51 protein-coding genes and 1 other RNA gene (1 of these 52 running past the window's edge) are annotated in these 57,671 nt (G+C 49.4%); 24 read left to right on the top strand and 28 right to left on the bottom strand.

Annotated features, from left to right (window positions below; translation table 11 throughout):
* The 3 genes from NZM05_08225 to NZM05_08215 form a co-directional block, all read right to left on the bottom strand.
* Positions 1 to 640, bottom strand: the start of a protein-coding gene (locus NZM05_08225) for a BamA/TamA family outer membrane protein (protein MCS7013597.1). Its footprint begins 1,568 nt before the window's first position; only the first 640 of its 2,208 coding nucleotides appear in the window; it begins with the start codon at positions 638 to 640; its stop codon lies beyond the left edge, outside the window.
* Positions 641 to 707: 67 nt separating this feature from the next.
* Positions 708 to 935 carry a DUF2795 domain-containing protein gene (locus NZM05_08220; GenBank protein MCS7013596.1) on the bottom strand — a complete coding sequence of 76 codons (228 nt, stop codon included), beginning with the start codon at positions 933 to 935 and terminating at the stop codon, positions 708 to 710.
* An 89-nt stretch (positions 936 to 1,024) separates the two neighbouring features.
* Entirely contained in the window at positions 1,025 to 1,951 is a 927-nt protein-coding gene (locus NZM05_08215) for a M23 family metallopeptidase (GenBank protein ID MCS7013595.1), read from the bottom strand.
* Between the two features lie 179 nt (positions 1,952 to 2,130).
* On the opposite strand from NZM05_08215, the gene NZM05_08210 reads away from it, so the two are divergent.
* A complete protein-coding gene (locus NZM05_08210; GenBank protein ID MCS7013594.1) occupies positions 2,131 to 3,366 on the top strand; it encodes a hypothetical protein in 1,236 nt (411 codons plus the stop codon).
* A 2-nt stretch (positions 3,367 to 3,368) separates the two neighbouring features.
* On the opposite strand, the gene NZM05_08205 is transcribed toward NZM05_08210, so the two are convergent.
* Positions 3,369 to 4,712: an aminotransferase class V-fold PLP-dependent enzyme gene (locus tag NZM05_08205; GenBank protein MCS7013593.1), complete on the bottom strand. Its 1,344-nt coding sequence runs from the start codon at positions 4,710 to 4,712 to the stop codon at positions 3,369 to 3,371.
* Between the two features lie 116 nt (positions 4,713 to 4,828).
* On the opposite strand from NZM05_08205, the gene NZM05_08200 reads away from it, so the two are divergent.
* The 5 genes from NZM05_08200 (at position 4,829) to NZM05_08180 (ending at position 10,064) form a co-directional block, all read left to right on the top strand.
* Complete coding sequence (locus NZM05_08200) at positions 4,829 to 5,629, top strand: tetratricopeptide repeat protein (protein ID MCS7013592.1); 801 nt, start codon at positions 4,829 to 4,831, stop codon at positions 5,627 to 5,629.
* Positions 5,630 to 5,751: 122 nt separating this feature from the next.
* On the top strand, positions 5,752 to 6,036 hold the full coding sequence (locus tag NZM05_08195; protein MCS7013591.1) for a hypothetical protein: 285 nt from the start codon (positions 5,752 to 5,754) through the stop codon (positions 6,034 to 6,036).
* A 151-nt stretch (positions 6,037 to 6,187) separates the two neighbouring features.
* On the top strand, positions 6,188 to 7,723 hold the full coding sequence (locus NZM05_08190; GenBank protein MCS7013590.1) for an amidohydrolase: 1,536 nt from the start codon (positions 6,188 to 6,190) through the stop codon (positions 7,721 to 7,723).
* Between the two features lie 34 nt (positions 7,724 to 7,757).
* Positions 7,758 to 9,128, top strand: coding sequence for a DUF1446 domain-containing protein (locus NZM05_08185; protein MCS7013589.1), 1,371 nt, complete (start codon positions 7,758 to 7,760; stop codon positions 9,126 to 9,128).
* Positions 9,129 to 9,200: 72 nt separating this feature from the next.
* Entirely contained in the window at positions 9,201 to 10,064 is an 864-nt protein-coding gene (locus NZM05_08180; GenBank protein ID MCS7013588.1) for a TonB family protein, read from the top strand.
* A 7-nt stretch (positions 10,065 to 10,071) separates the two neighbouring features.
* Here NZM05_08180 and NZM05_08175 read toward each other — a convergent pair whose 3' ends face one another.
* Complete coding sequence (locus tag NZM05_08175; GenBank protein ID MCS7013587.1) at positions 10,072 to 10,644, bottom strand: hypothetical protein; 573 nt, start codon at positions 10,642 to 10,644, stop codon at positions 10,072 to 10,074.
* A gap of 44 nt (positions 10,645 to 10,688) precedes the next feature.
* Positions 10,689 to 12,119, bottom strand: a complete 1,431-nt coding sequence (gene lpdA / locus NZM05_08170; GenBank protein MCS7013586.1) for a dihydrolipoyl dehydrogenase — start codon at positions 12,117 to 12,119, stop codon at positions 10,689 to 10,691.
* Between the two features lie 206 nt (positions 12,120 to 12,325).
* On the opposite strand from lpdA, the gene NZM05_08165 reads away from it, so the two are divergent.
* The 3 genes from NZM05_08165 to NZM05_08155 all read left to right on the top strand — a co-directional run bounded on the left by NZM05_08165 (position 12,326) and on the right by NZM05_08155 (position 15,758).
* A complete protein-coding gene (locus tag NZM05_08165; protein ID MCS7013585.1) occupies positions 12,326 to 13,609 on the top strand; it encodes an S-adenosylmethionine:tRNA ribosyltransferase-isomerase in 1,284 nt (427 codons plus the stop codon).
* 103 nt (positions 13,610 to 13,712) lie between these two features.
* Complete coding sequence (locus NZM05_08160) at positions 13,713 to 14,441, top strand: hypothetical protein (protein MCS7013584.1); 729 nt, start codon at positions 13,713 to 13,715, stop codon at positions 14,439 to 14,441.
* A 24-nt stretch (positions 14,442 to 14,465) separates the two neighbouring features.
* Complete coding sequence (locus NZM05_08155; GenBank protein MCS7013583.1) at positions 14,466 to 15,758, top strand: response regulator; 1,293 nt, start codon at positions 14,466 to 14,468, stop codon at positions 15,756 to 15,758.
* Here NZM05_08155 and rnpB read toward each other — a convergent pair.
* The 3 genes from rnpB to NZM05_08140 all read right to left on the bottom strand — a co-directional run bounded on the left by rnpB (position 15,754) and on the right by NZM05_08140 (position 19,658).
* Positions 15,754 to 16,174: RNase P RNA component class A (gene rnpB, locus NZM05_08150), an RNA gene on the bottom strand. The two genes, NZM05_08155 and rnpB, sit on opposite strands and share 5 nt — an antisense overlap.
* Before the next feature lie 67 nt (positions 16,175 to 16,241).
* A complete protein-coding gene (locus NZM05_08145; protein MCS7013582.1) occupies positions 16,242 to 17,822 on the bottom strand; it encodes an NAD(P)/FAD-dependent oxidoreductase in 1,581 nt (526 codons plus the stop codon).
* A gap of 3 nt (positions 17,823 to 17,825) precedes the next feature.
* Positions 17,826 to 19,658, bottom strand: a complete 1,833-nt coding sequence (locus tag NZM05_08140) for a tetratricopeptide repeat protein (protein MCS7013581.1) — start codon at positions 19,656 to 19,658, stop codon at positions 17,826 to 17,828.
* A 160-nt stretch (positions 19,659 to 19,818) separates the two neighbouring features.
* Between NZM05_08140 and NZM05_08135 the strand changes: the two genes are divergently transcribed.
* The 3 genes from NZM05_08135 to NZM05_08125 are packed head-to-tail and all read left to right on the top strand — an operon-like array spanning position 19,819 to position 21,936.
* Complete coding sequence (locus tag NZM05_08135) at positions 19,819 to 20,934, top strand: glycerate kinase (protein ID MCS7013580.1); 1,116 nt, start codon at positions 19,819 to 19,821, stop codon at positions 20,932 to 20,934.
* Positions 20,931 to 21,353: a DUF309 domain-containing protein gene (locus NZM05_08130; GenBank protein ID MCS7013579.1), complete on the top strand. Its 423-nt coding sequence runs from the start codon at positions 20,931 to 20,933 to the stop codon at positions 21,351 to 21,353. The genes NZM05_08135 and NZM05_08130 overlap by 4 nt, the downstream gene beginning before the upstream one ends.
* Positions 21,354 to 21,357: 4 nt before the next feature.
* Complete coding sequence (locus NZM05_08125; GenBank protein MCS7013578.1) at positions 21,358 to 21,936, top strand: rhomboid family intramembrane serine protease; 579 nt, start codon at positions 21,358 to 21,360, stop codon at positions 21,934 to 21,936.
* Here NZM05_08125 and NZM05_08120 read toward each other — a convergent pair.
* Complete coding sequence (locus NZM05_08120; protein MCS7013577.1) at positions 21,913 to 23,403, bottom strand: CHASE3 domain-containing protein; 1,491 nt, start codon at positions 23,401 to 23,403, stop codon at positions 21,913 to 21,915. The two genes, NZM05_08125 and NZM05_08120, sit on opposite strands and share 24 nt — an antisense overlap.
* Positions 23,404 to 23,582: 179 nt before the next feature.
* Positions 23,583 to 25,862, bottom strand: a complete 2,280-nt coding sequence (locus tag NZM05_08115; GenBank protein ID MCS7013576.1) for an aconitate hydratase — start codon at positions 25,860 to 25,862, stop codon at positions 23,583 to 23,585.
* A 229-nt stretch (positions 25,863 to 26,091) separates the two neighbouring features.
* Here NZM05_08115 and ruvB point away from each other — a divergent pair, with 229 nt between their 5' ends.
* Both ruvB and NZM05_08105 read left to right on the top strand, forming a co-directional pair.
* On the top strand, positions 26,092 to 27,117 hold the full coding sequence (gene ruvB, locus NZM05_08110) for a Holliday junction branch migration DNA helicase RuvB (GenBank protein MCS7013575.1): 1,026 nt from the start codon (positions 26,092 to 26,094) through the stop codon (positions 27,115 to 27,117).
* Positions 27,118 to 27,187: 70 nt separating this feature from the next.
* Complete coding sequence (locus NZM05_08105) at positions 27,188 to 28,003, top strand: M48 family metallopeptidase (protein MCS7013574.1); 816 nt, start codon at positions 27,188 to 27,190, stop codon at positions 28,001 to 28,003.
* Between the two features lie 19 nt (positions 28,004 to 28,022).
* Here NZM05_08105 and NZM05_08100 read toward each other — a convergent pair whose 3' ends face one another.
* The 3 genes from NZM05_08100 to rfaD are packed head-to-tail and all read right to left on the bottom strand — an operon-like array spanning position 28,023 to position 30,710.
* Positions 28,023 to 29,009 (bottom strand): PhoH family protein, encoded by a 987-nt coding sequence (locus tag NZM05_08100; protein MCS7013573.1) that lies wholly within the window; start codon positions 29,007 to 29,009, stop codon positions 28,023 to 28,025.
* Positions 29,010 to 29,060: 51 nt separating this feature from the next.
* Positions 29,061 to 29,729, bottom strand: coding sequence for a hypothetical protein (locus tag NZM05_08095; protein ID MCS7013572.1), 669 nt, complete (start codon positions 29,727 to 29,729; stop codon positions 29,061 to 29,063).
* Entirely contained in the window at positions 29,730 to 30,710 is a 981-nt protein-coding gene (rfaD, locus tag NZM05_08090; protein MCS7013571.1) for an ADP-glyceromanno-heptose 6-epimerase, read from the bottom strand.
* 239 nt (positions 30,711 to 30,949) lie between these two features.
* Between rfaD and xerC the strand changes: the two genes are divergently transcribed.
* The 5 genes from xerC (at position 30,950) to NZM05_08065 (ending at position 35,094) form a co-directional block, all read left to right on the top strand.
* Positions 30,950 to 31,876 (top strand): tyrosine recombinase XerC, encoded by a 927-nt coding sequence (xerC, locus tag NZM05_08085; GenBank protein ID MCS7013570.1) that lies wholly within the window; start codon positions 30,950 to 30,952, stop codon positions 31,874 to 31,876.
* 95 nt (positions 31,877 to 31,971) lie between these two features.
* A complete protein-coding gene (gene raiA, locus NZM05_08080; protein MCS7013569.1) occupies positions 31,972 to 32,319 on the top strand; it encodes a ribosome-associated translation inhibitor RaiA in 348 nt (115 codons plus the stop codon).
* A gap of 58 nt (positions 32,320 to 32,377) precedes the next feature.
* The gene (hprK, locus tag NZM05_08075) at positions 32,378 to 33,406 is read left to right on the top strand and encodes an HPr(Ser) kinase/phosphatase (GenBank protein ID MCS7013568.1); all 1,029 of its coding nucleotides are present in this window, start codon (positions 32,378 to 32,380) and stop codon (positions 33,404 to 33,406) included.
* Positions 33,407 to 33,596: 190 nt separating this feature from the next.
* A complete protein-coding gene (locus NZM05_08070) occupies positions 33,597 to 34,253 on the top strand; it encodes an ABC transporter ATP-binding protein (protein MCS7013567.1) in 657 nt (218 codons plus the stop codon).
* 1 nt (position 34,254) lies between these two features.
* Positions 34,255 to 35,094 carry a TIGR00730 family Rossman fold protein gene (locus NZM05_08065; GenBank protein MCS7013566.1) on the top strand — a complete coding sequence of 280 codons (840 nt, stop codon included), beginning with the start codon at positions 34,255 to 34,257 and terminating at the stop codon, positions 35,092 to 35,094.
* Positions 35,095 to 35,200: 106 nt separating this feature from the next.
* On the opposite strand, the gene NZM05_08060 is transcribed toward NZM05_08065, so the two are convergent.
* Positions 35,201 to 35,956: a DUF169 domain-containing protein gene (locus tag NZM05_08060; protein ID MCS7013565.1), complete on the bottom strand. Its 756-nt coding sequence runs from the start codon at positions 35,954 to 35,956 to the stop codon at positions 35,201 to 35,203.
* A gap of 171 nt (positions 35,957 to 36,127) precedes the next feature.
* Between NZM05_08060 and NZM05_08055 the strand changes: the two genes are divergently transcribed.
* Both NZM05_08055 and NZM05_08050 read left to right on the top strand, forming a co-directional pair.
* Positions 36,128 to 36,487, top strand: coding sequence for a hypothetical protein (locus NZM05_08055; GenBank protein ID MCS7013564.1), 360 nt, complete (start codon positions 36,128 to 36,130; stop codon positions 36,485 to 36,487).
* Positions 36,480 to 37,577, top strand: a complete 1,098-nt coding sequence (locus NZM05_08050; GenBank protein MCS7013563.1) for a Xaa-Pro peptidase family protein — start codon at positions 36,480 to 36,482, stop codon at positions 37,575 to 37,577. Before NZM05_08055 ends, NZM05_08050 begins: the two co-directional genes overlap by 8 nt.
* Positions 37,578 to 37,647: 70 nt before the next feature.
* Here NZM05_08050 and NZM05_08045 read toward each other — a convergent pair whose 3' ends face one another.
* A complete protein-coding gene (locus tag NZM05_08045; GenBank protein ID MCS7013562.1) occupies positions 37,648 to 39,348 on the bottom strand; it encodes a diguanylate cyclase in 1,701 nt (566 codons plus the stop codon).
* Between the two features lie 270 nt (positions 39,349 to 39,618).
* Between NZM05_08045 and NZM05_08040 the strand changes: the two genes are divergently transcribed.
* Positions 39,619 to 40,572, top strand: a complete 954-nt coding sequence (locus NZM05_08040) for a lysophospholipid acyltransferase family protein (protein ID MCS7013561.1) — start codon at positions 39,619 to 39,621, stop codon at positions 40,570 to 40,572.
* Complete coding sequence (locus NZM05_08035) at positions 40,569 to 41,720, top strand: glycosyltransferase family 9 protein (GenBank protein ID MCS7013560.1); 1,152 nt, start codon at positions 40,569 to 40,571, stop codon at positions 41,718 to 41,720. The genes NZM05_08040 and NZM05_08035 overlap by 4 nt, the downstream gene beginning before the upstream one ends.
* Here NZM05_08035 and NZM05_08030 read toward each other — a convergent pair.
* Positions 41,698 to 42,840 (bottom strand): carboxylate-amine ligase, encoded by a 1,143-nt coding sequence (locus NZM05_08030; protein MCS7013559.1) that lies wholly within the window; start codon positions 42,838 to 42,840, stop codon positions 41,698 to 41,700. The genes NZM05_08035 and NZM05_08030 overlap by 23 nt on opposite strands.
* Before the next feature lie 333 nt (positions 42,841 to 43,173).
* Here NZM05_08030 and NZM05_08025 point away from each other — a divergent pair, with 333 nt between their 5' ends.
* Entirely contained in the window at positions 43,174 to 44,886 is a 1,713-nt protein-coding gene (locus tag NZM05_08025; GenBank protein ID MCS7013558.1) for a transglycosylase SLT domain-containing protein, read from the top strand.
* On the opposite strand, the gene NZM05_08020 is transcribed toward NZM05_08025, so the two are convergent.
* The 11 genes from NZM05_08020 to NZM05_07970 form a co-directional block, all read right to left on the bottom strand.
* Complete coding sequence (locus tag NZM05_08020) at positions 44,863 to 45,459, bottom strand: Uma2 family endonuclease (protein ID MCS7013557.1); 597 nt, start codon at positions 45,457 to 45,459, stop codon at positions 44,863 to 44,865. The genes NZM05_08025 and NZM05_08020 overlap by 24 nt on opposite strands.
* Before the next feature lie 15 nt (positions 45,460 to 45,474).
* The gene (locus tag NZM05_08015; GenBank protein MCS7013556.1) at positions 45,475 to 46,098 is read right to left on the bottom strand and encodes a Uma2 family endonuclease; all 624 of its coding nucleotides are present in this window, start codon (positions 46,096 to 46,098) and stop codon (positions 45,475 to 45,477) included.
* Positions 46,099 to 46,119: 21 nt separating this feature from the next.
* Positions 46,120 to 46,746 carry a Uma2 family endonuclease gene (locus tag NZM05_08010; GenBank protein ID MCS7013555.1) on the bottom strand — a complete coding sequence of 209 codons (627 nt, stop codon included), beginning with the start codon at positions 46,744 to 46,746 and terminating at the stop codon, positions 46,120 to 46,122.
* A 2-nt stretch (positions 46,747 to 46,748) separates the two neighbouring features.
* A complete protein-coding gene (gene gatB, locus NZM05_08005) occupies positions 46,749 to 48,182 on the bottom strand; it encodes an Asp-tRNA(Asn)/Glu-tRNA(Gln) amidotransferase subunit GatB (protein ID MCS7013554.1) in 1,434 nt (477 codons plus the stop codon).
* A 118-nt stretch (positions 48,183 to 48,300) separates the two neighbouring features.
* Positions 48,301 to 49,305: a ribosome small subunit-dependent GTPase A gene (rsgA, locus tag NZM05_08000; GenBank protein MCS7013553.1), complete on the bottom strand. Its 1,005-nt coding sequence runs from the start codon at positions 49,303 to 49,305 to the stop codon at positions 48,301 to 48,303.
* Position 49,306: 1 nt separating this feature from the next.
* Positions 49,307 to 52,105 (bottom strand): DNA polymerase I, encoded by a 2,799-nt coding sequence (gene polA / locus NZM05_07995; GenBank protein MCS7013552.1) that lies wholly within the window; start codon positions 52,103 to 52,105, stop codon positions 49,307 to 49,309.
* A 196-nt stretch (positions 52,106 to 52,301) separates the two neighbouring features.
* Positions 52,302 to 53,420, bottom strand: a complete 1,119-nt coding sequence (ugpC, locus tag NZM05_07990; GenBank protein MCS7013551.1) for a sn-glycerol-3-phosphate ABC transporter ATP-binding protein UgpC — start codon at positions 53,418 to 53,420, stop codon at positions 52,302 to 52,304.
* A 552-nt stretch (positions 53,421 to 53,972) separates the two neighbouring features.
* Complete coding sequence (locus tag NZM05_07985) at positions 53,973 to 55,298, bottom strand: hypothetical protein (GenBank protein ID MCS7013550.1); 1,326 nt, start codon at positions 55,296 to 55,298, stop codon at positions 53,973 to 53,975.
* Positions 55,299 to 55,338: 40 nt separating this feature from the next.
* Positions 55,339 to 56,499 carry an N-acetyl-alpha-D-glucosaminyl L-malate synthase BshA gene (gene bshA / locus NZM05_07980; GenBank protein ID MCS7013549.1) on the bottom strand — a complete coding sequence of 387 codons (1,161 nt, stop codon included), beginning with the start codon at positions 56,497 to 56,499 and terminating at the stop codon, positions 55,339 to 55,341.
* Positions 56,500 to 56,721: 222 nt separating this feature from the next.
* A complete protein-coding gene (locus NZM05_07975; protein ID MCS7013548.1) occupies positions 56,722 to 56,991 on the bottom strand; it encodes a TRL-like family protein in 270 nt (89 codons plus the stop codon).
* Between the two features lie 219 nt (positions 56,992 to 57,210).
* Positions 57,211 to 57,555: a hypothetical protein gene (locus NZM05_07970; protein ID MCS7013547.1), complete on the bottom strand. Its 345-nt coding sequence runs from the start codon at positions 57,553 to 57,555 to the stop codon at positions 57,211 to 57,213.
* Positions 57,556 to 57,671: the final 116 nt, after the last annotated feature.

Raw genomic sequence — 57,671 nt, 5'->3', positions numbered from 1 at the left:
CGGCGCGAATGCTGTCGGTAGAAATGAAGGCGTAGCCACGGTCTTGCAGAAATGCCACAATGCGCAACCGCTCACGCAACATATCGCGAATGTTATAGACCGCTCCCAGTTGCAGCACGGATTCCTGCTTAAGTTCTTGCTGTGTTGCGACGTCCAACTCATCCAACCCCACATACTTGAGAGATTGAATCCGCGTTGGCTCTCCTTCGGTAATCTGAAGCTCAATGCGAACAGAGGCGCCATTGTCCAGATAAGTAAGCTTGGGTTCAACCAACGCAGAGAGGTAGCCGTTTGCTGCATAGAGTTCTTTTAGGCGTGCCAAATCATCTTGAAAAACCAGTGAATCGAATTCAGCTGGCGCTTCGCCTAGCGTGAGTTGAAAAAAATTGCGCAGGCTCGAGGAATCCGGGAAAATTTTCCCGAACTGATACAGCCCTACCCAAGGGCGAAAAAAGGAGAAATAGATGGTATTCTCCCGCGTCCGCATTTCGGCAATCAATTCCTTTTCCTTCAGGGCTGTGTTGCCTGTAATAATCACGCGGTCAATGTAGGGACGCAGTGGCGGTGACGCTGCTGCTTGTGCCCAGAGCACCTGCGGACGATGCCACCACACGAACAAAAAAAGGAGCACAAGCTCCATCGCCAGTGCTCCTTTTCCACGCTTTCGTAGAAAAGCTACAAACGCCAGCAACGTTCTTAGTTATGGATTAGTAGTTGTCTGAGTCGTCATCGTTGTAGTAGAAGTCTTCATTGGTCGGGAAATCGGGCCAGATTTCCTCAATGCTTTCATAGGGTTCTTCGCCATCGAGCTCATTGAGGTTATCAATCACCTCTTGCGGAGCACCGATGCGATTAGCGTAGTCAATCAGCTCCTCTTTGGTTGCTGGCCACGGTGCATCAACTAAGTATCGTGCAAGTTCAAGATTCCAATACATAATTCACTACAAAGATTTTAAGGGTTTAGCTGAGAACTATACTTTGGGCTGAAACTCGGAGAATAAAATACAACTCAGGGCTAAATCGTTCAATGGTTTGCTGCAGCGCTCGAATCTGCAGCAGCCAGAAATTCACTCGGTGAAATCTCATCAAGCATATACGCAAGTGGATTGACTTTGACCCCGTCTTTAATGACTTCGTAGTGCAGATGTGGGCTGTCTGAAACCCCTGTGTTGCCTGAAAGCCCAATGTTCTCCCCACGTCGAACCGCTTGACCGGGCTTTACTAAGCATTTTGAAAGATGCGCATAAAGCGTCTTCAAGCCAAAACCGTGGTCAATAATAATGCAGTTGCCATAGCCATCGTTATACTGCGCACTTTCTACCACGCCATCGCCTGTGGCATAGACAGGCGTGCCAATTGGTGCATGGAAGTCTTGACCAGAATGGAACTTCATAATGCGGTAAATGGGGTGAAAACGCATCCCAAAAGGACTAGTGCGGGTGCCATCAATTGGCTTGATGGCAGGTAAGCAGGCAAAGAATCGCTTGTTTTCCTCATACTTCTGCAAAATTTCTGCATAGCTTTCACTTTGCAACTCCACTTGGCGCGCCAAACGGTCAATCATCTGACTTGACACAGCAATCAAGGTTGCCGCTGTGTTATTCTCATCAATTTTAGCACGCGTGCCTCCCACGCCCAGCGCCTTTTCTTCTACGCTGATGAGCGGTAGGTTTACTACTCGGCGCAGAGAGTTGTCGCTTTCTGCCAGTTTTTCAAGCGTTGCCATTGCACGATTCAGTTTTGCCGTGAGCTGCACCACTTCTGCTTCCAACTGCCGATACTGCGTGTCTCGCACAATTTGATGCCCGTAAAAGTGCATAAAACCGACGGTCAGCAACACGGCAAGGCTCAGCACCACCAGCGCCTGCCCTAGCAGCGCCGCATAACTTCGTTTGACCTCTACAAAGCGGCACTCTTCTTCCGAGTAGTAGAAGTACTTGTTCTTTGGCATCGCTTCTCTGCAGGTTGGTTTTTTAGACAAGCGCGAAAATGTTATGATTGTGTCATCGCAACGCGTGCACCCGATGTGTCAACTGTCTTTCGCAGCACGAAGTAGAAAGTAGCCCCCAACCGATTTTCAAAAAACTGTGCGAATATAGCAAACGGTTTTTACTTTCAAAAGGTCAGTTAATGAGCACTCCAAGTCAGCTGGCACAGCAGCCTACGGCAAAGAACTCTACGGCAGCAATGCTTAGCCGCTTGTCAGAGTCTCTGCGGCGGCTGGAGCAGCACATTCATCAGGCAGCGTATCGTGGCTACGACCCCTACGATGCCTTGACCTCCCCCTTTTTCAAGCTGCCTTTCCTAAGGCGACAAAAATGGATTCGCTGGGCTGCTCAGCAAACCTTGAAGCGTTTGCCCATCAATCTGCGCCCGCTTCTTTTCATTCCGAAGGGTTATAATCCTGTTACGCTGGGTCTTTGCTTGCAAGCCTATACCACCTTGCTTACCGCACTCCCTGAGCAACGGGGATTTTATGCATCTCGAGCTGAATTTTGCCTCCAAGAGTTGGTGCGTCTGCAGTCAAAAGGCTACAGCGGCGCCTGCTGGGGTTACGACTTTGACTGGGAAGCACGTTACGGTCGCATTCCTGCCTATACGCCGACTGTTGTAGCCACAGGCTTCATTACTAATGCACTCTTTGAATACTACCAAGCCACGGGCAACCGAGCTGCATTTGAGCTTTGCCGCAGTGCCACCTTGTTTGTGCTAAACGACCTGCAGCGTACGGAGTTCGGCGATACCTTTTGCTTTTCATACTCGCCCTTTGACCGACAAGTTGTTCTAAACGCTACGATGAAAGGGGCGCGCCTGCTGGCGCAAGTCTATTCTGTTACCAAAGAGCTTACCCTTCTTCAAGCTGCAAAGAAAACCACTGCATTTGTGCTCTTATGCCAAGCTCCCAGCGGTCGCTGGGCTTATTCGCAAGGTGATGCGCGCATCTGGGCAGATAACTTTCACACAGGCTACGTGCTCGACTGCCTCGATGAGGTGATTCGCCACACAGGTGAGCAAGCTTTCTTGCCTGCTTTGCAAAAAGGGCTCCAGTTCTACGAGTCACATTTTTTTGTAGAAGCACCTGATGGCATCATACCAAAGTATTACGACCAGCAGCTCTACCCGATTGATGCAACTGCCGCTGCACAGTCTATTTTGACGCTTATCCGCTTCGGCAAGTGGGAAAAAGCACTTGGCGTCGCCAACTGGACTTGCAGGCACTTGCAGCGCTCCGATGGCACATTTGCCTATCAAAAACACCGATACTTCACCAACCGTATCCCTTATATGCGCTGGTCAAATGCGTGGATGTATCTTGGACTGGCAAAATTGCTCGCAGCAAAGGAATCCAGTGAGCTGCGCGCCTGACCTTATGCCTTGACCTCCTTGACAACACCTTTGGCGATTTTCTCCATCGCATCAGCAAACCGCTCTATCTCCGATGGGCGTGTATAGACATTTGGCGTGATGCGAATGCCTGTAAAGTCGTCGGAGAAAGGTGTTTTAATCGGCGGGCTATCGGGCAGAGGCAAAATCGCAACAGTGTAGATGCGATGCTTTTCAAAAAGATAGCTTTGCACCTTGCTCGGGTCTGTGCCTTCAATGTGGACATTAACCAGACCGCACCACTGACTTTCGTCATCGATATTGATACGAAACCTAACATTCTCAAATTTTCGCAAGCGTTCAATCCAAAGTCGCTGCAAGTATCTCAGACGCGCTGCCTTGCGGGCAATCCCCAAGTTTTCGTTGAAGCCAAGTGCTTCCGCAATCGCATTGTGATTGGCTGCTGGGTGAGTGCCAATTTCTTCGAATTTGCGAATATCGTTTTGCATGGATTCTGGTGCTGCAAACAGCGACCAGACATTCTTGATTTTTTCCTTGCGCACGTAGAGCAATCCTGTGCCAATCGGCGCATATAGCCACTTATGCAGGCTTGCACCGAAATAGTCACACCCTAAATCTGCGTGCTTGAAGGGCAAGTGCGCAAAGGAATGTGCTCCGTCGACGATGACTTCAATGCCACGTGCTTTGCCAATTTGACAGATTTCCGCCACTGGTAAAATCTGCCCTGTATAGACCACGATGTGCGAGACATGAATCACGCGCGTCTTGGGCGTAATCGCCTCCTCAATCGCTCGCACAAAATCCTTTGGATTTATTAGTGGCACAGGGTAGCGCACTTTCTTTAATACAATGCCATCGCGGCGCACACGCTGCTGCCATGTAGTAATCATTCGTGGGTAGTCTTGCACAGTCGTAATCACCTCATCGCCGCGGCGAAGCTCCAACCCGAATTGCAAGGTCTGCAGCGATTCACTGGCGTTACGCGTAATTGCAACCTCTTCGGGTGAGCAGCCAAACATTTCCGCTAAACCCTCACGCACAGTCTCAATGCGAGGCTCTAAGTGTCGCCACATTGTGTAGGCTGGCGCCAGATTTGAGTAATCCAAATACTGTTTGAGTGCGTCCATTACAACTCGTGGTGCTGGCGAGACTCCCCCATTGTTCAGGTTAATCAGGCTTCTATCCACCGCAAAGGCTTGCTGAACGGTCGTCCAAAAATCTTCATCGGTGGCGACTTGCTCTGGTGAGCGGTTCGTAGGAAGTGCTGCAACTGCTTTGGCAAGTTTTGCAAGCGCCTCCTGCTGAAGCAGTGCCAGTCCTGTGCCAGCTAACAAGGTATCGTGAAGAAACTTTCGGCGTGAAGGCATAACTTTGTTCGGCGTCAGTTGAAAACCAGATTTTCTACCTGTGCAGCATTGAAACCATGCTGCCTTAAACTTCGTCAAGATGTTAGCCTTTGTTTAACACATTTCAAAGTCGGCACATGAGCACTTTTTATCGGTGTATTGTATCTCTGTGCGTCGCTGTTGCACTGGCTTCATCAGCGTGGGCACAGTCCGACCTTGATGCAGCTCGCAAAGCTGTTCGCAAAAACCCAAAGAACCCTATTGCTCATTACAACTTGGGCGTAGCCTTAGCCAATGCTGAAGCGTATGGTGAAGCGGTTGATGCCTTTCAACATGCTATTCGCCTCAATCCCAACTTTGCAGAGGCTCATTACAGCTTAGGGCTGACCTATAGCGAAATGGAAAGGTATTCGGAAGCCGTGCAAGCGCTGCGAACCGCAATGCGCCTTCAGCCTTCATTGCCGGAGCTGGGCTTCAATCTTGCAGTTTTGCTAAGCCAAACTGGTGCACATACTGAAGCAGTTGGCGTGCTGAAAGGGCTGCACCCTGTCAAAGACTCTGTCCGTTACTACCAAACACTTGGCAACATTGCGATGAAATCCGATAGCACGACTGCAGATGCTATCTTTGCGTTTGAGCGCCTTACCTTGCTGCTTCCTGAGCAGCTGGAGAATTACCAATTTCTGGGCGACGCCTATCGCAAAGCCAAGCGCTACGATGAAGCAGTGCGCACATATGAACGCATCTTGGAGAAAGACCCCAACAATGAATCGGCTATCTATGCTATTGGGGTTACATTTGTGCTATCTCGCCAGCGTGCCGCTGCATTTAAGCAGCACGAAAAACTCGAGCGCTTAAAAAGCCCTCTTGCCCAATCGCTCATTGAGTATATCTTCATTGAGATGCCCAAGCGTCAAGATAGCACCGAAAAAAAGTAACGTATTTTCAACCGCTTTGAACTTTTTGCAATTCGCATCGGTTTTCTTTGTTAGCAGTTCTGGCAGTAGTCGAAGTTCCCAGCTCACATTTTCAGAGACCGATAAACTTTTGCTCAGAACGAATGTTGAAGCGCCTGTTCATTCTTATTGCTGCGATTTTGCTAATTTTGTTATTTGCTATCCCTGCTGGCATCTTGCTGGCGCTGACGATTCCGCTTTTTCTGGTTAGCATTTTTCCACTTGTTACCGTCGGATTTTTCTATCTTAGCACGCGACTCAGTAGCTCTTCTTGCTTCGCAAGTGAGAGCAACGCAAACGCCTGCTTTGACACTTCACACGAATCTTTGAGTAACCAAATTATTTTTCAGCGCCACAATTTCGTGATTCGGCGCTATGAGCTTAACTAGCCTCTGGTGGCGTATTGCTCTCTGCTCCGAGTAGCACTTTTGCTTCAACTTCTCGCCTAAATTGCATGTTGCTCTGACTGCCTCAAGGGTGTCCGGGCAGGTCCAGTAGCTCACTTTGAAGCAACCTATCCGTTGTAAACTCTTTCGAAAGATGCCAAGTCCGTCCTTACTTATCACAAATGCAGTGATAGCTAACTGCTCTGGCTACGCTTTGCCCTACCGCGCCTTGCTTATTCGTGATGGGCTGATTGCGCAGCTATTTACTGATGGCGAGCCAAAGGTGAGAAAGGTAGAGCAGCGCCTTGATGCCAGAGGACACCTTTTGCTCCCATCGTTTTGCGATAGCCATACGCACTTTTCTGAATACGGCTTGCGACTTTTGCAGCTTGACCTCTCAGGGCTTTCGCATTCTGATGCTCTTTGCTGCATTCGCCAACACGTGGCCGAGATGCCCAAAGGCAGCTGGATTGTTGGGGGCGGTTGGACAAAACAAGCCTTCGGCACATTTCCAACTCCCAAAGAATTAGACGACATTTCTACTGAGCACTTCATTGCGCTACGCAGTGCTGACTGGCATTCGGCTTGGTGCAATACCCCTGTTCTGGCTCAACTAAATGCCACAGATTTTTCTGCTGAAGAATTGCCACGTGCAGAAGATGGCACTTTCACTAGTGTCGCTTTTGAGCGCGCTGCGAAAGCTGCAATGGCACTGGTAAAAACCTTGCCAGCCGAAAGACAAGCTGCCATCTTGCGCGCACAAGCAGCTTTTTTCAAGCTCGGCATTACAGAAACTCTTTCAATGGAAAATGCAGACGCTCTATCTGACTACCAAGCACTGGGCAGCCAGCTCAAACTGCGCGTGCGCATTGGTATTTATCTCGAGTCGCTGGATGCCGCAAAGAAATTTTACGCCACTACACCACACCATAACACGGAGCTGGAAGCCGTTAAGCTCTTCCTTGATGGCTCATTAGGCTCGGAGACTTGCTCTATGCTTGAGCCATTTGAGAACAGTCGCTCAACAGGAATGGATTTTTATGCTGATGCTGACCTTGTTGCCCTTTTCAGGCTCATTGAGCGTGAACATCTTGCTATCTCGGTGCATGCAATTGGCGACAAAGCCGTGCGCCGTGCGCTGAATGCCTTTGAGCGTTTAGCCAACTCAAGCAGTCTATCTTTCCAACTTGCACACCGAATTGAGCATGCGCAAACGGTGCATACTAGCGACCTTCCACGCTTTGCCAGATTAGGCGTTATAGCTTCAATGCAGCCAATCCACATTCGCAGCGACATTGAGCCTGCAATGCGCTTGTTAGGCGCACGTGCTGAGCGGCTCTATCGTTTTCGCTCTCTCCTTTCAGCAGGCACCACTTTGCTTTTTGGCAGCGATGCCCCTGTTGAATCGCCAAACGTGCTTGAAGGCTTGTTCTATGCTGTAGCACGGCAAGATGCCACTGGACGCACTTGGTATGCCGAAGAGCGTCTTTCGTTGCCTCAGGCTCTTGAAGCCTATACGCTCTCGTCACGTCGCATTATTGATGCTCGGCGCGGTCTCATTGAGCAAGGCTATCAAGCCGACCTTATTGTGCTTTCCGAAAACATCTTTCGCATTCCCGCTGAGCGTTTGCCCAGTGTTCAAGTCTTAGCCACCATCTTAGGCGGTGAGATTGTGCACTCAATTTTGTAACTTTTCAACTACACTTTACAAAACGCAATACGCCGTGAAAACCTACATTCGCATCGCATCAGGGCAAGGCTTCTGGGGCGACTGGCAACAAGCGCCAATTAATCAAGTCAAACTCTCCAAAGGCGACACTGCTATTGACTACCTCATGCTCGACTACCTTGCAGAGGTTACAATGAGCATTTTGCAGAAGCAGCGTCAGAAAGACCCTTCATTGGGTTATGCACGCGATTTTCCAGAAGTCTTAGCGCACATTTTGCCTGACTTGTTAGAAAAAAACATCAAGGTCATTTCCAATGCTGGCGGCGTGAATCCCTTAGCGTGCCGCGATAGAATTTTCGAAGTAGCCAAGAAATTAGGCATCAAGGGCTTGAAGGTAGGTGTGGTGGTTGGTGATGATATCTTGGAGCGACTGGATGCACTGATTGCCTCTGGCGAAGAGCTGAGAAATATGGAGACAGGTGAACCCCTTTCAGCGGTGCGAGACCGTGTGCTTAGTGCTAATGTGTATTTTGGTGCCCGCCCGATTGCTCAAGCCCTGTGCGACGGTGCGCAGATTGTCGTAACAGGTCGCTGCACGGATACAGGGCTTACGCTTGCGCCAATGATTTATGAATTTGGCTGGAAACCTGATGACTGGGATTTGCTCGCCGCAGGCACCGTTGCGGGGCATATTTTGGAATGCGGCGGACAAGCCAGCGGCGGCAATTTTTTAGGCGACTGGGAAAGCGTGCCTAACCTTGAAAACATCGGCTTCCCTATTGCCGAAATGCATGCCGATGGCACTTGCATCATTATGAAGCACGAGGGCACAGGTGGGCTTATCAATCAAGCTGTTATCAAGGAACAGCTCTGCTACGAAATTGGTAACCCTGCCGAATACATCACCCCTGACTGCATTGCCGACTTTACCACCATTCAGCTTGAAGATGCGGGCAAAGACCGCGTGAAAGTCTTTGGTGTTAAAGGCAAGCCTGCGACACCATTTTATAAAGTTTCGATTTCATATTCAGATGGCTGGGTTGCATTTGGCAGTCTCACTTACTCTTTCCCAGATGCGCTCAAGAAGGCTCAGCGCGCTGATGAGATTTTGCGGGCACGGCTTCGGAATTTAGGTCTTTCGTTTGATGACATTCATACGGAATTCATCGGCGCCAATGCGTGTCATCAACACTTGGAGTCGCTCGAGCACGTCAATGAAGTGCAAATGCGCATCGGCGTGCGTAGCCACGATAAAAAAGCAGTGGAGCGCTTCGGCTACGAAATTGCTCCCCTTATTCTGACTGGGCCGCCCAGCGTAACGGGCTTTGCGGGCGGTCGCCCTAAGCCATCAGAAGTTGTAGCGTATTTTCCATCTCTCATTCGCAAAGAGCAGGTCTCCCCGAAAGTGATTGTGGAGGAGCTTTAACGAAAATTTAACAGCAGTTTGTTAGCTTCGGGCCTCAGGTTTGTAGCCCAACTTAAAATCTTGATTGGCACAATGAAGCGGACTCAGCTGACTCTGTGGTCTATACTTCTTTTTGCTTCCATGTCGTTTTCGCAAAGTAAGCTTATCGGCCGCGTAACCACTGAAGATGGTACACCCTTACCAGCCGTGCTGGTTGCTGTCTCAGGTGCTGCTGCCACAGAAGCTGCATTCTCAAATGCGCAGGGCTACTATGTTTTTCTTAACATTCCACCTGGCGAATACAGCGTTAAGACCAGTAAAAAAGGCTTACCGAATTGGAAGGGGCAAGTTAGCATTGTCGCCGGCACGACCAATCGCTTAGACATTCGCATCGGTGCTGACGAAAAAGCCGTTGCTGCCGCCGTTCCGAAGAAAGAAACCACTAAGCCAGCTGAAAGCAGAGTTGCAGAAGCTAAGCCAGTTGAACCAAAGTTTGCTGAAGCTCGAGCCAGCGAGCCGAAGCGTGCTGAGCTAAAGCCAATAGCAAAGCCTGAGGCAGCCAAACCCGCTGAACCTGCTGCTAAGTCGGAAGATGAAAAAGCTATCGAGCAAGCAGTTGCTTCTGCTTCACAGTTGCTCTCTGATGCAGACATCGCTGCACTGGAGGCTTCTATGTCGCCTGCAGAAGTGGTTGGCGGCATTGCCGCAGTCTACAAAAACTTGAAATACCCTGAAATTGCGCGTCGCCAGCGCATTCAGGGACAAGTCGTCGCAAAGGTTTACCTTGACAAAGAAGGAAATGTTGTCAAGATTCAGTTACTCAAAACGGCATTTGAAGCCTTCAATGAAGAGGTTTTTCGCACACTCACAGAGGAGGTCTCCTACAAGCCCGCAATGATGCATGGCAAACCTGTGCCCAGCGCGCTGGTCATTCCCGTTAAGTTTGAGCTGAAATAGACCAAACCTACTCTAGCCCAATCTGGCTTTTTTCTTTTACCTTACCGTTTTCGAAGGTCACGGTTGCAAACCGAAAACCATCAAGTTTCCACGTCAAGATCACCGGTATTTTGTCTTGAGCGCCAGATTTAGCCAAATCTTCGGAGAGGGTGGTTTTGCCCAGAATTGTCTCTACTTCGGACACAGTCATACCTGGCTGAATACGGTCGTAGTTCGCCTTCGTTACTTTTTCAGGCTCGAGGGCTGTCCGAACTGTGTCAATACCTTTTTTGATTTCTTCGAACATTTCCTTTGCTCCGCTATATCCTGCTTCTTTTGCAGCCTGCTCTAAGCCTCTACCTAAGAGCACCGTGATGACAATGATGAGTATAATAGACACTGCATTAAGACCTGTGCCGATATAGCCTAATGTTGGTGAGGCATTTGCGTCGCCTTTTGCTTTCGCATTATTTTGCTGCACCGCTTCCACAATGCCCAAGATGAGACCTACCGCAGCAGGGAGAAGCGCAAACCAATTGACGCACGGTATCCAAGAGATGAGAAACGCAATGATGCCAAGTACTAGTGAGGCAATGCCCATAAGCACCTCCTTTGTTTGCAGCGAAAATAAGAAACTTGTTTGAACTAAATGTTAATTGCTTCGCCCTCTGCATCTGCTGCTGCTTCTTTAATCGCTTCCGAGAAAGTCGGGTGTGCATGAACTGTATGATGAATCCAGTCTGCTGTAGCTTCCAGCTTGCGCGCTATGCCCAGCGTTGCAATCATTTCTGTTGCTTCGTAGCCAATGATATGTGCTCCCAGTAGGTCGCCATACTTGGCGTCGAAGATGAGCTTGACCATTCCTTCAGTGTGTCCTGCTGCGGTGGCTTTGCCAGAGGCCTTGAATGGAAAGCGCCCGATTTTGACCTCGTAGCCTTTTTCTTTGGCCTGCTTTTCGGTTAAGCCGATGTGCGCAACGGACGGCTGGCAGTATGTGCAAGCTGGGATTTCCATTGGGTCAAGTGGTTGGACATCCAGTCCTGCAATTTTCTCAATGCAGCGAATCCCTTCAGCGGAGGCTTTGTGTGCCAGCAGCATACCGCCTGCTACGTCACCGATTGCATAGATGCTTTCAACGTTAGTGCGCCCAAACTCATCGACCTTGATAAAGCCGCGCTCGGTCTGCACGCCCACTGTCTCCAGACCAATATTCTCAATGTTGCCAGTCAGTCCAATTGCCACGAGGCAGTAATCTGAGATGAGTTCTTTGCGATTGCTGTTTGCGTCTACCACAATTGTCTTAACCTTATCACCTTCCACGGACGCTGATTCTACTTTCGCATTTGTCATTATCGTGATGCCTTGTTTTTTGAACTCACGTGCCAGCAGCGTTGAGATTTCTTCATCTTCGTTGGGCAGAATTTGCGGCATTGCCTCAATGAGCGTCACTTCTGTGCCAACTGCGTTATAGAAATAGGCAAATTCAACGCCAATTGCCCCTGCTCCGATGATGGTGAGCTTATTAGGGCGTTCAGGTAAGACCATTGCTTCGTAGCTGGTAATAATGCGCTGACGGTCAATAGGCACGCTGGGCAGTGAACGCGGCTTAGCTCCGGTCGCAATGATGATATACAGGGAGCTTACCTTTTCCACCGCTCCATCATCAGCCTTGATTTCAATCTCGTGTGCCGAAAGCAGCTTGCCGAAGCCCTTTTTGACCGTGATTTTATTTTTTTTCATTAGGTAATCGACACCTTTTGCCATCTGAGCCGCCACATCACGGCTGCGCTTGATGATTTGTGCAAAGTCAATCGTCATCCCCTCGAGCCGAATGCCGAAAGTGTTAGCGTGCTTCAATGTTTGAATCAGCTCCGCATTTTTTAGGAGCGACTTAGTGGGAATGCAGCCCCAATTGAGACAAACGCCCCCCAGCGTTGGCTCTTTTTCAATAATGCAAGTCTTATAGCCCAGTTGCGAGGCACGAATTGCCGTTTCATAGCCTCCTGGACCTGAGCCAATGATGGTTACATCAAAATCGTAGTTATGCGGGGGCTTGTTGATGGCTTGCTTCGACATTTTGAATCTATTAGTTTTTGTTTAAGAGAAGTTGAACAACCGTGGAGCGGAACTTATTTTGCTTCAAGTTACTTTGCGTTGATTTGTGCAAATATACGGCTTTTGAGAGAGTTCATCGGGGTAAGTAAAGGCAGGCTTCTTGCTGCGCAAAACATTCGTTTCAGATAAGCCAGCAGAGTAACTTTTCCCAAAACCAGCACTCTAAAATGCCTTCGGCGGACATGAAGAAACATTTAGCTCGTCCAGCAGTTCCAGAAATTTCCATTGAAGACTACACCTATACTCTACCCGAATCGCGCATTGCTCAGGCGCCCTTGCCAGAACGTGACCAGAGCAAGCTACTTGTTGCGCATGCCCCGACAGGACAGATTTCACATCACCATTTTTGGCAACTCCCCGAGCTTCTACCTGAGAACACTTTGCTGATTCGTAACAATTCAAAAGTGATTGCCGCACGGCTGCACCTGCAGAAACAAAGTGGCGGCAAAGTTGAGCTGCTGTGCGTAGAGCCGGTCTCACCCAGCCCTGACCTGCAGGTTGCACTGCTGGCGCGCGAAAAATCCCAGTGGAAGTGCTTGATTGATGGTCGCAATGTGCGAGTTGGCACTTCACTTAGCACAGGTACCGTGTATCACGAAAAGCCACTTTTGCTGAAAGCACTGGTGCTTGAAAAAGGCATAGAAACCATCGTTGAATTCGAGTGGCAACCTGCTGAGCTATGCTTTCTGGAAGTTCTGGAAGCCATCGGTAAATCGCCACTCCCCCCATACTTAAAGCGAGAGCCTAACGAATTGGATCGAACGCGCTATCAGACGGTCTACGCCAAGTATGAAGGCTCTGTAGCTGCGCCTACAGCTGGACTGCACTTTACGCCTGCCCTTTTCGACCGCCTTCACCAAAAGGGTATTGCTGTGCACGACGTTACACTTCATGTGGGTATCGGCACGTTCAAGCCTGTCAAAGAAAGCGATGTGCGCCAGCACGATATGCATTCTGAGCACATTAGTATCTCACGGCAAACACTTGTGGCTTTGCACGACGGTCTTCTGCAAAACAAGCGTGTTGTTGCTATTGGCACAACCTCGCTCCGCACGCTGGAATCACTTTACTGGTTTGGCTTCAGGCTACTGCAGCATGACATTCCTACGCTTTGCTCCGAATCCATATCGGTTGCGCAGTGGGAGCCATACCACCCCAGTAGTGAGCCTTTGCCAAGCTCAGCAGCCGCCCTTTCTGCTATCTTAGACTGGATGGAAAAACACAAATTAGAGGTCGCTACTGGCACCACTGAGCTGATGATTGTGCCGAGCTACTCCTACAAAATCTGTGACGGACTTATTACCAACTTCCATCAACCACGCAGCACACTTCTCTTGCTGGTTGCTGCCTTCTTAGGCGACCCTCTCTGGCGAAAAGTCTATGAGGCGGCTTTGCAAAACGGCTATCGTTTCCTAAGTTACGGCGATTCATCGCTGCTTTGGCGCATATAGAAGGTGCTCCTGAAACAGAAAGGAAGACAGTTTTGTGAGTTTTACCCAAACCCTTAAAAAAGTTACACCCATGGTTGCGTTCCTCCATCAAAGCGATTGGCAATTGGTCGAAGTTGCAAAACGTGTGCTACTGGGCGAGATGACAGGAAGTGTCTTGCACGAGCTTAATCAACCCTTAACCTCAATGAGCATTGATGCGGGCTACCTAAAGATGCTCTCCGAAAAACACGCTGAAATACCGGCTGAAATGCTCGCTCAGATTGGTGAAGATATTGAGAGCGATGTGCAGCGATTTCAGAAAATCACGGAGCACCTACGTGCTTTTGCCTACGAGCGCGAAAAGACCCTTACGGCACACTTGCAAAAGAGCTTTGTTAGCGTCTTAGGACTGATAGGCGAGCAATTGCGTGCACGCTCTATTGAGCTTATGGTCAATATCCCACCCACATTGCCTGCTGTTCCAATTGATGCCATAGAGCTTGAATACATTTTCCTGAACCTTTTGCTCAACGCCCGCAAAGCGATTGATGCGCGCCAGCGGCTCTTTCCTGATAAGCTCTTTCAGAAGCAAATTTCTATCACTGCGACTGCAGAGCCAGCGCATCTCTTGCTTACTGTAAAAGACACAGGCTACAACTTTTCTTGGACGCATCGGCAACAGGTTGGCTTCCCCTTCGCCACAGTGCAGGTTGCCACTGAGAGTATCCTGTACAGTTTCTTTTTGGTTGATAGTCTCCTCGAGAAAATTGGTGGGGAGCGACGGGTTTATCAATACCTCAATGCTGACGGTATGGGGAATGCTATAGAACTGATTTTTCCACACGTGCGTTGAGCTGTACAGCTTAAAGTATGAGATATGAGGCGAGTTGCGAAGAAGAAACCTGCACTGCGCCAAACTGCTGCACATACCACTCACGCAGAGCCGACGCAAAAGCTATCTTATGTAAAAACGGCATCTGACAAGCAGGGGGTTGTAAAGATTTTGGTAGTTGATGATGACCGCCGCATTCGCGAAAGTCTGACACGTGCTCTCACACTTGCTGGCTACACTGTTTTCACGGCAAAAGATGGCGCACAGGGCGTGCTCATCTTTGAGCAGGAAAAGCCTGATATTGTTCTTCTCGATGTGCGCCTGCCAGACATAGATGGCTTCGAGGTTTTGCGCCGCCTGCAGATGCTGGATAGCACTGCTGAGGTGCTTTTTATCACGGGGCATGGCGATATGAACCTTGTTATTGATGCCATGCGGGCGGGCGTGTCAGATTTCCTGCCGAAACCTTTGCAGGTTGAGCAGCTCCTTTCATCAATTGCGCAAGCAGAGGCACGCCGCAAAAAGAAACAGCAGTGGCCACTTGCTCAGAGCATTAAAGTAGCCAGTAGCCACAAAGCCATAGAAGTGAAAGCCTTTGGGAACTTGTGGCTACGCTTGCGCTCACAGGTGATTTTGCAGCGCGATTGGCCGTCGCACAAAGCCCGCGATGTGTTCAAGATTTTGCTTATCCATCACCGCAAGCTGGTTCGAACTGAAGAGTTCTACGAATGGCTATGGTCAGAGACGCGTCGTGAGAGCGCAGAGATTGGACTCTATACGGCTATTTCTCACATTAGAAGAATGTTCGAGCCTGAATTGACCTCAGCCAAGCAATCCCGCTTTGTGCTTTGTCATAGCGGCGGCTATGAACTTTGCTTAGGCGAGTCAGACACTGATTACGCCTACGATGTAGAACGCTTTGAGACACTTGTGGCGGAAAGCCGTCGTGCAAACTCCCTCGAGCCTCTCCGAGCTGCAGTTGAGCTTTACACCGACGACTTTCTCAAAGATGATGTGGTGCTCTCTGTTGTGCAAGATGAACGTGAGCGGTTGCATGAGATGTATCTCTCTGCACTCATCACATTAGGGCGAGATGCACTCCGTGCGCATCGCTGGGAAGAAGCATTGCACTATGGTCAGAAAATCGTGAAGGCTGATACGCTGCATGAAGCAGGTTATGAAATTCAAATTCAGGCTTATTTGAGTCAGGGCTATGCAGCGAAGGCTGCTCGACTTTTGGAAATGTGCCGAGCCACTTACTTGGAAGAGCTGGGCGTGCCAGAACCGCCACGCATTGCGCGACTTTTGCAGAATGGAGAGGCGCACAAAAAAAAATGAAGTCGCGCCCGTAAGCCGAATTCTGTTTTCCCGACAGCAGTCAGGAAGGTCGTCATTTCTCTCAGCGACTCACCCGGAAGCTCCTGCCCAGAAGGCAGATTGAGCTGGCTACCCTCTTTTCAGCCGCAGGGCTGAAAAAGCTTCCCTACATAGTCTTGCATCGGAGAGGTTTGCATAGCTTACCCCATTGCTGGAGTAACTGGTGGTCTCTTACACCACCTTTTCACCCTTACCGCAGCCAAGTGGCTGAGGCGGTATGCTTTCTGTTGCACTCTCTGTCGAGACGGGATTGCTCCCGCTCGCCCGAACTTGTGCCCTCGCAAGGAGAGCCTTGTTCGGCATCCTGCCATGTGATGTTCGGACTTTCCTCAGCACTGTGCCACTGGCACAATGCCGCGACGACCACAGCGCGACTTCGGCGCAAATATACGAACTGCTTCCCACTTGCGTTGCACACCCTTCCCTACCCTTGCACTGCCGCTATTAACGCGCAACTGGTAAGCTTTCGCTAGACAAGGCTCCTTCTTTTAAGGCGCCAAGGTATGAGGTCTGCCTAACTGGCGCCGGCATGCGCTGCAAAATCCGATGCACCGCATTTTGTCCCGATAGCGTTACCCCTGCAATTCCTTGCCCAGGATACACCGTATCGCCCACAAGGTATAGCCCTTCAAAATCCGTCTCGGCACCTTGTAGCTCAAAGATGCTTTTCTCGAGTGTGTTTGGAATCCCACCTACTCGCCCTTGCTTGCGATAGACCCATTCTTGCCACGACTTCGGTGTTGAGACAGTTTTAAAGAGGATTTTCTCTCGCTGAAAGCCCGGCAAATGTTGCTCTAACTTTTCCAAAAGAAAGGTCTCCACATCCGCTTTCTTTTCTGCGTAGCACTCTGGTGATAGCCATATCTCAGGCTGGGTGTGCGTCGAAATTGCCAGCAGTCGCGTGCCTTCTGGCTGTCGCTTGACATCATCTGGCATGGACAGCGAGACAAAGAAAGAATTGGATTTGCAATGTGGAATAGATTCATCTAAAATAATCTGGTGATGCAGCGCTAGATCATCGGGTAAAGTGTTCTCCACAGCAATGCTCATTGTCACTGCACCCCAACCAAACGCAAACTTTCGTGTCAGCCGCTCAAAGAAGGGTTTTAATCGCCCTTGTGCAAGGTCTGCCATATCCCAAATTGTTGCATTGCTCACAATCGTTTTTGCCATGAATCGCTCTCCTTTGTCTGTCCAGAGCACATAGTTTCGGTGCTTATCTTGCTCGAGCCGTGTGATGCGTGTTCGATAGAGAATTTCGCCTCCCATTTGCTTGTATTTTTCCACGAGGGTTTCTGCCATTGCGAGCATTCCGCCATATGCGTAGTAGTTGGAGCTATTGGTATAAGCCAAGCACGGCGCTGCATAGAGTAGTGCCACTTTGTCTGCGGTCGCTTGGGCTGTAATCATTAGCTGCTCGTTGCAGAAACGCACAAAGTTAGGGCTTTTGTCTAAGCCGTAGTGTTGAATGGTGCTCAGTGTTGTCTGAAACAGGTAGCGCAGTTTTGGAAAGTCGCTCAGTGGATTTTGCTGGTAGAGTTCCCACACATCTTGCAAGGTTCTTGGCGGAAAGGCACGATTTCGTTCTGCGACCAACCATACAAAATCACTTAGCTCAAAGATAAGTGTCCAGAACGCTCTCACTTGCTCAAATGTGCATGATGTGCCTGCGAAAAATTTCTGGTAGCACTCCTCGACCCAGCGGCGTCTATCTTTGTAGCGCACCACTTTTTTACTGCCTATGTGCACCATCATGGCCGGGTTAATTTCCACAACTGGAAACTGGACCTCCAGCGCATCGGCTAAGTGCCTAAGAGGCTGGTGCGGGTCTAATCCGACGATTGTTGTAGCGCCTGCTTCGAAGAGGAATTTCTTTCCACCTCGTTTGATGAGGTAAGAGGACGCACAACCACCGGGCACTGCTGCTGCTTCCACCAGCAGCGGGCGCAAGCCGTGCTTTGCCAGAAGACATGCCGCACTCAATCCTCCAAAACCTGCACCAATTACAATCACTTCTCGCACCATTGCTTAACTACTGGATTTTAGTTTGCGAAGACGCTCTCGTGCTTGCCGCAAGTAAAAACTTCTTGGATATTCGCGCAGCAGTCGCTCATAGCATACCAGCGCTTTTGCAGGTGATTTGAGTGGCTCTTCATAGAGTTCACCCAGTCGGAAAAGCACCTTATCGGCATAAAAACTTTTTGGATACACTTGCAAAAATTGCTCATAGCTTTCCGCTGCTGCAGCCAATGAGGTGCGCTCCAGCAGCACAGTGCGTTCATAGAGAGCATTATCGGCGAGCGACGAAGTTGGATACTTACTTAGCCACTCCGCAAAGCGCGATGATGCTTCATCATACTTTCGTGCAACGGCTGCTCGTTTCGCTATGCTGTATTCTTTTAGAGCCTGTATTGCCTGCGGATTCTTGGCAGTATCGCTCAGTGCTTCGATTAGCATCAGGCGCAGCTCAATGGCTTCATTTGCCGCATCGCGCGCAATGTCAATGTGGCTGAGTGTTTGCAGGGCTGCATCAAAATCGCTCTCAAGAAATTGCACCAGCGCAAGGTAGTAACTGGCTTCGGCTTGCACTTCAGCATTAGCATGTGGGCTACTTGCGAGTTTTTTTAGCATCTCTTGAAGCCCTTCGAACTTATCCTGTGCCAAGCGAATTTTCGCCAAGAGCAGTTCAGCGGCACGTGCAGGTTGTGATTCATAGAAGCGCTCCAAGAGTTTTTTGGCTGTGCGCTCAGCTGCCGCTGGATTTTCCAGCAGCCTAAACTCTAAGTTCGCTTGCGCAAGATAGACCTCAGGTAGGTTTTGTGACATTCGGTAGGTTTGCTCATACTCTTGATAGAGCGCCACGGCTTGCTCGAGCTTAGCTTGGCGTTCTGTGCCTGTCAGCGTTTCTGCTTCTTTTTCGAGGACGGTTGCCAAACCGATTTTGGCGCGCTGCACGAAGGGCGCATCTGCATTGGTGGATAGAATCGCTTGAAAGCCTTTGCGCGCTGCTGCAAGCTGGCGCTTTTGCAGCATTTGATTGGCAAAGCTCAGAAGTTGCCCGCCCCGTGCCGCAGTGATACGGTCACGATACAGCGCCTCTGCAAAGGCACCGTCGTAGTTATCCGCCTCAATGTACAGCTGCATGAGCAATTGTGAGAGCAGTTGCCGTGGCAGCGATGACTCTGGGAACTTACTTCGCATCCCTTCCAGCGTTGACAGCACCTCACGCAAGACAGCAGGACTGGAACGATTGGCATAGCTTAGAATTTGCGACTGCACTTTGCCAAAGTTTGGGAAGTCGTCTTCCAAAATTTTGATATACTCTTCCGTCGCTGCACGATAGTTGCTCAGAAAAAGCTGTGCATCACCTGCTTCCTCAGCAAAGAGCATCTGGTTTCTAAATCGCTCTCTGGCACGCTGAATCCACATCAGCATTGGCTCAAAGAAGCGTGCGCGTCGCAATTCTTGAATTGCCATCGCATAATCGCTCTGCGACTGCAACCCCTCACCTAAAGACTGCAACACTTTGGCTGCTTTATCCACTTCTCGGCGCTCGTAGTAGCACTGCGCCAGATGAACTTTCAGAGACAGTGTGTATGACACAACTTGTGAGCGCAGAATCTCCCTTTGCAGAAGTGGAATGAGTTTGTCATAGTTGCGCAGCTCACTCCAACATTCTCGCAGTCGCTCTACATAGAACAGTGAGCTTGGGTCGCGCTGATAGAGCTTTTCATAGAGTTCAGCCGCCTTTTCGTAGTTGCCTGCTTGATAGAGCGCTTCTGCAAGCTGCACATCGCTCTGCTGAGAAAGCAGCGACACTGGGAGTAAGAGCCATAGCACCAGAAATATCGTACTCCGCATTCGGCACTATCTTATGTCGTTGAAAAAGTAAGCCGTAACGCTAAGAGAACGCTTTTTGTGCCTAAAAATTTTCAAGTCAGCAACGCAAAAGTTCGTCGCTGTGAAAAATTGGAATCACACCACCTGCACAGCATAGAGCATAGAATTAGAATACTGAGCTATGCAGCACATTCTGCTTGCATTCGACAGCTTTAAGGGCACATTTTCGTCAGCTGAAATTGCGCACTGGGTTCAGGAGGCTTTGCCCCTGTGGGCACGTTCTCGCTGCATCATTCAGCCTCTGGCGGATGGCGGAGAGGGTTTCGTTGAAGTGTTCAAAGCGCTTCCGAATGCGGTAACACGCAAAGCGGCAGTAACCAGCCCTATGGGCGAGCGCATAACTGCTGAGTATGTCTTGATAGGACATCGTGCCGCACTTGAGATGAGCGCTGCAGCTGGTTTGCCGCTGGTGAAAGGGGCATTGCGACCCGACCTTGCTACGACCTTTGGGGTTGGCGAACTGATACTTGCTGCAGCTGCGGAGGCTACGGACATTTTTTTAGGCTTGGGCGGTAGTGCCACTTGTGATGGCGGTGCAGGTGCACTGCAAGCCTTAGGCGTTGAGTTGCTGGATGCTGCCGAGCGCCCGATTCCATTAGGCAATTTGGGCCTTGCACAGCTTGCATCGGTCAATTTTTCTACACTTCGACTGCCGCCTACGCTTTCTCTTACGCTCGCAAGTGATGTGCGCAATCCCCTTTTAGGCGAGCACGGTGCAATTCGCACATTCGGCAAACAAAAAGGTGTGCTTGATGCGGATATGGACACTTTCGAGGCGCGCCTTGAGCACTTTGCAACTGTTACGGAGCAAGCTCTCCAGCGGCGTTTTCGCCATCTTGCTGGCACTGGCGCTGCGGGCGGTCTTGGCTTCGGAATGATGCTTCTTAGTCCTTTTCTGCGCACGGTTTCTTTGCAGTCGGGCTTCGATATCATTTGCACTTTGACTGAACTGGAAGCCAAAATTCAGGACAGTGATTGCGTGCTGACGGGTGAAGGGAAGCTCGACCAGACCTCATTTGCAGGCAAAGTCGTGGGCAGTGTTGTGGCGCTGTGTCGGAAATTTCAAAAGCCGTGTTATGTCGTGGCAGGTCAGTGTGAACTTAGCCAGTCAGAGTTAGAGCATTTGGGCATTGAAAAAGTCTTTGCCATTTTTGACGCTGCACCGCCTGCGTTAAGCGTTGCCAAAGCCCAGACGCCTGAACGGCTAAAAACATTACTTGCTCAGTTTCCACAATGAAGACCAGACGTTCCGCGCCACGCAAGCGCTTGCCAGAGGAAATTCAGGTGCTGCGCGAGCCGCAGTTTTCAGATGTGCAGCGGCAGCATTTTCTTGACGGCATTGACAAGTTTAATCGCCAAGCGTATTGGGATGCCCATGAATCGTGGGAACATGTCTGGCAAGAGATGACCGAAGATGCCGAAATTGTGCTTCGTGGTCTTGTGCAATTGGCTGCTGCTCTGCATTGCCTTCAGACCAACCGCTTAGACTGTGCAGCCCGAAACTTCCAGAAAGCCTATCCTAAACTCTCTCTGGCGCCTGATGTGTTTTTAGGCATTGATATCAAGGCTTTACGAACATTCATTGAAGCGGCTCAGCATGCGCCTTATCCTTCGCCAGTTTGCCGCATTGAGTTTGTCTCAACTCAAACCCAGTGAAACTATGGCGATTCGCTACAACGCACCTGTGATTCTTACATACACTCTTATCTCTGCCGCTGTGATGTTAGCCAGTAACCTCACAAAGGGCTTCATTACACAAGCCTTCTTTACTGCCTTGCCCGCAATGTCGTTCCTTAATCCACTGACCTACTTTCGCTTGTTTTCTCACATCATTGGTCATATTGACTGGACACACCTCATCGGTAACTTCTCCTACATTCTGCTTATCGGCCCTTTGCTGGAAGAGAAATATGGCTCTATGGCGATTCTGGTCAAGATTCTTATTACCGCCTTTGTAACAGGATTGCTCAACACGCTCTTTTTCTCGACAGGTCTTTTAGGTGCCAGTGGGGTGGTTTTTATGCTCATTCTTTTGGCGTCTTTTGCGAACATTCGTGAGGGAGAGATTCCCCTCACTTTCCTTATCGTCGCAGCGCTCTATCTGGGGCAGGAGATTCTCAATAGTTTCAAGCCTGACCATGTCTCGCAGTTTGCTCACATTTTGGGTGGGATTGCTGGCGCGGTGTTTGGCTTTAGTGGCAAGTTTATCACCCAATCAATTAGCGGAAGTAGAACCTGATTCCGCTTCACTCTCTTGCGGCTTTTCATCGCTTATGAGTACTACTGCTTTAGTTGCTCTCGTGTCATTTGCTTGCAGCAGCGGCAGCTCGACAACGAATGTGCTACCCAATCCTTTGCCTTGACTTTCTGCCCAGATGCGACCATTATGTAGCTCCACCAGTTTTTTTGCAATGGAGAGTCCCAACCCTGTTGAGATTTCGCCGCCTGTCGGTCGTGCAGACAGTTTCTGAAATCGCTTGAAGAGCTTGTCTTTTTCTTCTGGTGCAAAGCCCAGTCCTTCGTCACGCACTTTGAGGTAGACATTTTTCACATCGTGCCACACACTCACCCAGATAGACTTTCCCTCAGGGCTGTATTTGATGGCATTGCTGACAAGGTTTTCAACGATAACCTTGAGGCTACTCTTGTCTGCCATCGTTTTGTTGATGCCCTCTACTTCTACACAGATGCTTTGTTTTTTCTTCTCTGCTTTGATGGATAGCGTGTTGCAGACTGTTTTGACCAGATTGCCCACATCTACCTCCGTCTTTTCCAGCGAGAGAGAGGTTTGCTCCTCCGTCCGCACGCTTAGTAAAAGTTCGTTGATGAGGTCAACAACCCGCTGCGCTTCTCGCTCAATTGTTGAGCTGTGGCGGAGCACTATCTCGTTACTCGACAACTTCGCTTTGAGTGCCTGTGCAGAGAGCAAAATGACTTGAATGATGTTCTTGACATCATGCGCTGCAAAGCTAAATATTTCTGCCTCGAGCAGTTTTGACCTTTGCAGTGCTGCATTTTGCTGCTCTAAGAGTGTATTCTGGTGCTGGAGTTGCGCTTGTGCATCATTTAGCTGGCGATTTTTGACATAGAAGAGACCGAATGCAACGCAAAGTGTGGTTATCGCTACTGCGCCACTCAGGAGTGTCAGCGCCTTAGACACTTGATTGTATCGCTGCGTCTCGGCTGTATAACGCTGCATTTCATCTTGCTCCTTCGCAATCAGCTTCGCAAATGCTCGACGCAAGTTGTCCATTGTCAGCTTGCCTTTATCTGACAGCACCAGCCGTACAGCGGCTTCAAAGCTGCTATCGCGCCGCAGTTGAATTGTCTCTCGCAGTTCCTGCAACTTTTCACTGAGGTAAATTTGCAGCTCATCTAACTTGGGGCGAGCTTCTGCATCATCTTGCAACTGACTCCGAATGTAGGAGATTTTTTCATCGAGCAGTCGCAGCGATTCGTAGTATGGCTCCAAGTAGGCTTCATTACCCGTTAGCAGGTATCCACGCTGACCTGTCTCTGCATCTTTCACGAGTGAAAGACACTGCTCCAAGCTCAAAATCAGGTTTCGGCTTCGAACTTGTTGCTGGAAAAAGTCCTCAATCTGCTGGCTATTCTGAAACGACAACACTTGCACAAGCACCAACGCCACCAGCGAGCAGGCAAAAAGGATTACTGCAGCACGTTCAAACTTTTGGAGCCACTTCATCACAAATGGGGTCAGAAGTTACGAGTATTGCACGCTTGAAGTTAAGGCTGCTGAACGGTGAAAGCAACAGTCCACTCATCGCCAAACACAACGCACACAATGCAGTAGAATCAGGAGATTGTGCCACTGCCTTGAAGCAACTATGAAAAGAGCCGCTTTGGTGCAGCGGCTCTTTCGCTTCAGGCTTCTTGCTGCTGCTGTAAGCGCTGCTTCATTAAGTTTAGTGCAGAGCCTGCTTTGAACCACTCAATTTGCGTTTCGTTGTAGCTGTGGTTTGCCAGAATGGTCTCGGTGGTGCCATCACGGTGATGCAAGACAATCGTGAGGGGCTTATTGGGCGCAAATTCGGTCAGCCCTAAGATGTCGATGGTGTCATCTTCTTGGATTTTGTCGTAGTCTGCTTTGTTAGCGAAGGTGAGCGCCAGCATGCCTTGCTTTTTGAGATTGGTTTCGTGAATCCGCGCAAAAGAGCGAGCGATGATGGCACGCACTCCCAAATAGCGCGGCTCCATTGCCGCATGCTCACGTGACGACCCTTCGCCGTAGTTCTCATCGCCTACAACTACAGTGCCAATGCCTTTGGCTTTATATTGGCGCTGCACCTTAGGCACGGACTCATACTCGCCCGTCAGCTGATTTTTCACGCAGTCTGTTTTGTCGTTAAAGTAATTGACTGCACCGATTAGCAAGTTGTTGGAGATGTTATCCAAGTGTCCGCGATATTTTAGCCACGGACCTGCCATTGAAATGTGGTCGGTTGTGCATTTGCCTTTGACTTTAATGAGCAGTTTTAAGCCTTTCAGGTCTGTGCCTTCCCAAGCAGGAAATGGCTCTAAGAGCTGCAAGCGGTCGGATTTCGGGTCCACGATTACTTGCACTATTGAGCCGTCCGCTGCAGGGGGCACATAGCCCAAGTCCTCCACTGCAAAGCCTCTGGGCGGTAGCTCTAAGCCCTTTGGCTCTTCGAGCTTGACTGGCTCTCCCTCTTCATTGATGAGCGTATCGGTGATAGGATTGAACGTCAATCTCCCTGCAATCGCCAGCGCCGTTACAATCTCAGGTGAGGCGACAAAAGCATGCGTGTTGGGGTTGCCGTCGTTTCGCGCTGAGAAATTGCGATTGAAGGAGGTGATGATAGAGTTCTTTTCCTGCTTTTCTGCACCATGGCGCGCCCACTGACCAATACATGGCCCACAGGCATTAGCAAGCACCACGCCCCCAATTTTCTCAAAGTCAGCTAGTAAGCCATCACGCTCCATTGTGTAGCGAATCTGCTCAGAGCCGGGCGTAACCGTAAATTCTGACTTTACTTTGAGCTTCTTTTCTACCGCTTGACGCGCCAGCGATGCTGCACGCGTAATGTCCTCGTAGGAAGAATTGGTGCACGAGCCAATTAGCCCTACGGAGAGGGTTTCGGGCCAACCGTTTTTGCGCACTTCTTCAGCAAATTTTGAAAGCGGCGTGGCTCGGTCAGGCGTAAATGGACCATTGATGTGCGGCTCCAGCTCCGAGAGATTAATTTCAATAACTTGGTCAAAATACTTTTCAGGCTCGGCATACACTTCAGGGTCGCCTGTCAGATGCTCGGCAATCTGGTCAGCCGCTTCGGCGACATCGGCGCGCCCTGTCGCTTCAAGGTAGCGCTTCATCGCTGCATCGTAGCCGAATAGCGATGTTGTCGCACCGATTTCTGCCCCCATATTGCAAATTGTGGCTTTGCCTGTGCAGGAAATTGACTTGGCGCCTTCACCGAAGTACTCCAGCATGTAGCCTGTCCCGCCTTTTACCGTGAGAATGCCTGCCACCTTCAAAATCACATCCTTCGCCGATGTCCAGCCGCTTAGTCTGCCTGTGAGTTTAACGCCGATAAACTTCGGAAAGCGCAACTCCCATGGCATTCCTGCCATCACGTCGACACAATCTGCTCCTCCAACGCCAATTGCAATCATTCCCAAGCCTCCTGCATTGACGGTGTGCGAGTCCGCACCAATCATCATTCCACCCGGAAACGCATAATTTTCCAGAATGACTTGATGAATAATGCCAGCACCCGGCTTCCAGAAGCCAATGCCATATTTCTGCGCTGCCGATGCCAGAAAGTCATAGACTTCCTTGTTGGCTTGCAACGCTTCGGCTAAATCTTTCGCTGAGCCAGACTTGGCGACAATCAAGTGGTCGCAATGAATGGTTGTGGGCACTGCTACTCTGGGAATTCCAGCTTGGGCAAATTGCAGCATCGCCATCTGGGCGGTCGCATCTTGCATAGCCACGCGGTCTGGCATAAACTCCACATATGACTTGCCTCGTTCATATTCTACGGTTGCATTGCCTTGCGCTAAGTGGCTGTACAGAATTTTTTCAATCAAGGTCAGTGGGCGTTTCAGAACACGGCGAGCGGCTGCCACACGCTCAGGAATCTCGCGATACTTGTCGCGAATCATCTCAATATCGAAAGCCATTGTGATACTCCCTTAGGTTGATTGAACATGGCAGGTATTACTGCTCTGAATAGGCGAAATTTAAGCGTAAAAAAGCGGTTTTGGAAAAAACGCTGCGCACATCTATGCAGGCGAAATGAACGAATTTGGTAAGTTGCGCCGCATTCAACGGTGTGGCTGATGCGCGGCTTACTGCACCACCGCGCAACGGAGATTTGCTAACTTACTGCATAACGCAATACACTTGGCTATGCGCAATCAAAACTTAGACGCACACAAAGTTGCAGCTGATGCACAACTGGAAGAGCGGCTCAGACCTATTCGATTTGAAGATTTCACTGGTCAGCAGAAAATCGTCGAGAATCTGCGCGTGTTTATTACGGCTGCGCGTGCTCGCAGAGAAGCCTTAGACCACGTTTTGCTCTCTGGACCGCCCGGTTTAGGCAAAACCACACTGGCCTATGTCATTGCAAATGAAATGGGCGCAAGCATTAAGACAACATCAGGTCCTGTGCTTGATAAGCCCGGAGACCTTGCTGGCTTGCTCACTAACCTTAACCCAGGCGATATTCTGTTCATTGATGAAATTCATCGCTTGAACCCGGTCGTGGAAGAGTATCTCTACTCAGCAATGGAAGACTTCAAGTTGGACATTATGATTGACTCGGGTCCCTCAGCGCGCAGCGTGCAAATTGCGATTCCCCAATTCACGCTAGTCGGTGCTACCACGCGTGCTGGTTTGCTGACCGCTCCTCTTCGTGCGCGGTTTGGCATTAGTGCGCGGTTGGACTACTACACTGCCGATTTACTTGAGAAAATCGTTCATCGCTCCGCAAAGATTCTCGGCGTGCAAATTGAACAAGCCGCCGCCTTCGAAATTGCACGCCGCTCACGTGGCACGCCACGCATCGCCAATCGACTTTTGCGCCGTGCACGCGACTTTGCGCAGGTCAGCGGCTCAGATACCATCACACTTGACATTGCCCGCCAAACTCTTGATGCTCTTGACATTGACGAATACGGCTTAGATGAAATGGATAAGCGCATTCTGCTAGCTATCATTGAAAAGTATGCTGGTGGTCCTGTGGGTCTTTCCACGTTAGCCATCGCCGTTGGCGAAGAACAGGATACGGTGGAGGAAGTCTATGAGCCTTACCTTATTCAGGAAGGCTACTTGATGCGCACGCCACGCGGCCGCATTGCCACCGACTTAGCTTACCAGCGCTTTAAGCTCGAGAAACCTAAACCTTCTGCAGGGCTGTTTGACTCATTGTAACGTGGCTTTCGCTTCACCCTGCAGTGCAATCTTCTCCAGTGCTTTCCACAACTACACTGCAATGCCAAGTATGCAATCTCAAAGACATCGAAATTGGCTCCCTGTTGGACTTTTCATCTTTGCCACACTCTTGCACGCTTGCCGAACCGTTGCTATTACAGGGCGTCAGCAACTCAATCTCGTTCCTCGCCAAACTATACTGTCTTTAAGCTATCAGCAGTACGGAGAATTTCTGTCGCAAGCGCGTCTGAGCACGAATCAGGAACAAGTGGAGCTGGTTCGACGTGTCGGCAAACGCATTCAAAACGCCGTTGAACAATACTTTGCTGAACAGGGACTTTCTGAAGAGCTGCAAGGCTATGAGTGGGAGTTCAACTTGGTTGAAAGCAGCGAAGTGAATGCTTGGTGTTTGCCGGGCGGAAAAGTGGTCTTTTACACGGGTATTTTGCCCATTACCAAAGATGAAGAGGGCTTAGCCGTTGTGATGGGCCATGAGATTGCTCACGCTATAGCTGAACATGGCAACGAGCGAATGAGTCAGGGGCTTTTGACACAGCTGGGGGGCGTGGCATTGGATATTGCTCTGAGAGATAAACCAAAGGAAACCCGCCAGCTTTTTCTCGTTGCCTTTGGCGTAGGTGCGCAGATTGGTGTGCTATTGCCTTTTAGCCGTATGCAGGAAAGTGAAGCTGACCGCTTAGGTCTGATTTTCATGGCAATGGCGGGCTACGACCCACGGGCAGCGCTCGAGTTTTGGAAACGAATGGCTTCGCAGGGTGGGGTGAAGCTTCCCGAATTTCTCAGCACACACCCCTCTGACGAAACTCGCATTCGTGAGATTCAAGCGGCGCTGCCTGAAGCTCTGAAATACTACCGTCGCCGCTGAACCGTCTCTGCGCTTCGCTTCAGGGCGATGTTGCCTCAGGTTGATTTGCTGTTTGTGTCTCAGATGCAGTGCTGTCTCTTTGCTCTTTCTGCGCGCGCCCACGTTCGTAGGCGTCAATGATATCACGCACTAAACGATGACGCACCACATCGCCTTTGTCTAAGTAGACAAACGAAATACCCTCAATGCCGCTCAGTAGCTTAGGTGCTTCTGCTAAACCCGAATCACGCTTGTTTGGCAAATCAATCTGCGAGATATCGCCTGTGATAATTGCTTTAGAGTTTGTGCCCAAGCGTGTTAGACACATTTTCATCTGCAGACTGGTTGCATTCTGCGCTTCATCCAGAATGATGAAGGCATTATTGAGTGTGCGACCGCGCATATACGCTAGTGGCACAATCTCAATGACCTTTTTGTCTAAATTCTCCTTGAGCTTTTCAGGTGTGAGCATATCGCTTAGCGCATCATAGAGTGGGCGTAGATAGGGGTCAATTTTTTGCTGCAAATCGCCGGGCAAAAACCCCAGACTTTCGCCTGCTTCTACGGCAGGACGTGCTAGCACAATGCGCTGCACTTGCTTTGCCTTTAGCGCAGCAACGGCAATGGCGACCGCTGTGTAGGTTTTGCCTGTGCCAGCTGGGCCGATTGCAAAGACAATATCGTTGCGTTTGGCTTCTGCCACCATTCGACGCTGCCCGGGCGTGCGGGCTCGAACAGCGTCGGTGCGTGTTACGACAATCACATCGTCCACTCCTTCTTGTGCGGCAGTCGCTGGTGCCGTCTCTCCTGCCACAATAAGCTTGATGACGGCCTCAACATCACGGGCGTGCAGTTCTCCGTTGCGATTGACCAGAAACAGCAGCTCTGCAAAAATTTTCTCAACCAGCTTGACCTCAAAGTCGCTGCCACGCAAGGTAATGTCGTTGCCACGCGCAATGATAAACACATCGGGGAATTGCTCCTCGATTCGGCGCAAGTAGGCATCTTGCGCCCCAAGGACTAACATCGGCTCAATGCCTTTGAGGGAAAATTTCTTCTCGATAGTGCCTGCTCCTTTTTATTGGTTTCTTAAAATCTCCGTTGGTGCAAACTGATGTTGCAGCACCACCTTTTCCATTCCACCTATGTCGGTTACGACAGCGCGTTTTGTCCCTAGCGCTACACTTCGACCTGCGCACTGCACTTCCAGTCTTGAAGAACCAGTTGCCTCGTGCATAGTCAGTTGCTCAACGGTCTTGCCTGCCTCAATAATTCCCTTCGTTTCAATCAGAAAAATAAGCAAATCGGCTTGGATTGCCGCCGCAAGATAGGCAGCAAGCCATTCACTTTGCACTACAACCTCAGTCTGACTTTTCTCTTTCACAATCGGGGCAAATACGGGCACACTGCCTTGTGACAACAACTCTTGCAACCGCTCACCTCTCACCCGCCAATTTGTGTGCAAGAGGTTACTCGCTTCAGCTTGTGGCACAATTAGTCCCAAGTGATGAGCAGCCAGCGCCAGTGCTGGCACGAGTTCCTCTGAGAGTTTTGCTGCAAAAGTTTTGTTAAGTGTCCTCAGTGCGCCAATTGAACTTGTAGTATTAGCGTGGTTGGTGCTATTGCTGTGCACTAAAATCAAGTTTGCCGTTGAGATGGCTTTCTTGATATCCCCTTTCAGCCGATTAAAGGTTAGCGCGTCATTCAAGTCTATGGCGCGAAGATGCATGACCACGGTGGGTTTCATTCAGTCTGTTGCTCGCAGATACGGAATTGGTTTCATCAGATGCTGGCGCACATAATCCGTTACACTCTCTTCTAATGACTTGAAGCGCACGGGGCAACCTGCAGCATAGAGCTTTTGCATACGCGCCTCGGTGAAGTATTGATATTTTCCTTGCAATGCTTCTGGCATCGGAATATACTCAATGCTGACAGGGCGCTCCATTGCCGCAAAGGTTGCTGCCACCAAATCTTTGAATGTGCGGGCTTTGCCCGTGCCCAAGTTGAAAATGCCATTTACATTCGGATTCTGAAGTAGCCAGAACATCACCTCAACGCAATCTTTGACATAGACAAAATCACGCATCTGCTCTCCATCGGCAAACTTGGGGTGATGCGACTTAAAGAGCCGCACCGTACCAGTTTGCAAAATCTGCTGATACGCTTTGAACACCACGCTTGCCATCTCCTCCTTGTGATATTCGTTTGCGCCAAAGACATTGAAAAATTTCAGCCCTACAATTTTGTTTAGCAGATTTTTGCGCTGTGCCCAAAGGTCAAAAAGATGCTTAGAGTATCCATACCCATTGAGCGGCATCAATGTGTGGAGTTTGGATTCATCATCATCGTAGCCTTGTGAGCCATCACCATAGGTTGCAGCGCTGGAAGCATAGATAAACCGAATGGAGCGCTGTGCCGCAAACACAGCAAGGTCTTTGGTGTATTCATAGTTGTTGCGCATCAGCAAATCCATATTGCGCTCTGTGGTGCTGCTAATTGCGCCCATGTGAATGATTGCATCAAGGCGGGGAAATTTTTCCGAGAGGATTTTCTGCAAGCAATCGTCTTTGTGTAGGTAGTCGGCAAAGCGTAGCCCAACCAAGTTTTTCCACTTTTCGGAGTTGCCCAGTTCATCAGCAATGATGATGTCGGTGTAGCCCACTTGGTTGAGTTTCCAGACCATTGCGCTACCAATGAAGCCGGCGCCTCCTGTGATAAGAATCATTATTTGTGCCAGTGCATTTGAGAGTTGTTTGCCGCCCAAAAATACTTCACAGGCTTTTGAGAAAAAACTTTCGCTGGACGGTGCAGCCTTCGTGCTGCAGAAGTGCTTGTTCAAGGCGCTCTGTATCCTGAATTGCCTGCAGCGTGCCTCACGCTGCTTCTCTGATGTGCTCTTGAAAAAAAGCTGCACTTGGCTTAAACTTCTGGGTGTGCCTCTTGCAACCAGAGCATTGCCTCAGTATGCACGCTTGGCTTGAACAATACCTGCGTTTCCTTGATGTGGAGCGGCGCTACTCACGCCACACGGTTATCGCCTACCAAACTGATCTTGAACAGTTTTTTGACTTTCTTACCAAGCATCTGGAGCAACCCTCAACTGACCGCCTCAATCTCCGCAATGTCGATGCGCTGACGATTCGGCTCTGGTTGGGAGAACTTCTGGCACAGAAGATGCAAGCCCGCACTATCGCACGCAAGTTGGCAGCGGTGAAGAGTTTTTTCAAGTATTGTGTAGATGCAAAATACCTCCTTGCGTCGCCCGCTGCGCTTGTGAAAACACCGAAGACGGAAAAGCGTTTGCCTGCCTTTCTTACCCCTGAGCAGATGCGCCAACTCCTTGACGACGAATTTGCTCAGCTTGACCCTGACAGTTTTGAGACTCGGCGCGACCGAGCAATTTTGGAACTGCTCTATGGCTCTGGACTTCGCCTGTCGGAACTTATTGCGCTCAATATCGAAGATATAGATATGGAGAATGGCTTCTTGAAAGTGCTTGGGAAGGGTAGAAAGCATCGCATTGTGCCGTTTGGCAATTTAGCAAAAGCAGCGCTAAAAAAATACTTTGAAGTCCGAGAGAACTTGCTTAACGTCTTTGTAGAAGCACGGCACACGCCAGCCGTGTTTCTGACGGCAAAGGCCGAACGTATCTACCCGATGTTGGTGCAACGACTCGTGAAAAAACATCTGGGGAGGGTTACAGAAATGAAGCAGAAAAGCCCACACGTGTTGCGCCATACTTTTGCTACTCACCTGCTCAATAACGGCGCTGACCTGCGCAGCGTTAGCGAAATGTTAGGGCATAGCAGCCTTGCCACAACGGAAATTTATACACACATCACCTTTGAACGATTGAAGGAGGTCTACCAGCAGTCTCACCCAAAAGCATAGAGTTTTTCGGCACGCACAGCGTCCGAAAATGTGAAAGCCCAGAGGTCTTCACTCTGGCACAGTCTTCTCTAAACAACGATAAAAGGAGAAAAAATATGAGGACCGCTCAACTGAATGGGAAAGCGCCGTCTCGCAATGAGATGCGTGTGCAGTTTACGCTGCGTCACTCGTCAAGAAGAAATCGAGCTGTTGAGCAGTATGCTCGTGCTGCTGTGCAAGATTTTCAGAAGTATTTCAATGGTGTTACAGATTGCCACATTATTCTGGACCACCAGAAAAATGACTATGTCCATAATAAGGTGGCCGAAATTACCGCTCATGTGCATCATCATACCTTTGTTGCCAGAGAAGCAGCTGAGAGCTATCAGAAAGCTATTGACAGTTGCGTAGATCACATCTGCCGTCAGCTTCAGAAGCACAAGGAAAAAGTTCGTCATCTATAAAAGTTATCAAGGCGGGCGATTTTTGCCCGCCTTAACCTTTTAAGTGTGTTTGTTGGCAATGGAGTTCAACAAGAAGCCTTTGAAGAAAAACTCAATCACGGTCGCCGAGTTTTACACGCAGATTAGTTTGAAAATGGGTGTGGCGCTCGAGCGCTTGAACGATGTAGATATGTCAAAGCGTAAAGTGGTCGAGCGCGACATTCATCGTCCTGGGTTGGCTTTGGCAGGCTTTACCAACCTCTTTACCTACAAGCGCGTGCAGATTTTTGGCAATACTGAAACCCGCTTTCTCAATCATCTTTCACCTGAAAAGCGCCGTGAGGCATTTGAGAACATCACCAAGTTCAAAATGCCTTGCATTTGCCTGACCGACAACAATAAACTAGACAAAACCTTGCTTGACATTGCCACACAAGCTGGCATCCCTGTTTTTCGGACATCTATTCCAACTACGAAATTTATCTACCTCGTCACGGACTTTCTGGATGACCAGTTTGCCCCGCATCAGACCTATCACGGTTCGATGGTAGATGTTTATGGCATTGGTATGCTTCTGGTCGGGCGCAGCGGTATTGGTAAATCAGAAGTGGCGCTGGATTTGGTAGAGCGTGGTCATCGTCTTGTGGCCGATGATGCCGTCGTGCTGACTCGCAAAGGCGAATCGGTTTTGATTGGCTCGAGCACCAATCTGGTCGGTCATTTTATGGAAATTCGCGGGCTTGGCATTATTGATGTGCAGGCTATGTTTGGCGTGCGCGCTATTCGCTATCAGAAACGGCTCGAGGTGGTTGTCGAGCTCTTCGAGTGGGCTGCCGACCGTGAATATGACCGCACAGGCTTAGAGCCAAAATATGTTAACATCTTGGGCGTCAATGTGCAGCATGTTCAATTGCCAATTTATCCGGGTAAAAACATCACGGTCATCGCTGAAGTTATTGCTTTAAACTACCTACTCAAGCACTATGGCTACGACGCAGCAAAGGCGTTCGAGCAGCGACTCACGGAAAAAATTGCTGCACAAAGCAGCAGGTCCCGTCGGAATGGCGCAGAGCGCTCCGTTGAGTATTTTGAACACGACTTTGAATGAGCCACTCAGCTTTGCGCCCGTCGCACATCGTTAGACGCTTTGCTGATTGCACAGTTTCCTTAACCCTGATTTTTGGCAACACCGTAATTTTGTGCTTCTTTTGGGAAGAGAGCCAGTGAAAGCTGGCTTCAATGCGGCTACGACTTCATCGCAATACAGGTCAGAATGCCATAGTTACAAAGCTTCAACTATGCCAATTACGCTTTCAGAAGTTGTGCATCAGTATCCATCAAGCAGTTTGCCTACATTGCGTGTGCCAAGTTTTGTCATCAATGATGGCGAGCATTTGGCGTTAGTCGGCCGTTCTGGGAGCGGCAAATCTACCTTGCTCAATTTGATTGCAGGAATTCTGACGCCGACGGCTGGTACGATTGACATCAATGGTACTGATATTACGAAACTCTCTGAAGCCAAGCGTGACCTTTTTCGGGCTGAAAACATTGGCTATGTGTTCCAGACTTTCAACTTGATTCAGAGCCTTTCAGCGCTGGAAAATGTGCTTTTAGCGATGAGCTTTGCCAGCAAAGTAGAAAAGCCCAAAGCGCGCGCAGAGGAGCTGCTGCAGCAGGTTGGGTTAGATGGCAAGTATCATAAGAAGCCACGTGAGCTATCCGTTGGTGAGCAGCAGCGTGTGGCGATTGCACGGGCAATTGCCAATGAACCTCGCATCATTTTAGCCGACGAACCCACTGCTAACCTTGACGAACAAAATGCAAATGCGGTGCTAAACCTGCTTTTAGACCTCTCGTCCCGCGAAAACCGCATTTTGATACTGGTTACCCACGAGCGCGATGTGGCTGCGCGCCTGCCTCGTGCCCTTGAACTTAAAACCATTAATCGCATATAAAATGGCTAAGCAATCACTGAAAAAGCCCGCAAAGAAGCCCTCAAAATCTACAAGCACCAAGCAAAACACACCCTCCTTCACCCTGAACATAGACGGTAAGCCGCGTAACGGTTTAGAGAAACATGCTGGTAAAGTAACATGGAGCGCCACACAAGCACTTAGCGATGAAAAACTCCGTGCATGGATTGCTTTGAGCCATGAAGGCTGGCGTGTGTTTCGCATTATGTCGGAGTTTGTAGCAGGTTTTGAGAAAATGTCTGAACTAGGTCCTGCCGTTACCATTTTTGGTTCTGCACGTGTTAAGCCCAACGATAAGTATTACAAAATGGCAGAGCGAATGGCAGAGCTTTTAGCGCAAAATGGCTTAGGCGTTATCTCAGGCGGCGGACCTGGCATCATGGAAGCGGCCAACAAAGGGGCTAAAAAAGCCGGCGGCGCCTCAATCGGCTTTAACATTGAGCTGCCTCATGAACAAAAGCCAAACGACTACATTGACCCAGATAAGCTCTTAACCTTCAACTACTTCTTCGTGCGCAAAATGATGTTCGTCAAGTATTCGCAAGCTTTCATTGTAATGCCTGGTGGATATGGCACGCTTGACGAACTCTCCGAAGCGATTACTCTCATGCAAACCAAGAAAACGGCAGCTTTCCCTGTTGTGCTAATTGGCTCAGAGTTTTGGAGCGGACTTTTAGACTGGATAAAAAACGTGATGCTGAAAAAATATCACTACATCACGGCTGAAGACCTGAAGTTTATGCAACTGGTTGACACGCCCGAAGAAGCCTTGCAGATTATTCTGGACTTCTACAAAGAATATGACTTTGCCCCCAACTTTTAGCTTGCTGTAGGGTAAAGCTTTGCCTTGCCGACATGCCCCTCTTGTTAGAGAATCTATCAAGTCACCTCATGGAGATTGAGCCTCAGCAGAACGAGTAACGTCTATTTCATCGCAAAAGCGATTTCGGCAAATCTTCATACTTCTTGATGCGGTATAAGTTATTTGCTACCATTGGCAGATCTGCGAAGGGAAACGCAATGCACATTTCGCCCTCGCTCATTCTTGCCAGCTCTCGTCCTGAGAGGTCGCCGGGCGAAAAGATTGGCTTTTTTGCCAGATAAGGGTGTGGCACAACTAATGCGCACAGCGACAGCCCCGCTAATCCTTGCACCAATTCCCCCGACTCGAAGCTGTAGGCATGGCAGAGCCACTCCAGCTGGCGTGCATTGCAGAAAAAGAGCACGACATCTGGTTCAGGCACTTGCTCTAAGCGTCCCATTACAGTGGCTTCAAAGTATTTGGCTTTCTTGAAGCTATGAGGCACACTTTCTTGGCACTTTATGGCAGATTCACGTGAGTAGTAAATTTTGCCTTCACCGACCAGCATTGCCCAGCCAATCTCTTCCATCTTCGGCGAAAGGGCTTGTTGCCCCATCCCTGTGTAACTGACGCCTCCTGCACAGATGTGGTCGCTGGGCACTGTGTAGAAGGGTGCATCGTAGTTTGAGACCTCTTTCCACATTCCGCAGTAGATACCCTTGCCTCTGTAAGGCTGAATGCCTTCGGGAACATCGGCAAGGGTTGGGCAGAATTTGAGCGCCACAAAATCGCGCATAATGCCCGTAAAGTCTCGGATTTTTTGAGCCAGCTCTCGCTGTCGCAAAAGCGCCTCACTTAGGGAAACTTGGGAAGTACTTGACATCGTTACTCCTTTTTCTAAGGAAATGTTTTCTCTTGTGCGCTCCTTGTTCGGACAAGCTATGCAGTGCAAATTTGCCTTATCCTATCTTTGCTCCAAAGAGCAGACGGTTTACAAGGAGCATCACGCCGCTTTGAAAGTTAGTGCTTTTGACAGATTTTTAGAGCATTTCAAATGACCAAAGACGACGAAGTACTTTTGCGACGATACCTTTCGCTCCGTGCTCAGCTTTCAGAATTAGAGGAGGAGCTTGAGAAGCTGAAGCCTGCTGTGTTCGATATTGTTGATGAGGAGAAACGGACAAATGGTGAGCCAGTTGTGCTCGATGGCTTCAAGTTCGAGCTGCACTACCGACGCACTTACACTCACTCGGCTGCTGTGGAAGCGCTAAAGGAACAGCTTTCAGCACTAAAGAAGCAAGAAGAGCAATCTGGCATTGCAACCTTAAAATCGCAGACTGGGTTTGTGCGCGTGGTGCCTATTGTTGCCACATCTTCGCCAACTGAACCAACTGAACCTATCCACAATGATTGAGACTCTTGATACGGCTGTTCAGACTTATACTGCTAAGCTTGATGCCTTGCGTCAAAAACTTCGGCAATTTGACTTAGATGCGTGGCTACTCACTGACCTCTCTAACATTGCTTGGCTCACTGGATTTCGTGGCTCGAATGCAACGGTTCTGCTCACAGACGAATCAGCGTGGCTTTTTACTGATGGACGATATGCCGAGCAAGTGAAAATTGAAGTCAAAAATGCGGAGCCAGTCATTACGCCAGATGGCGTGCTGGAAGAATTGAAGTCAGGGAAGTATCCTGTCAGTGGCCGCGTTGGATTTCAGGCTGATAAACTCCCATTTGCAACCGTAGAAAAGTTGTGCACGGAACTACCCCATCTGACGTTTGTGCCGCATTCTGGCGTGTTCGATGAGCTGCTTGCTGTCAAAAGCAGTGATGAGCTGGAAAAGATAAAAGCAGCGGTTGCGATTACGGACAAAGTTTTTGAGAAACTCTTAGAGATTATTTCCCCAAAGGTTACAGAGCGCGACATTGCGGCAGAGATTTCATACTGGAACAAAAAATTCGGGGCAGAACGAGACGCCTTCGAGCCGATTGTCGCCTCTGGGTCTCGTGCTGCTTTACCCCATGCCCGCGCCAGTCATCACTTCATTGAAAATCATTCATTGGTTGTGATTGATATGGGCTGTGTGGTGGACGGCTACTGCTCTGACCAAACTCGCACTGTAGCAGTTGGCAAAATTTCTGCTGAGGCACGCAGAGCTTATCACACTGTGCTCGAGGCACACCTGTTAGGCATTCACTCTGCCAGAGTTGGTATGCAGGCAAAAGAGTTAGACGCAATTGTTCGCCAGTTTCTTTCCGAGCGCGGCTACGGAGAAGCATTTTCACACTCGCTTGGTCATAGCATTGGCATGCAGGTGCACGAAGTGCCCACGATTGGTCGCAAGTCAGAGATGCGCTTGCCTAAAGGGGCAGTTTTTACGATTGAACCCGGCGTCTATGTGCCGCATCAATTTGGTGTGCGCATTGAAGATATGGTCTATTTGACCGATGAAGGTGCATTGCCGCTGCCTCGTGCTCCGAAACATCTTATTGAGCTGTAGCGCTCCAAACCGAACCTGTTAGTTTGCCCAAGTCGGCTGAATGCAGTGCGCTCAAAGAATTTTTTTAGTGCTATGAGCAGACTTTATTGCGTCCAGTTCGTTTGGCCTCGTAGAGTTTTGCATCTACGGCGCTCAGCAGCTTGTCGACGTTTGGGTAGTCTTTTGCTTCTACGACACCAATGCTCACGGTGATGGATAGGTCGGGGTGAATTTGGGCCCAATTGTGATTCTGCACCAGCAAGCGTAACTTCTCGCAGGCTGCCACTGCTTTCAGGAGCGGCGTCTCAGGCATTACGATAATGAATTCTTCTCCGCCGTATCGTCCGATTAGGTCGTTGCTACGCGACTCACGGCGTAGCAGTTGTGCCAGTTCCCTTAGCACCTCATCACCAATTTGATGCGAGAAGCGGTCATTGACTTGCTTGAAAAAATCAATATCCGCCATTGCTACGCTCAGTGGGCGACCGTAGCGACGTGCACGGTCAAATTCCTGCGCTAGCTCAATATCTAAGTAACGACGGTTGAGCAACTTCGTTAGCCCATCTTCACGGGCTTGTCGCTCCAAGGCTTTGGCTTGCTCTTGCACTTGCAAAAGCAGCAGTGTCTTTTGCGCATTTGCTTCTCTTAGTGATTCGGTTAGTTTTTGCAGTTCTTCATTGACTTTGGCTAGCTCGACATTTTTCAAGCGATAAATTTCTGCTTCCCGCTGTGATTTTTCTGCGTCGTATTGAATCGACAGTCCACGCAGCTTTTGAGCTGCCTCTCGGCTGAAGACTTCTTCTTTCAAGTAATGAAATTTCTTGAAGTGCATCAGTGCCTTTTCAAGGTTACCCGCTTGCTCATATGCAGTAGCAAGAGCTTCATGTGCTTTGTAAATCCACTCTTTGGACTTGATGTCCTCAGCCAGTGACAAGGCTGGTAATAGATACAGCAAGGCGCGCTCAGGCTTTTGCTCTGCACAAAACAGCGACCCCAATCTGACCAGTGTGGAAGTCTCTCCGTATTTATGCCCCACTTGCCTTGAAATCTCGAGGCTCTGCAGGTAATAGCGTTCTGCTTGCGAAAAATCGTTCTGGTGTTGATACAGTGAGCCAATGTTAGCTAGCGTTACGCCTTGCCCGCGTTTGTCACCGATTTGTTGGCGAATCTCTAACGACCTATGGTAGTAGTAGAGTGCTCGCCGATAGTCGCCAATGCGTTGATATGCATCACCTAGCTCATTGAGCGTATAGGCTTGACCTTGCAAATTTCCTAATTCTTCTTTGAGCGCAAGGCTTTTGGAGAAGTAAGCGAATGCTTTGGGAGTATCATTAAGCCGTTCATAGACGCAGCCCAAGTCGTTTAGCGAATACGCCTCACCTAATCGGTCGCCTGTTTCTTCCTTGAGTTTGAGGCTTTTGAGGTAGTAGTTGATCGCTGCGGGGTAGTCGCCAAGCCGATAGTAGATGTTGCCAATCCAGTTTAGCACTCGCCCTTGTTTCAGCTTATCGCCTAAATTCTGGTACGCAGAGAGCACATAAAACAGTTCGGTCAGCGCTTCTTCATAGTCGGAGAGCAAATACTTGCAAACGGCTCGATGATAGAGGCTATCTACAGCACCGCGCTCATAGCCAAATTTCTTTGCCAGCGCATGCGCAGCATTGCTCAGCTCAATGCCACGCTGCGGATTAATATCCTTGATTTCCCAAGCGTATTCATTGAGCAAGTCTGCTTTTTCTGCACTTTCTGGCACGACACTCAGCCGCTCTTCTATGTCCAAAAACTTTTGCATCGTTTTCTGCAGAGAAAAAATACGCCAAAAGTTGCTTTTCGAAGGCTTTTGCCGCTGAGGTTTTTTGAGCCAGCTGCGGTGAAAAATACGAAGACTTCATCATTGCTTAGTTTAGCACGCTTATCAGTCGCAACACCGATATTTCCCGCCTTCAACCTAACTTTGTGTTTCGTTATGCATCGTTCTTGGTAGCGAGCCGTAGACTTTATGCATTCACTTGCATCATCGTAGGACGCGCGGTTTTCTGCAAAAGCGTTTCGCACAGAACCAATGAGCTACACGATACCACCTTTTTTCAAAAGTTTGGCTGACCGTGTAACAGATGGTCTGATTGCAAGCCTTGCTTGCATTGTGCAGCGACTTTCACAGCAGCAGCTTTATGCCTTAGCCGCATGGATTGGACAGCTGCTCGATAGACGCATCAAACTGCGTCGCTCACTCATTGAAGAAAACTTGCGGTATGCCTTTCCTGAGAAAAGTGAGCCAGAGCTGCAGCAACTTGTGCGCCAAATCTACTTGGAACAAGCTATCTACTTTCTGGAAATTTTGCGCTTGCCACTGGTGCGCACACGCCAAGATGCCGAAGCACTTTTTGAGATTGATGCGTCGCTAATTGAGTCGCGCTGTTTTTCGCAGGGGCGTGGCGGCATTGTGGTCTCGGCTCATTTTGGCAATTGGGAATTGATGGCTGTGTGCTGGGCACTGTGCGTGCGCCCGATTGCAATTGTCTACAAGCCGCTTTCGAATCGCTGGCTTAATGCACGGCTCAACCAATGGCGCACGGCTTGCGGCAATGAGCTGATTTCCATGCAAGATGCGGCTCGCTTAGGCTTGCGCCGTCTTCGTGAAGGCAAGCTCCTTGCATTGCTGAGCGACCAATCGGGACATTCAGACGGTTTTTACTTGCCGTTCTTGGGTCGCCCTGCTTCAGTTTTCTTAGGTGCTGCCGTCTTTGCGCTGCGCACAGGACTGCCGCTCCTGCTTGCTATGCCGATTCGCACGGCACTGGGCAAGTATCGCATTGAGTTTAGCGAGATTCCAACATCTGATCTCTCTTACAGCACTGAGAGCATCCACCAACTTGCTCAGCGTTACACGGAAGCGATTGAGCGTTACATTCGCCGATATCCAGCACAGTGGTTTTGGCTGCACAACCGTTGGAAACATATACCGCCTGCTGCCACTCAGCCGCTCCATACTGACCTTTCCCATTCTGCACTATGAGCAAGCCACCCTTCAAATACACGCCCAAGTATCTTTTGCAGGAAGCTGTGAAGTGGACAGAATATGGGCTGCAGCGTGGCTTTATCTACCTTCTTAGGCTTCTTTTGCCTCGTCGCAAAGGCTCTCTCTCGCATATTGACTTTTCACAGGCAAAGGTGCTTTTTTTGCGCCAGAATCAAATCGGTGACGCTTTAATCTCTACGCCGATTTTTGCAGCTCTGAAGCGCCACTATCCCTCTATTACGCTGGATGTCGTCTTAGACCGACGCAATGCTACAGCGCTTGATGGCAATCCGTACATTCGGCGACGCTATGTGATAAAGCAAGCCCGCTTTGATTTCATCGGTGTGCTTCAGGCAATTCGCCAAGAGCGATACGATATGGTGATTGACCTTATTCACTCTGCTTCATCGACCTCGACTTTGCTTTGTCTGTTTTCTGGCGCGAGCGTGATTGGCGGCTTTGAGCGAGAGAATGATTTTGTCTACGATGTGAAGGTGCAACTTCCTGCTGGCAAGCGTATGCTACGCCAGCTTGCAGAGATTCTGCGTCTTTTTCAGATTGACCCTGACCAAGAGCCCCTGCGACCATCGTTTTACCTTTCACCTTCATCGCCTTCATTTGCTGAGCGCATTCTTCTGCCGCTGCGTCAGCAATTTACGCACCTTGTTGGGGTTAATATCTCCGCCAGCAGTGCTACATTCAAATTCTGGGGTAAAGAGAACTTCATTGCGCTACTACGCCATCTGCGTCAGCGGTTTCCAAGCGCAGCCTTTGTGTTACTTTATGCAAAGTCGTATCGGACACTGGCAGAGGAGATTGCCATCGCCAGCGGTGCTGAACTATGCGAAGAGACACCCACGCTTTCAGACTTTGCGGCGGTCATTTCGATGCTTGACGCACTTATCACCCCTGATTCAGCGGCAGCGCACTTAGCTGACATTTTTGGCGTGCCTGTCTTCATTTTGACTTACCTTCCTGAGGGTGAAACTGCGTGGTATCCATCTTTCACCTCTTTCCATGTGATGCATTCACCCAACGGACTGGTTGCGTCTATTCCACTTGCACAGGTGCGCAGTGCTTCAGAGGCATTTCTTGAACGAACTTTTGCTCACCAGTTTCCCTCTAAACCGTCGCACCTTGCGTAGCAGGCAGTTCTACGGGCAGACCATGCAGGGTTTCCTTAATTAGGAAATCTACTACTGCTTTGATATCGCCACCCGTTGCTTCATAGACCTGCAACTGTTTGCTTGCGCTGGTGCCGTGCTCTAAGATTTTGTAAATCGTGTTGATTTCCTTGCGTGAGCCAAGTTCCTCAACAGCATTATCAACAAAGCGGAGAAATTCCAAAATGAGGTCGGGCGTTGGAATTTTCTTGCGCTTACTGAAATCAATCAGTTGCCCTGTCAGTCCATAGCGTGCCGCCAAGAATTTGTTTTCTTCAATGAGTGCGCGGCTGTAGTGGCGAAACTGCATATTGCGCCGATACAGGTCGTAAAGTGTCTTGGCTGTAGCTTGAATGAGCGCAGCGACTGCGATGGATTCATCCACACGCGTAGGAATGTCGCAGATGCGAATTTCGAGGGTTTCGAAGAAGGGGTGTGGTCGCACATCCCACCAAATTTTCTTGCCGTTGTCAATGCATCCTGTCTGAATTAGTAGCTTTACATAGTCATCGAACTCTGTGTAGGAATTAAAAATGTCGGGAATGCCTGTGCGTGGAAAGCTTTTGAAGACCTGTGTGCGCCACGAAAATAGCCCTGTTGGTCGTCCGAGCCAGAATGGTGAGCTTGTCGTGAGCGCCAAGATGTGTGGCAACAGATAGCGAATCTGATTCATCACTTCAATTTGCGCTTCACGGTCTTTGATACCGATATGCACGTGTAAGCCAAAGATGAGATTAGCGCGTGCAATATCCTGCAAATCGTTCACTAGCCCGTGATAGCGTTCATGCTGCGTGATTTCCTGATACTTCCAGTCAGAAAAAGGATGCGTAGAGGCTGCCACAATTCTCAGACCTTTGGAAATAGCCAGTTTTGCTAACTCTGTGCGTAGTCTCACCAAATCTCTGCGCGCCTCTTCAATATCTGCACAAATGCCAGTTCCCACTTCCACCACTGATTGATGCATTTCAGGCTTGATGTGCTCTTTCAAAATCAGTCGCCCGTCTTCCAAAATCTGCTGAATGTGGCTCTTTAGCTCACGCGTAACGGGGTCAACGATTTGATACTCTTCCTCAATGCCAATTGTAAACTTCTCCTTCTCCATTTTGCTTACTCCTTTGTTGATTGCGTTTCATTTGCGCTTCTCTACAATGCCGCGCCAGCTGCCTCTTTGCGCATCTGCAACCTACGGGCGGCGACTTGAGGATTCCCAGCTTTTCGGTTAGGATTTTTTGGGAAAATACGGAATTACCCATTTGCTACAAACTTCACTCATTGAACGGCACAGGGAGCTACATTTCTGCCCACCATGTCCTTGCTGGTTTGCGCTGTGAAGATGAAAGCCCTCAAGTCTTCAGCGTTTATGCCTCTTGCAAATTTTTCAAATGCAGCACTTATATTCGGGCAAGTGGTCTAACTACCAAAAAAACCAGATTAGATGCACCGACACACTCTGTTAGCTGCTCTATGCACATACTTGCTATGCCTTGCATGGTGCAGTTGCACCAGCACCAATACTGCTGTCTATCTTCCTCCACCTGAAGAAACTGCCTTAGAGCCTGCTCCCATCGACACGGTCAAAATCAAATACTTAGACTCACTTCGGCGCGCTGAGGCGCTGGCGCGTCAGCAGCAGCTTGAAGCAGTGCGTCAAGCTGAAATGAGGCAGCAGAAGAAAGATAGGGCTACGAAGTTAGCACGCATTAAACTGCTTGCGGAACTTGCCGAGAAGCAAAAGAAAGAGCGTAGTGAAAACTTGCCATCCACACTGACTGAGGGTATCGAGCTTATTGCTGAGCTACTTGACGATGAATCTCTCGAGCGCGATGCCACATTTTGTTGGATGGCGTTTCGTATGTTGCAGCTCTACGACGAGTATGTAATGCCCCTTTCCGAAGCCGATACCGATAATCCTGCCTTAGCAATCCGTGAGCGCCTACTTGGCAACGCAGAAAATACGGTGATTGATGAAAGCCTCTTTATCGGCATGCTTCTACCTAAAACGCAAATTCCAATTGAGCTGAATGCAGAGGTCAAGAAATTCATCACATACTTTTCCAAGAACGCAAAGATGCACATCATTTTCCAGCGATATTTAGACCGTGCAGCGATTTATTTCCCTACCATGGCGCAGGTGCTTGCAGAGGAAGGCGTTCCACCAGAATTGATTTATCTTTCTATTGTGGAAAGTGGTGTCAATCCACACGCACGCAGTCGTGCTAATGCAATTGGCATGTGGCAATTTGTCAAGGGCACGGGGCGACTTTATGGCTTAGAAGGAAACCTATGGTTTGATGAGCGGCGTGATGTGATTAAGTCTACGCGCAGTGCTGCACGGCATCTCAAAGACCTCTACCAAATCTATGGGGATTGGTATTTAGCGCTGGCCGCTTACAATGCGGGCGGTGGGCGGGTCAATCGTGCCCTGAAAAAATCGCCTAAAAAGCGTGATTTTTGGTCGCTCTGCAAATACTTCCGCCGTGAAACGCGCCAGTATGTGCCGCGCTATTTAGCCGCCACTTTGATTGCAATGAACCCAACACGTTTTGGCTTTACCCCTATTGAATACGGCGCTCCTATTGAGTATGACGAAGTCAGCATACCCGATTGCATTTCGCTCTCAACGATTGCCGACTACAGCGGCATTCCCCTCGATAGCTTGCGATTCCTAAATCCAGAGCTACACAAAAACATTACGCCCCCTGCTTACAGAGGCTATAAACTCAAAGTGCCCAAGGGACGGGCTGCAGATGTTGCGTCTGCTGTAGAACGAATTCCTGCAAGCGAGCGGCTTTACTTCCTTGCTCACAAGGCGAAGCGAGATGAATCGCTGCTTACCTTGGCGAAGCAACACCGTGTTTCACCTGAGGCTTTGCGACAATTCAACGAGCTAAAAACTTGGCATGTGCCTAAGGGGCGCGTGGTGATGATTCCCACGACGGCTGAAGTTTTCCAGACTGTGCAATATTCCGTGCGCGACCTTTCTGACGATAGCCGTGAGGCACGATACCGCCCTCGCTGGCGCAGGCGCTACGCATACAAGAAACGCAAGTCTCGCTCTACGGCTCAGCAGCATCGGCCTGTGCCACTTCCTTTTGCTCTCACATCGCCTTCCAGCAGAGCTGGACTACGAGAGTGGCTTTGTGCCTAGAATTTCTGCCACTGAAAAGCTGACATCGGGGAATTTGAGCGGCGTAATGTAGTCTGCATGGTCTAAGATTAGAGTTTGTCGGTAGGTTTTACCTTTTGGTTCTCGATAGACTTCGAGCTGCAGCTCACTTAGGTTTACAATCCAAAGCTCAACCAAATTGTGGTTTGCGTAAAGTGGTCGTTTAACCGCTTTATCACGGCTCAGCGTTGTGCCCGACACCTCCACAATTAGTAGCACATCGCTTGCTTTCGGCAGTTCCGCAGCATAGAAATCACTTCTCGGATGCAGTATCACAAGGTCAGGCTCTGGCATTGAGTATGCAGACAGACGAATTGGAGATTGCACGCTCACTTGCCCCATCTTTCCTAACTTTTCGACGAAGAGATGATTTAGCCGCATCACCGCTGCAAAATGCGGCGCTTCCATGGCTGTCATCTCAAAGATTTCTCCCTCAATCAGCTCAAACTTCTTATCTGCACTTAATACCTCAGCCTGCAGCAGTTTGATGAACTCTTCAACCGTGAATAAATGCCCTGCCACTGGCCTTACGGCATCGGATTCTATTTTTGCCATTTTGCACCCCCTCTCTTAGAAGGATAGCGGCTTTGTGCCTAGAATTTCTGCCACTGAAAAGCTGACATCGGGGAATTTGAGCGGCGAAAGACGCTCTGTCTCATCAAACATCAACACTTGGTGATAAGTCCCGTCCTTCGGTTCTCGGTAGGCTTCAATGCGATTTGCCACTAAATCCACCAGCCAAACCTCTACAATGCCAAACGCCGCATACAGCGGCACTTTCACCTTGCGGTCAAGCTTGATGGTCGTATCCGATACTTCCACCACCAACAACGCCTCTCTGGCCGTCGGACGCTCCACCCCCTCCCTCAACGGCAACAGCACAATGTCCGGCTCTGGCTCATTGTAATCGTTGAGCACTAAGGGATTCTGTGGCGACACGATTGCCCTTGTAGCCAACTTTGCATTGAATAGCCGATTAAGGCGAATGACGCACCACAGGTGAGGCGTGCCGATAGGGCTCATTTTTTTGACAATTTCACCGTCAATGAGTTCCAGCTTTTCATCTGGCGCAAAAATGCCTATCTCCGCCATCCTGAGATATTCACTGACCGTAAAACGACGCCTCTCAAGCTGAACCGCTACATCGTCTTCACAGGGTTTCTCCTTTTTCACTTCATTTGCTGCCGTCATCATTTCATCATACCTGTTTAGATTTCAAGGTAGGCGAAGTGGCTTTGTGCCCAGAATTTCTGCCACTGAAAAGCTGACATCGGGGAATTTGAGCGGCGAAAGACGCTCTGTCTCATCAAACATCAACACTTGGTGATAAGTCCCGTCCTTCGGTTCTCGGTAGGCTTCAATGCGATTTGCCACTAAATCCACCAGCCAAACCTCTACAATGCCAAACGCCGCATACAGCGGCACTTTCACCTTGCGGTCAAGCTTGATGGTCGTATCCGATACTTCCACCACCAACAACGCCTCTCTGGCCGTCGGACGCTCTACCCCCTCCCTCAACGGCAACAGCACAATGTCCGGCTCTGGCTCATTGTGCTCATCGAGTTGCAAAGGGCTTTGCACCAAGATAAAGTGCTGGTCGCCCAGTCTGCGCTCAAGCAGCTTTGCGATGCGTGCTACACACCACAGGTGAGGTGTGCCGATAGGGCTCATTTTTTTGACAATTTCACCGTCAATGAGTTCCAGCTTTTCATCTGGCGCAAAAATGCCTATCTCCGCCATCCTGAGATATTCACTGACCGTAAAACGACGCCTCTCAAGCTGAACCGCTACATCGTCTTCTCTCAACGCTTGAATGCTTGCCTTACTGGCTACCCCTTCCATTTTCACACTTGCTCCAATTTTTGCCTTAGAATCTCGTTAATGATTTGTGGATTCGCTTTACCTTTCATTCGTTTCATCGTCTCGCCGACAAAGTAGCCAAAGAGCTTAGTTTTGCCAGAGCGATAATCAGCCAGCTGCGTCGGGTTTGCAGCTAACACTGCCGCCACTTCTCGTTCAATTGCAGCGGTGTCGCTTACTTGTGCCAAGCCATCACGCTGCACAATTTCCTCTGGCGCTGTTTTTTCCTCGAGCATTTTGATGAAGACTACCTCTTTGGCTGTGTTGCCGTTGATGACACCTTTTTTGACCAGAGAAATTAGCTCACCCAATCGTTTGGCTTCAATAGGAAATTCCGAGATGTCAATTGCCTTCTCTTTGAGTGTGCGCAGCACCTCGCCCATCACCCAGTTCGAGGCAGCCTTTGCATCACCGCATACCCTTGCGGTTTCTTCGTAGTAGTCCGCTAGCGCTCTATCGGTTGTAATGACTTTCGCATCGTATTCAGGGATTTGATACTGTGAGACAAACCGTGCGGCACGTGCTTCGGGCATTTCAGGCAATTCTGCTCGAATTTGAGCTAGCATTTCTTCCGTTACTTCAATTGGTACAAGGTCAGGCTCGGGGAAGTAGCGGTAGTCGTGTGCTTCTTCTTTGGAACGCATTGGGCGTGTCTCTTGTCGCTCGCTGTCCCACAGGCGCGTCTCTTGCACAATCGTGCCCCCTGCTTCTAAGATTTGCCGCTGTCGCAAGGCTTCATACTCGATTGCCTTCTCGACATTTTTGAACGAGTTTAGGTTTTTGATTTCGGTGCGTGTGCCGAACTTCTCTGAGCCTTTCGGTCGGATGGAGACATTTGCATCGCAGCGCAGTGAACCTTCTTCCATATTGCCATCGGAGATACCAATCCAACGCACAATCTGGCGCAGTTTCTGCAGATACGCAGAAGCTTCTTTCACGGAGCGAATGTCGGGATAGGAGACAATCTCCAAGAGCGGTACGCCGCATCGATTGAAGTCAAGATATGTGTCATCACCAATATCGTGAATGGATTTCCCTGCATCTTCTTCAATGTGAATGCGAATGAGGCGCACGCTCTTTTTTACGCCGTCTAACTCATACTCCACTCGCCCATCGTAGCAGATAGGTTCATCATACTGAGAGATTTGATACCCTTTCGGTAGGTCAGGGTAGAAATAGTTCTTTCGTGCAAAAATGGAACGGCGGCGAATTTGGCACTGCGTAATTAGCCCCAATCGCACTGCATATTCCAGCACCTTTCGATTTAGCACAGGCAAACTGCCAGGCATTGCTAGACACACAGGGCACACATTTGTATTAGCAGGTGCACCAAATGCAGTCGAGCACCCACAAAAGGCTTTGGTCTTGGTGTTGAGCTGACAGTGGACTTCCAGTCCGACAATCAATTCGTATTCCACGGTTTTCGCACAGTTTGAACAAAGTTTGAAGAATCTTTTGCCAGAGAATATAAGAAAACTTGGGCGACTGCGGTTTGCCACTTCACGGTGGGGCCCAGTATCTAACAGCATTTTCAGATTACGCAGATGCTTCAGCAAAGAGAGTAAGGTAGCTTTCGTATCGTGAGGGCCAAATTTCGCCGCGTTCGACGGCTGCCACAACGGCACAATTCGGCTCGTTTGTGTGGGTGCAGGAGGCAAAGGCACACTCGGGCGCAAATTTTCGGAACTCAACGAAAAGATGCCGTAGCTCTTCACGCGCAATGCCTTCCAAGCCAAACTCACGAATGCCGGGCGTGTCAATGATGTATCCGACTGCCTTTCCCTCTGGCGAGAGGACTGGGAGCATAATCGCATTGCTGGTGGTATGTGCGCCCTTGCCTGACTTTCCGCTTAGCTCACCTGTTGCTAAGTTGCTGCCCGTGAGCTTGTTGACCAGCGTTGTTTTGCCTACGCCTGAGTGCCCGCTGAACACCGACGTTTTTCCTGTGAGCTTTTCTCGCAGTGCTTCTAAGCCTTTCTCGCAGCGTGCTGAGAGCAGGAGCACTTCGTAGCCAAGTTGGCAGTATGGTTGCACCAATGTTTGCGCTTCTCCTGCGGTATCCAAATCAACTTTGTTTAGCACCAGCAGTGGCACTAAGCCTTCAAACTCGGCAAAGGCGATATATCGGTCAATGAGCTTTGGGCGGAAGGGTGGCTTATCAAACGAGGAGACAATCACCAGTTGGTCAATGTTGCTGGCAATCACGTGCTCAAGCTCACCGCTGCGGTTTCGCCGTCGGTCTCGGCTTCTGGCTAAGACGCTGCGCCGCTTTTCAATGAAGGTAATTACGCCGTTATGCAGCGCTACGTCGTTGCGCTCTTCATCTGGACGGAAGCGCACTCGGTCGCCCACCACAGCTAAGGTAGAATTCGGATTTTCGGTGAGCGTGGTGCGCAGGGTCTTGCAGGTGTAGGTGTCTCCTTCTGGCGTGCGCACGATGTAGTAGGCACCACGCACTTCACAAATTGTGCCATATAAATCGCTCTCTGAAACAGTCGCAAAGTTTTTTCGCCGAAGCGGTGGTGCACTTTTCTTTTGCATTTCAGTGAGCCGCTAACCAGTTTTCTCCAGTTCCAATTTCCACCACAACTGGCACGGTCTTCAGACCTGCCTCTTTTGCTGCGCGAACCATCTCTGCTTGCACTAGACTTCCCAGTGTCTCCAGCTCCACTTTTGGTGCATCAAATAGCAATTCATCGTGCACTTGCAGTACCATTTTGGCACCGAGCTTTTTTGTGCGCAGCTTTTCGTCAATTTCAATCATCGCTAATTTAATCATATCGGCAGCTGTGCCCTGAATGGGAGCGTTGATAGCTGCGCGTTCTTCGGCATTGCGAATAGCTGCACTCTTATGCTTGATGTTTGGGAAATAGCGCCGTCTTCCTAGCGCCGTTTCGACATAACCCTTCGTGCGCGCCTGCTCCAAGACACGCTCCATAAAGGCAAAGATTTTCGGATACTTTGCCTTGTAGTTTTCAATCATCGTCTTGGCTTCCGCTTGCGAGATATCGAGCCGCTGTGCTAAGCCAAACGGCTGAATCCCGTATAGCACACCGAAGTTGACCTCCTTTGCCTTACGGCGCATCTCTTTGGTAATTGCTTCAGTTTCAAAGATAATTTTTGCCGTTGCGCTGTGAATATCCTCACCATTTTTGAAGGCACGCTGCATTGTTTCGTCGCCTGAGAACTCGGCGGCAATGCGCAGTTCAATTTGCGAGTAATCTGCCGAGAGTAGTGCATAGTCTGGACTGCTTGCCACGAAGGCGCGCCGAATTTGCCGCCCTATCTCTGTGCGAATTGGGATATTCTGCAAGTTCGGATTGGAGGAAGATAGCCTTCCCGTTGCGGTTACGCTTTGGTTGAAAGAGGTGTGCACTTTTCCTGTTCTGGCACGCACCAGCGTCGGTAGTGTGTCGACATATGTGTTTTTGAGCTTTTGCAGGCTTCGGTATTCCAAAATCTTCTCTGCAATCGGATATTCTTCTGCCAGCTCTTCCAAAACCCGCACATCTGTAGAGTAGCCCGTTTTGGTGCGTTTCTTTGCTGGGAGTTTCATTTTCTCAAAGAGCACTTCACCAATTTGCTTAGGTGAATCAATGTTGAACGGCTCCCCCGCTTCTTTGTAGATTGCCTCTGCCGCTTCTTGAATTGCAGTGTCCAGCGCCGCAGAAATCTCTCCCAATACGCTGCTATCAATTTTGATCCCACTCCACTCCATTTCTGCCAGCACGCGTAAAAGTGGAAACTCAATCTCTTCACAAATGCGCATCAACGCAGGCTCAAGTAGGAGTTTTTCTTCCAAAGTTGCTTTTAGCTGCAGCGCCATATCGGCATCTTGGCAAGCATAGTTTTTTAAGTCTTCTACGGGCACTTCGTAGATTGACTTCTGACCTTTGCCTGTCCCTACCAACTCATCGTATCGCACGGTGCGAAATTTGAGGTAGGTTTCACTCAGCTCGTCCAAGTTATGCGGTGCATCAGGGTTCAGCACATAGCTTGCTAGCATGGTGTCAAAGTAGGGTGGCGACAGTTCAATGCCATAACGCCGAAGCACTAACCAATCATACTTTATATTTTGCCCAACTTTGCGCACTGCTGGATTTTCCAGAATCGGCTTCAAGGTTCTCAGCACTTCTTCACGCGACAATCCTGCGCGAAAATCAATCGCAAAGGCTTCTCTGGCTTGCAGCGAAAAGGATAGCATCACCAGCTCTGCCTCCAATGCATCAAGGCTGGTCGTCTCGGTATCAAGCGCAAATTCTTTTGCCTGCGCCAGCTTTTCAAGCAGCTTGGTAAAACGCTCGGGCGTATCCACTAAGGTATAGTGACCAACGGATTGTGGCGTTGGCAAATCAAACCTGTAATTTGCATCAATGTTGGCACCAAAATTGAAGTCCGTGTCGCTTTCCTCGAAGAGCATTCCGCTTGATGTGGCATCGGCTTCAACTTTAGCACTGCGCTTCAAGCGCGATAGAAATTGCTTGAACTCCAGCTCCTCGAGCAGCGGAAAAAGTGAGTCTGCATCAATTGGCTTTTGTTTGAAGCTCTCTATCGGTTCATTGATTTCGACATCGGTTTTGATGGTTACCAGAAAACGTGTCAGTTCCAGCTGGTCTTGAGCTTTAAGTAGATTTTCCCGCAGCTTGGGCTTCTTAATCAGATGCACTTGCTTGTAGAGTGACTCCAACGAACCGTATTCGCTAATGAGTGCTGCCGCCGTTTTTGGGCCAATGCCGTCTACGCCCGGAATGTTATCCGATGAATCCCCCATTAAGGTGAGCATATCAATAAACTGTTCAGGATAGACGCCATACTTTTCTTTCACTTCATTCCGACCATAGCGCTCGAATTTGTCATCGTCTTTGCTGGGCTTCAAAATCTGAATGTGGCTATTGACCAGTTGCGCAAAGTCCTTATCAGGTGTAACCAGAAAGACATCGCACTCTTTTTCAAACTTTTTGGCAAGCGTGCCCATAATGTCGTCCGCTTCATAGCCCGGCATTTTGAGGTTTCGGATACCGTAGGCATCGACTATGGCATAGATTTTTTCAAGCTGCATCAGCAGGTCGTCAGGTGGCAAAGGGCGGTTGGCTTTGTAGTCTGGGTAGCGCTCGTGCCGAAATGTTTTTTCCTTGCTATCGAAGGCAACAGCAATGTAATCAGGAGAGTAGTTCTCGAGCACTTTCGTCAGTGTGTTGATGAACCCGAATGCTGCGCCGGTTGGAAAGCCGCTCTTCGTTTGCATTTTAGCTGGCATTAGCGCATAGTAGGCGCGGTAAATGAGCGCCATTCCATCGAGCAGAAAGAGCGTCGGGCGCTTGTGTGGTGCAGTCTCTGGCATACTTTACTGGCTTGATATTCGGCAAACTTTTCATCTTTTGTCCGAAGCGTTCTTGGAATATTGAACTCAGCTGGTGAGCGCCTTTGCACACCTACAGTAGCAATACGCCGCACAGTGCCTGAAACAAAGCCAGTCTGTGAGAGACACAAGCGTGTTTATGAAACTTGCATACTGGGGAAGGCGCAGACAAGGCACATTAGACCAGTGTTTGTTCCGTTACGTTATCAAAGAAGTGTGCTTTTTCGGTATCAATCGCACACTCAAAATCTTCACGGAGTTCAAGTGGCTGGCGTGCGTCGATGCGTGCAACAAGGTGCGGGGATTCCTGCGCCGCAGGTAGCTGGAAGTAAAGAAAAATCTCATTGCCCATTGGCTCTACCACATCGAGATGCAGTTTTGCTCTTGACGCATTTTTCAGTCGCTCGGCTTCATAGATGGTGTGAATGTCTTCTGGGCGAATGCCCATTGTGACATCTTTGCCAATGTATGTTTTGAGCTTATCCGCTACCTTTTGTGGCAGTGGCACATCTAAGATGCCTGACTTATCTCTGAAACAGAGCACGCCATTTTGATAAAGTGAGCCTTGAATGAAATTCATTGCAGGGCTACCGATGAAGCCAGCTACGAACTTATTAGCGGGATTGTTGTAAAGGTTTAGCGGCGTATCGACTTGTTGAATCACCCCTTTGTTCATCACCACAATGCGGTCGGCCATTGTCATTGCTTCAACTTGGTCGTGCGTAACATAAATCATCGTTGCACCCAGCTTTCGATGCAAGCGAGAAATTTCGGTGCGGGTTTGCACGCGCAGCTTGGCATCTAAATTCGAGAGTGGCTCATCGAAGAGAAATACTTTCGGGTTACGTACAATTGCGCGTCCCAGCGCCACGCGTTGGCGCTGCCCACCCGACAGGGCTTTCGGCTTGCGGTCGAGGTATTCAGCCAGTCCAATTGCTTTCGCTACTTCGGTTACTCGACGCTTGATTTCCTCCTTAGGCACGCGCCGTAGCTCCAAGCCAAACGCCATATTTTCAAAGACCGTCATGTGGGGATAGAGTGCATAGTTCTGAAACACCATTGCAATATCACGGTCTTTAGGGGGCACGTCGTTCATCCGCTTTCCATCAATGTAAAGGTCGCCACGTGAGATACTCTCTAAGCCTGCAATCATTCGGAGCGTCGTAGATTTGCCACACCCAGAGGGACCGACCAGCACAATAAACTCCTTATCGGTAATCTCGAGACTGAAGTTCTCGACAGCTTTGACGCCGCCCTCGTAGATTTTCTCTACTTTGTTTAAGACTACGGTTGCCATAGTTGGAAACTGGAAAGCGGTGAAAGGTTCTTTTGCAATTGCTGGAATATAACTCTCCTACTTTTTGAGCGCAAGACAGCTTTTCAAGGACGGTTTGGACGCAGCACCGAGGCAGGTTTCTGGCGAAGTGTCAGGGTAGTCTTTACAAGCTCATAGGGGGTTCACAAATGAACAAGCGGTTTTGTGGTGCTTTCAGCGTTGCGTTTCGCTTAGCTGAACAGCCACCACATCACAACTAGTGCAACCAGTATCAAACATTCTACAATGTCCTTTTGGGATACGGCGGGAGACTTTCGTGAGACCTTCTGCATTTCGACACCTCCTCGTTAACTTCTGTTAGGGTTTTGGGCAGCAGAGGGTCATACAAAGATAACACTTTTCCATAGAACTTTCACATCCCTACATCGCTCACTTGAGAGAACAGCTGCAACGCGTCTGTGCGAGGCACTTGTTCTACGCTCATAGACTTGCTCGGTGCGGCGGAATTCTACTTTGGCGCGCAAGAACGCTTTGCCAGTCTTGCGCATACAGGCGCTCACCCTTTCGCTCGCCTCACCGATAGAACGGAATCACCCACTCGTCTTTGCTCGCTTTTATCACCAGCGTATTCTTCCCTTTCGGCAAATGTTCTGCGGGAATATAGGCAACCATTGATGGTTGCTCGTTCTTAGGATTTTTATAGAATGCAAATTCTAACTCCGACAGGGTTGAGTCATTTAGCGTAATGCGGTAAAAGCTGCGCATTGTCTCAATTGCCAGCTTGACCTGCTCCGCTGTGGGTTCGTATCGGTTCATCTCTGCCAGTGCAGGGGCTCGAGCCAGAACGCTATCGTTGAGATTCACATAGTAGGGAATCACGAGTCTAACAAAAGGCTCCCTGACAATGTCCGACTGGATGTAAGGCGCCAGGGACAGCTTGCCCTCTGAGCGCAGGTTTTCGTAATAACTGCCTCGTATCATGTATGCTCCTCTCCAACGGTCAGGGAAAAAGTCAAAGTTATCCACCTTTATGCCGAGAGCTATGAGAGCTATGACGATGAAGGCGATGACATACACGAACACTCCTCCATACAGCATTGCAGAAGATTTGTTTGCTTTGAAGGCAATAGATAGCGGTCTATATATCACACCCAAGATTATCCAATCGCCAATACCATATATGCCTTTTGCAAATCTGACCAGCCATGGCACATTCGCCCAGCGCGAAAATGGTCTTAGTCTTTTTGCCGCATAGTCTAGTGCAGACAGCAACAGCAAAGCGATGAAAAATGTGCCTGCTACGACCAGTAGCCACTTCTCCCTCGCAATCAATGCACCAAAGAGAAAGCCTATCACAACATACAGCACTGTTGCGACCACGACGAACGTGAACGCAAACAGCATTCTGCAAAGCCTATCCACGCGCTCTGCGAGCGACTCCAAGCTATATCCGCGCTCCTCGTAAAACCTGCGATACAGCGGCGGCGAGTGTTTTACTATGGCTTCCAAATCCGCTTCGCTTTGAAAAACTGACCTTAGCCCCACTAAGCCTACCCAAAAGCATCGCAAGAAAAGATGGAGGATAAAGTTGAATGCAACCAGATAAGTGATTGCTTTCGCGGCGCGTGCCACAAATGCTATTATGCCAAAGAAATCCACTCCCTCTTTTGTGTTCAGAGCTGCCCACTCAAACAATGTCTCTAGCAGTTCTGGCGCGCGTAGCAGCGTGAGGATCGCCACGCCAGAGACGAGCATTTCTAGTTCAAAGCTGCGCTGGAAGAGTCCGCTCAGGAGACCTTTCTCTTTTTCAGGTTGTGATGGTTTTTCTACTGGCTGCTGTTCGGCATTTAGTCTGGCTTGTTCCGTATCAGCTTTCACTTGCTTGAGTGTGTTGTCCATACTTGTGCGTTCTGAGGGTTACAGAAAGCAACACTTCTTGTCATTCATTTAAAACTTTGGCGTAGTATCGCTCATAGATTGGCACGATGCAGTCGGTATCGAAGCAGAGCGCGGTCTTGCGCGCATTATGAGAAAAGCTCTCCCAGCGCGCATTATCCGAAAGAAGTTGACTAATGTGGGCAGCCATTTCGTCAATTGCGCCGACGCTGGCAAGGAAACCATTGTAGTTGTGCTTTACCAGTTCGGGTAATCCTCCGATGTTTGTGCAGACCACTGGCACGCCACAAGCCATGGCTTCCAGTGCAGCCAGTCCGAACGATTCTGACTCACTGGGCATCAGCATCACATCAGCTATGGACAGCAGCTCGACTACTGCTTCTTGCTTGCCAAGAAAGCGCACTGCTTCTGAGATTTTCAGCTCACGTGCAAGGTGTTCGGCTTCGGAGCGTTCAGGGCCATCCCCAATCAGCAGCAGGCGTGCGGGTATCTCTCGGCTTACCTTTTCAAAGACCCGCACCACATCTTTCACCCGCTTAGCTGGACGGAAGTTCGACAGATGCACTACAATCTTTTCTTCTTTTGTGGCGAAGGCGGCGCGCAGCCGCTCTGCCTCAGGGCGACGGAAAAATTCCTTCGTATCTACAAAATTCTTGATAACTTCTATGGGCTTTGTGGGTGAGAAGTCTTCAATTGTTTTGCGTCTCAGAAATTCAGACACGGCGGTTACGCCATCGGAGCGGTTAATTCCAAGTCGCACTGCACCACTTAGGCCGGGGTCTGTGCCCACCAGTGTAATGTCTGTGCCGTGCAAGGTCGTGATCACTTTGGTTTCTTTGCACACTTGGGCAAGGCTAAGTCGGTCGCGTTGAATTTCGCGTGCCAGAAAGGCGCTGATTGCGTGCGGAATCGCATAATGCACATGAAGCAAATCCAATTCTTCGTAGCACATCACCTCTGCCATTTTTGAGGCGAGTGAAATCGAGTAAGGCGGAAACTCGAAGAGCGGATAGTTGCTGATTTCAACTTCGTGGTAGAAAATGTTTTCAGAGAAACGGCGCAAGCGGAAAGGCAAGCTGTAGCTGATGAAGTGCACAATGTGTCCACGCTCGGCGAGTGCTTTACCCAGCTCTGTTGCAACCACTCCGCTGCCGCCGTAAGTCGGATAGCAGGTTATGCCAATTTTTAGGCACTGCGTAACCATAGTGATTTTGACAGGAATTTAGCGAACTTTCCAGTCACTTCTGCAGCATTTGGGGAGTTGCTTCGTCAAATGTAGGGCAGTGATGTTATGCAGCTTAATGTTCAACCTATACTTTTGGTGGGTGCGTTCTGAAAAGAGGTTCTGGGGCTTATTCCGCAGCGAGCTGCAGTGTGTGTGGAACTACCCAGAGGTAGTTTCCACGCCGCTGCTATTATTCGCCTGTTACGACGACCGTAATGCCCGTATAGACCCTAAAAGGATGCTTGTAAATTGCACATCCACAGTCGAGATTTTGGTAATCCCACCATTCTTTGCTGCCGCTTGAATGCTTGAATCGCCAAATGCAAACAGACCAAGGATAATTGAGCTTGATGCTTTGCCCACTTTTTGACCGATTTGGTTCCCAGACACAGCAACGGGGAATGTTACTGTGCAGGCATTGAGCGAAAACGCCAACAGCAGTGCCGATAAAAATGCTGTAACTTTTTTCATAGCTTTTTGGGTTTTTGCAGTTTGCTGAGTTTGGGTTCCTTAGAAGTGAGTTTAGATTAAGTAAAGATAGCTTTTTTCCCTACACATGTCAAGATTTAACACTTTTTTAATCTATCCGTCACGGATATCAACAGGCGTGCAGGGAATAGACCTCATACTTTGCGTGGAACTGCAATGAGAAACTGCGTGCGACGAGAAGATGCGCTACAGGCGCTGCTGTTACTCTTGTATCTCTGTTTTTTCTTGGCGAGCGACATGAATTTCCGCTACACTGTTCCCATACACGAGTGGATACTCTACTAAGAAATTTCTGTCCAATCGAATAAGCTGCTTCTCTGCTTCTCCAATGTACACATAGTCAATTTTATACTTTTTCAGAATTTTTCTCCTCACTTCGTCACTAGTCGCATTGAAAAAAGAAAGAATGTCGTCTTTACGCTCATCAAGATTTAATACGCCCGCTACGCCGCCAATTAGAGTGCGTTTTTGCGCAATCTGAATAATGTATTGACTACTTCCTGCGCACATCACATTTTTCCCCTCAAGATTTCTTAGGAAATGCATTGCTTCTTGCTCTTCATTTTTTAGGTATCCAACTTTCGAAGAAAGCAAAAGAAATAAATAGAGTGAGATAGGGATAAGTTACCTTGCTCTGCTATTAACAGAGCGCTCAAAATAGG

The organism is Chloroherpetonaceae bacterium, from assembly GCA_025056565.1.
Lineage (GTDB): Bacteria > Bacteroidota > Chlorobiia > Chlorobiales > Thermochlorobacteraceae > Thermochlorobacter.
The sequence above is the reverse complement of the archived record's forward strand: the minus strand, read 5'-3'. Positions and strand labels throughout refer to the sequence as shown.

Excerpts from the sequence above, each read along its gene's own strand:
- NZM05_08220 (MCS7013596.1), bottom strand. The coding sequence starts at position 935 with ATGTATTGGAATCTTGAACTTGCACGATACTTAGTTGATGCACCGTGG.
- NZM05_08215 (MCS7013595.1), bottom strand. The coding sequence starts at position 1,951 with ATGCCAAAGAACAAGTACTTCTACTACTCGGAAGAAGAGTGCCGCTTT.
- NZM05_08210 (MCS7013594.1), top strand. The coding sequence starts at position 2,131 with ATGAGCACTCCAAGTCAGCTGGCACAGCAGCCTACGGCAAAGAACTCT.
- NZM05_08205 (MCS7013593.1), bottom strand. The coding sequence starts at position 4,712 with ATGCCTTCACGCCGAAAGTTTCTTCACGATACCTTGTTAGCTGGCACA.
- NZM05_08200 (MCS7013592.1), top strand. The coding sequence starts at position 4,829 with ATGAGCACTTTTTATCGGTGTATTGTATCTCTGTGCGTCGCTGTTGCA.
- NZM05_08195 (MCS7013591.1), top strand. The coding sequence starts at position 5,752 with ATGTTGAAGCGCCTGTTCATTCTTATTGCTGCGATTTTGCTAATTTTG.
- NZM05_08190 (MCS7013590.1), top strand. The coding sequence starts at position 6,188 with ATGCCAAGTCCGTCCTTACTTATCACAAATGCAGTGATAGCTAACTGC.
- NZM05_08180 (MCS7013588.1), top strand. The coding sequence starts at position 9,201 with ATGAAGCGGACTCAGCTGACTCTGTGGTCTATACTTCTTTTTGCTTCC.
- NZM05_08175 (MCS7013587.1), bottom strand. The coding sequence starts at position 10,644 with ATGGGCATTGCCTCACTAGTACTTGGCATCATTGCGTTTCTCATCTCT.
- lpdA (MCS7013586.1), bottom strand. The coding sequence starts at position 12,119 with ATGTCGAAGCAAGCCATCAACAAGCCCCCGCATAACTACGATTTTGAT.
- NZM05_08165 (MCS7013585.1), top strand. The coding sequence starts at position 12,326 with ATGCCTTCGGCGGACATGAAGAAACATTTAGCTCGTCCAGCAGTTCCA.
- NZM05_08155 (MCS7013583.1), top strand. The coding sequence starts at position 14,466 with ATGAGGCGAGTTGCGAAGAAGAAACCTGCACTGCGCCAAACTGCTGCA.
- NZM05_08145 (MCS7013582.1), bottom strand. The coding sequence starts at position 17,822 with ATGGTGCGAGAAGTGATTGTAATTGGTGCAGGTTTTGGAGGATTGAGT.
- NZM05_08140 (MCS7013581.1), bottom strand. The coding sequence starts at position 19,658 with ATGCGGAGTACGATATTTCTGGTGCTATGGCTCTTACTCCCAGTGTCG.
- NZM05_08135 (MCS7013580.1), top strand. The coding sequence starts at position 19,819 with ATGCAGCACATTCTGCTTGCATTCGACAGCTTTAAGGGCACATTTTCG.
- NZM05_08130 (MCS7013579.1), top strand. The coding sequence starts at position 20,931 with ATGAAGACCAGACGTTCCGCGCCACGCAAGCGCTTGCCAGAGGAAATT.
- NZM05_08125 (MCS7013578.1), top strand. The coding sequence starts at position 21,358 with ATGGCGATTCGCTACAACGCACCTGTGATTCTTACATACACTCTTATC.
- NZM05_08120 (MCS7013577.1), bottom strand. The coding sequence starts at position 23,403 with ATGAAGTGGCTCCAAAAGTTTGAACGTGCTGCAGTAATCCTTTTTGCC.
- NZM05_08115 (MCS7013576.1), bottom strand. The coding sequence starts at position 25,862 with ATGGCTTTCGATATTGAGATGATTCGCGACAAGTATCGCGAGATTCCT.
- ruvB (MCS7013575.1), top strand. The coding sequence starts at position 26,092 with ATGCGCAATCAAAACTTAGACGCACACAAAGTTGCAGCTGATGCACAA.
- NZM05_08105 (MCS7013574.1), top strand. The coding sequence starts at position 27,188 with ATGCAATCTCAAAGACATCGAAATTGGCTCCCTGTTGGACTTTTCATC.
- NZM05_08100 (MCS7013573.1), bottom strand. The coding sequence starts at position 29,009 with ATGTTAGTCCTTGGGGCGCAAGATGCCTACTTGCGCCGAATCGAGGAG.
- NZM05_08095 (MCS7013572.1), bottom strand. The coding sequence starts at position 29,729 with ATGAAACCCACCGTGGTCATGCATCTTCGCGCCATAGACTTGAATGAC.
- rfaD (MCS7013571.1), bottom strand. The coding sequence starts at position 30,710 with ATGATTCTTATCACAGGAGGCGCCGGCTTCATTGGTAGCGCAATGGTC.
- xerC (MCS7013570.1), top strand. The coding sequence starts at position 30,950 with ATGCACGCTTGGCTTGAACAATACCTGCGTTTCCTTGATGTGGAGCGG.
- raiA (MCS7013569.1), top strand. The coding sequence starts at position 31,972 with ATGAGGACCGCTCAACTGAATGGGAAAGCGCCGTCTCGCAATGAGATG.
- hprK (MCS7013568.1), top strand. The coding sequence starts at position 32,378 with ATGGAGTTCAACAAGAAGCCTTTGAAGAAAAACTCAATCACGGTCGCC.
- NZM05_08070 (MCS7013567.1), top strand. The coding sequence starts at position 33,597 with ATGCCAATTACGCTTTCAGAAGTTGTGCATCAGTATCCATCAAGCAGT.
- NZM05_08065 (MCS7013566.1), top strand. The coding sequence starts at position 34,255 with ATGGCTAAGCAATCACTGAAAAAGCCCGCAAAGAAGCCCTCAAAATCT.
- NZM05_08060 (MCS7013565.1), bottom strand. The coding sequence starts at position 35,956 with ATGTCAAGTACTTCCCAAGTTTCCCTAAGTGAGGCGCTTTTGCGACAG.
- NZM05_08055 (MCS7013564.1), top strand. The coding sequence starts at position 36,128 with ATGACCAAAGACGACGAAGTACTTTTGCGACGATACCTTTCGCTCCGT.
- NZM05_08050 (MCS7013563.1), top strand. The coding sequence starts at position 36,480 with ATGATTGAGACTCTTGATACGGCTGTTCAGACTTATACTGCTAAGCTT.
- NZM05_08045 (MCS7013562.1), bottom strand. The coding sequence starts at position 39,348 with ATGCAAAAGTTTTTGGACATAGAAGAGCGGCTGAGTGTCGTGCCAGAA.
- NZM05_08040 (MCS7013561.1), top strand. The coding sequence starts at position 39,619 with ATGAGCTACACGATACCACCTTTTTTCAAAAGTTTGGCTGACCGTGTA.
- NZM05_08035 (MCS7013560.1), top strand. The coding sequence starts at position 40,569 with ATGAGCAAGCCACCCTTCAAATACACGCCCAAGTATCTTTTGCAGGAA.
- NZM05_08030 (MCS7013559.1), bottom strand. The coding sequence starts at position 42,840 with ATGGAGAAGGAGAAGTTTACAATTGGCATTGAGGAAGAGTATCAAATC.
- NZM05_08025 (MCS7013558.1), top strand. The coding sequence starts at position 43,174 with ATGCACCGACACACTCTGTTAGCTGCTCTATGCACATACTTGCTATGC.
- NZM05_08020 (MCS7013557.1), bottom strand. The coding sequence starts at position 45,459 with ATGGCAAAAATAGAATCCGATGCCGTAAGGCCAGTGGCAGGGCATTTA.
- NZM05_08015 (MCS7013556.1), bottom strand. The coding sequence starts at position 46,098 with ATGATGACGGCAGCAAATGAAGTGAAAAAGGAGAAACCCTGTGAAGAC.
- NZM05_08010 (MCS7013555.1), bottom strand. The coding sequence starts at position 46,746 with ATGGAAGGGGTAGCCAGTAAGGCAAGCATTCAAGCGTTGAGAGAAGAC.
- rsgA (MCS7013553.1), bottom strand. The coding sequence starts at position 49,305 with ATGCAAAAGAAAAGTGCACCACCGCTTCGGCGAAAAAACTTTGCGACT.
- polA (MCS7013552.1), bottom strand. The coding sequence starts at position 52,105 with ATGCCAGAGACTGCACCACACAAGCGCCCGACGCTCTTTCTGCTCGAT.
- ugpC (MCS7013551.1), bottom strand. The coding sequence starts at position 53,420 with ATGGCAACCGTAGTCTTAAACAAAGTAGAGAAAATCTACGAGGGCGGC.
- NZM05_07985 (MCS7013550.1), bottom strand. The coding sequence starts at position 55,298 with ATGGACAACACACTCAAGCAAGTGAAAGCTGATACGGAACAAGCCAGA.
- bshA (MCS7013549.1), bottom strand. The coding sequence starts at position 56,499 with ATGGTTACGCAGTGCCTAAAAATTGGCATAACCTGCTATCCGACTTAC.
- NZM05_07975 (MCS7013548.1), bottom strand. The coding sequence starts at position 56,991 with ATGAAAAAAGTTACAGCATTTTTATCGGCACTGCTGTTGGCGTTTTCG.
- NZM05_07970 (MCS7013547.1), bottom strand. The coding sequence starts at position 57,555 with ATGCATTTCCTAAGAAATCTTGAGGGGAAAAATGTGATGTGCGCAGGA.